This is a genomic window from Nocardiopsis sp. NPDC050513 (genome assembly GCF_044457925.1).
Lineage (GTDB): Bacteria > Actinomycetota > Actinomycetes > Streptosporangiales > Streptosporangiaceae > Nocardiopsis.
On the sequence record NZ_JBITHK010000002.1, the window covers coordinates 1 to 56,402 of the forward strand.

Consider the following 56,402-nt stretch of genomic DNA (forward strand, 5'->3'; position numbering starts at 1 on the left):
CCCCCCCCCCCCCCCCCCCCCCCCCCCCCCCCCCCCCCCCCCCCCCCCCCCCCCCCCCCCCCCCCCCCCCCCCCCCCCCCCCCCCCCCCCCCCCGACCGGTCACGTCAGGACCCGGATCTCCGTCACCCCTCGTCAGGAGCCCTGTGGACGTGCTCCAGGGCGTCGCCCAGACGTTCGCGGGCGCTGACGCCGCACCGGTCCTCCAACGCCTCCCGCAGCACCTCGCGGTCGTCGAAGGGCAGGATCTCGCCCTTGACGTACTGACCGGTCTCGTGGCCCTTGCCCGCGACGACGATCACGTCGCCGCTGCGGGCCCCGGCCACGGCCAGGCGGATCGCCTCGGCGCGGTCGAGTTCGACCGTGACCCGCGCGCGGGCCTCCTCGGGGACCTTGGCCACCCCCTCCAGCATCGCGGTGGCGATCGTGACGGGGTCCTCGCTGCGGGGGTTGTCGTTGGTGATGACCAGGTGGTCGGCCAGGCGCGCCGCAGCCTCGCCCATGAGCGGGCGTTTGGCGCGGTCGCGGTCGCCGCCGCAGCCGACGACCATGGTCAGCCGTCCCCGGGTGGTGGTGCGCAGGGAGGTCAGGACCGCCTCGATCGCGCCCGGTTTGTGCGAGTAGTCGACGATCGCGGTGAAGTCCTGGAGCGCGCTCGGCACCTCGCGGACGACGACGGGCTCCATGCGCCCGGGCACGCCGGGCGCGGCGGCCACGCCGGCGATGGCGGTCTCCAGGGGCAGGCCCGCCTCGACCAGGCCGACGATGGCGGCCATGGCGTTGGAGACGTTGAACGGCCCGGGCAGGGCGACGGAGGCGTCGGCCTCCATGCCGCCGGGGCCGACGATGCGGAAGGTGCTGCCGGTGGCCCCGAGCCGGACGTCGACGGCGCGCCAGTCGGCCGCCGTGCCGCCCGCCTCGGGAGCCGCGTCGGAGAAGCCGTCCACCCCGAACGTGGTGACGGGAACGACGCCGTCGCCGCGGACCATGTCCACGAGGGCGCGGCCGAACCGGTCGTCGGTGTTGACGACGGCGATGTCGCAGTACTCGGGGGTGAACAGGCGCGCCTTGGTCTCGAAGTAGTCGCGCAGGTCGGAGTGGAAGTCCAGGTGGTCCTGGGACAGGTTGGTGAAGATGGCGACGTCGTAGCGGGTGCCGCCGACCCGGCCCAGGGCGAGGGCGTGGCTGGAGACCTCCATGGCGGCGGCGGTGACGCCGCGTTCGCGCATCACCGCGAACAGGCCGTGCAGGTCGGTGGCCTCGGGGGTGGTGAGCGAGGAGGCGACGCGCTCGTCCCCGACGCGCATCTCGACGGTGCCGACCAGGCCGGTGCTCATCCCGGCCCGGCGCAGACCCGACTCGACCAGGTAGGTGATCGTCGTCTTGCCGCTGGTTCCGGTGGTGCCGACCAGGAGCAGGTCCCGGGCCGGTTCGCCGAAGACCCATCCGGCCGCGGTCCCGAGCGCGGCCCGGGCGTCCGGGACGACGAGCACCGGCAGCCCGGTGGCCGACGCCCGCTCGGCCCCGTCTGCGTCGGTGAGGACGGCGGCGGCTCCCGCCTCGGCCACCTGGGCGGCGAAGTCGGCCCCGTGGGCGCGCGTGCCGGGCAGGGCGGCGTACAGGTCGCCGGGGCGTACCCGGCGTGAGTCGTGGGTGATGCCGCGGACGTGCACCTCCTCGCCGGGCACCTCGGCGGTGTCGTCGGCGCCCGGCCCCGGGCGCAGCAGTGTGGCGTCCGGCCCGAGCAGCGTCGCGAGGGCGGACAGCGGACGGAGTTGGGTGTGTTCAGGTCGCATTACCGGTGGCACGTGTGGAGGTTAACGGCTGTGGACGACCGCTCGGTAATTTCCACGCTGCGTTCGGCGCGGTTTCTCCGCGTGGGCGTTTCTCCCAGGTTACGCCGGGTGCGCGCGCGGGAGGCGGGCCGTAGCCGCTCGGTACGGTGAGGGGGACGCGGGGAGGGGCCCATGGACCGAGGCGTGGTGGGCGGGCGGCCGCTGGTGCTGGACGGCGGACTGGCGACGCGGTTGGAGGCCTACGGCCGCGACCTGGGCGGCGGGCTGTGGTCGGCGCGGCTGCTGGCGGAGGAGCCGGAGCTGGTGCGCCGGGTGCACCGGGACTACTTCGAGGCGGGCGCCGACGTGGCGATCGCCGCCGGGTACCAGGCGACCGCGGCGGCGTTCGCGGCCCGGGGGTTCGGCGCGGCCGAGGCCCGGGCGCTGGTCGTGCGCTCGGTGGAGCTGGCGCGCGCCGAGCGGGACGCGTTCGGGGCGGGGCTGGTCGCGGCGGGCGTGGGTCCCTACGGGGCGGCGCGGGCCGACGGGTCGGAGTACACCGGCGACTACGACCTGGACGAGGACGGGCTGGTGCGCTGGCACCGGGAGCGCTGGGAGCTGCTGACCGGCGCCGGGGCCGACCTGGTGGCGTGCGAGACCATCCCGTCTCTGGACGAGGCCAGGGCGCTGGCCCGGCTGTTGGGCGGGACGCCCGGGGTGCGCGCGTGGATGAGCTTCTCGTGCGCGGACGGGGCGCGGATCAGCGACGGCACACCGATGGCGGAGGTCGCACGGGAGCTGGCGCCGTTGCACGCCGACGGGAGGCTCGTGGCGGTCGGGGTCAACTGCACGGCGCCCCGGTTCGTGCCGTCCCTGGTGCGCGCGGTGTCCGCCGCGGGGCTGCCCGCGGTCGCCTACCCCAACTCGGGCGAGGTGTGGGACGCCCGGCGCCGTCGGTGGACGGGCACGGGCGACCCCGGGACGTTCGGGGCCGCCGCCGTCGGCTGGTGCGCGGCCGGCGCCGTGCTCGTGGGCGGGTGCTGCCGCACCGGGCCGGAGCACGTGCGCGCGATCCGCGCCGCGGTGGACGGGATGTCCTAGGGCGCCTCGTCCTCGAAGAGGCGGACGGCGGGCGGTTCGGTGTCCGTGGGCGGGATCCGCATCGACCGCAGCGCGAAGGACATGATGTCGTTGAACACCGGGCCGGCCGCCTCGCCGCCGTAGTAGGACTCCTGCGGGTTGTGCAGGACCACCTGGACGACCAGCTCGGGGTCGTCCGCGGGGGCGAACCCGGCGAACGTCGCGGTGTAGGCGCCGCGCTCGTAGCGGCCGGTCTCGGGGTCGATCCGGTTGGCGGTACCGGTCTTGCCCGCCACCCGGTAGCCGTCGATGCGGGCCTGGGGCGCGGTGCCCTCGTCGCTGGTGACCGCCTCCAGCATCAGCGCGAGCTGTTCGGCGGTCTCCTCGCTGACCACCCGGCGCCGCTCGCCCGCCTCGGCGGCGGTGAACTCGCCCTCGCTGTCCACGGTTCCGGCGACGACGCGCGGCTCGGCCCGCACCCCGCCGTTGGCGATGGTGGCGTACACCGACGCCATCTGCGCGGCGTTGACCGACAGGCCGTGCCCGATGGACACCGACGGCAGCTGGGTGCCCCACCAGTCCTCGGGGTCGGTGAGGATGCCCGCCTCCTCGCCGGGGAGCGCGAGTCCGGTGGGCTGGCCGAGGCCGAACCGCTCCAGGTACGAGTGCAGGACCCCCGCGCCGACCTGGTCGGCGATCTGGATGGTCCCCACGTTGCTGGACTGGGCCATGATGCCGTTGACCGTGAGCCGCTGGGTCCCGCGGTTGCTGGAGTTGCGGAAGGTCTGGTCGTAGTACTGGATGGCGTAGGGCACGGTGTACACGGTGTCGGGGGTGGTGACCCCCTCCTCCAGTGCCGCGCCCATCGTGATGACCTTGTTGGTGCTGCCCGGTTCGAAGGTGTCGTGGACCGCGCCGTTGGCCCAGTCCTCCGGGCTGGCGTCGGAGATGTCCTCCTGGGAGTAGGTCGGGTAGTCCGCCATCGCGAGGATCTCGCCGCTGGGGCGCATGACGATGGCGCTGCCGCCCTCGGCGCCCAGCTCCTCCACGCGCTCCGCCAGGACCTGGGCGGTGTACCACTGGAGGTCGCGGTCCAGCGTCAGGCGCACGTCCTGGCCGGGGACGGGCTCGCGGACCAGGCCGCCCGCCATGGGGATCTGGGTGCCGTCGCTGCCGACCTCGACCTGGCGCTTGCCCTGCTCTCCCGCGAGGGTGGAGTCGAGGTAGCCCTCCAGGCCCTCCAGTCCGTAGCCCTCGGAGCCGACGAAGCCCACGAGGTCGGCTGCGCCGGTCCCGTCGGGGTACACGCGGCGGTAGTCGACCTGGGAGCCCAGGCCGGACAGGCCCACGTCGCGCAGGTCGGCCCAGTCGCGCGGCAGCACGTCGGTGGCCACGACCTGGTAGCGGCTGGGGCGGGCGTCCACGCGTGCGGCGACCTCGTCCTCGTCCAGGCCGAAGCGGGTGACGAGTTCGTCGACGAGCTGGTCGCGCTCGCCCTCCTCGACCTCCTCGGGGTCGACGAAGACCGTGCGCACCTCCACCGAGAGCGCGAACGGGTTGCCGTCGGCGTCGGTGATCTGTCCGCGCAGTGTGGGGATGTCGATGGTCTGGAGCCGCAGGTTGGCCGCGGCCTCGGCGAAGGTGTCGGCCTGGAGGCCCTGGATCTGGACCAGCCGACCGGCGAACAGCAGCAGGATCACGACGATCAGCACACCGCCGGCCTTGACGCGCTTGAGCGGGTCGCCGCGGCGGAAGGTCCGTCTGAGCAGCGGTGGGGGCGGCGGGGCGGCCCGGTGGCCCTCCCCGGCGCGTTCTCGGCGGGCGCCCTTGTCCGGGCGGCCCCCGGAGCGGGTGCTGGCGCTGGGCCGACCGCCCCCGGCGGGGCGGCTGGACGACTTGCGGGGGCGCTTGTCGGGCCGCGACCCCGACCGTCCCGTCGCCCCCGGGCGCTGGGGGCCGCGCGAGCCGCGGTCACGCGACGGGCTCACTCGGCGCTCCCGGTCCCGCCGAGGACCTCACCGCTGTCCCGGTCCAGGAAGCGCGGGGCCTCGTCGGGCTGCTCCATGCCGAGTTCCTCGGCCTCCTCGGCGATGCGCTCGGAGCTCTCCAGGTGCGCGACCCGGTCCCGCCACTGCTGCTGCGCGTAGGCCAGTTCGCGGTTCTCGGCCTGGAGCCGGGTGATGGTGAAGGCCTCCTGGGCGATGACGCTGCGCAGCACGAGGAGGCTGACCAGCGCTCCGGCGAGCAGGCAGAGGATGAGCAGGACGAACGGGATGCGCGGCGCGCGCCCCTGTCCGGCCGCGTCGCGGGCGGCCGGCCCGGCCCCGCGCTCACGGGCGCCGGATCGGGCCGCCCGCGTCCGCCCGGCGCCCTCGCCCCGGTCGGGCGCGCGGCGCGTGTCCGTACTCGAACTCATCTGCTCTCCTACCGCTCTACCGCGATGCCGCGCGTACGCGTTCGGCCGCACGGAGGCGGGCGGACTGGGCGCGCGGGTTGCCTTCGATCTCTGTGTCCGTGGGCAGTTCCGCACCCCGGGTGAGCAGCCGCAGCTCCGGCTGCCGGTCGGGGAGCGGGACCGGAAGGTCGGCGGGGGTGGTGTCGGTGGACAGGGCGGCCAGCGCTCGCTTGGTCATCCGGTCCTCGAGGGAGTGGTAGGACAGCACGGCGATCCGACCGCCGACCGCCAGGCGGGAGATCGCGGCGGGCAGGGCGCGTTCGAGGATGGACAGTTCGGCGTTGACCTCGATGCGCAGGCCCTGGAAGGTGCGCTTGGCGGGGTGGCCTCCGGTCCGGCGGGTGGCGGCGGGGATGGCCGTGCGGACCAGTTCGGCCAGTTCGCGGGTGGAGGCGATGGGGGCGCGTGCGCGCTGCCGCTCGATCGCGCGGGCGATGCGGGAGGCGAAGCGCTCCTCGCCGTAGGTGCGCAGGACGTGGGTGAGCTCGGCGACCGGGTAGGTGTTGACGACGTCCGCCGCGGTGAGGTCCTGGGTGCGGTCCATGCGCATGTCCAGGGGGGCGTCGTGCGCGTAGGCGAAGCCGCGGTCGGTCTCGTCGAGCTGCGGCGAGGACACCCCGAGGTCGAGCAGGACGGCGTCGGCCTCGGCGGCGCCCGCCTCGTCCAGGGCGCGCGGGATGTCCGAGTAGACCGCGTGCACGAGGTGGGTGCGGTCGGCGTAGGCGGCGAGGCGCTTGGCGCTGCGCTCCAGTGCGGTGGTGTCGCGGTCGACGCCGACCAGCCGGGCGGTGGGGCACGCCTTGAGCAGGGCCTCGGAGTGGCCGCCCAGTCCCAGGGTGCCGTCGACGAACACGGCGCCGGGGCGGCTGAGCGAGGGAGCGAGCAGCTCCACGATCCGGTCGAGCATGACGGGGACGTGCAGGGGGTCCAGACCCGCCCTGGCCGCCGCGATCCTGGCCGCGATGTCGTCGTCCGGGCCCTCGTGCCTCCGGGTGTCCCCCATGCGGTGCCGTTCCTCCACGCTGTCGCCGTCTCCCCCTGAAGTCTCCACGCGGACGCACGGGATCGTGCGTCGCGCGGTGTCCTCGGCGTGGCCCGACCGGGTTCCGGCCGGACCTCGTCCGGACACGGCCGCTATTGTCCACCTTTCGGCGGACTCGCGTTGACGACCTGGCGCCGGGGAAGTCGCGCCAGCTCGCCCGTGCCGCGTCCGCGGGTCCGGCCGGACCCCGGCTTGCGAGGGTGTGGACTGTCGTGCCGGTCACACCGGCGGCCGTCGCCGGGTTCACAGCACCCCGGGCAGCACCTCCTCCGACAGACGCGCGAAGGCCTGCTCCTGCTCGGCCTCGTAGTCCGACCAGGCCCGCGCGGCCCAGATCTCCAACCGCGTGTTGGCGCCGATGACGACGCACTCGCGGTCCAGGCCCGCGTACTCGCGCAGCTTCGGCGGGATGGTGATCCGGCCCTGCTTGTCGCAGGACTCGTCGGACGCGCTGGCGAAGAGGACCCGACCGTAGTCGCGAACCGCCTTGGCGGTGACCGGGGCGGAGCTGAGCGCGTCGGTGACGCGCCGGAACTCCTCCAAGGGAAAGACGTAGAGGCAGTGCTCCTGGCCCTTGGTGATCACCAGCCCCCCCGACAGATCGTCGCGGTACTTCGCCGGAAGGAACAGCCGCCCCTTCTGGTCGAGGCGAGGCGTGTGCGTGCCGAGAAACACAGCGCCACCTCCCTCACCCCGTGGTGGGGACCTCACTCTCCCCACGCTGCCCCACCTTACTCCACTCTTCCCCACCGTCAACAGCGCCAGCCCGCGACCGCAGTCGAATCCGGCAATGAAACCGCAGGTCAGAAGCGTGCAGGTCGGGTGGGGCGCCGTGTCGTGTCCTGGCGGTTCCTCCGCGCCGGCGTCGCCTCCGACCGGAACGCGCGGGCACGTGGGGCGAACCGGAACGGGGGCGCGGGCGTCTGAACGGACACGGATCGGAAGGTGTCACCCGGGGTCTCACATCCGACCTCTCCGACCTGGGACGGAGCGGGGTGATTCCGGCACTTTGGTTTGCAATCACTTCGAATGGGCCTAGCCTCGGAGCGACACCGACACACGGAGCCAGGACGAGCGGGAGGGGTCTCGTGTCACTCGGCACACACCACGGCGGTCACGGGGGCGGCGTCCAGGCGGACGTCGGCGAGATCGTCGGCGTCGCCGACCGCGTCCGCCACGCGATCGAGACCGTCATCGAGGGCAAGCCGGAGGTCCTGCGCGTCGCGCTGACCGTCCTGCTGGCCGAGGGCCACCTGCTCATCGAGGACGTGCCCGGCGTGGGCAAGACGATGCTCGCCAAGGCTCTGGGCCGGGCGGTCGACTGCTCGGTGCAGCGGATCCAGTTCACGCCGGACCTGCTGCCCAGCGACATCACCGGCGTGAACGTCTACCACCAGGACCGGCACGAGTTCGAGTTCAACCCCGGCCCGGTGTTCGCCAACATCGTGCTGGGCGACGAGATCAACCGCGCATCGCCCAAGACCCAGGCCGCCCTCCTGGAGTGCATGGAGGAGCGCCAGGTCAGCACCGACGGCCAGACCCGCCGGCTCGAACGGCCGTTCATGGTGGTGGCCACGCAGAACCCGTCGGACATGGAGGGCACCTACACCCTCCCCGAGGCCCAGAGGGACCGCTTCATGGCCCGCGTCTCGGTCGGCTACCCCGCGCCCCAGGCCGAGCTGGACATGATCGACGCGCACAGCGCCCACTCGCCCCTGGACGGCCTGGCGCCCGTCACCAACGCCGCGAACATCCGCGACCTCGCCGACCGGGTGCGCTCGGTGCACGTCGCCCCCGGCATGCGCCGCTACGTCGTCGACCTGGTCAACTCCACGCGGACCAGCCCCGAGCTGCGCCTGGGCGCCTCACCGCGCGCCACCCTGCACCTGGTCCGCGCCGCCCGCGCCTACGCCGCCCTGGACGGGCGGCACTACGTCGTCCCCGACGACATCCAGGCGCTGGCCGTGCCGGTCCTGGCGCACCGGCTGCTGCCCGGCCCCGAGGCGGGGATGGGGCGCCTGTCGACCGAGCAGATCGTCGCGAAGCTGGTCTCCCGCCTCCCCGTCCCCGGCCCGCAGTGACCGCTCACGGCGCCCCGGCCCCGGTCCACGAGCCGCCCGCGGCGCGGTCCCCGACCCGGCGGACCCTGACTGTCCGCGGCTGGTTCATGCTCGTCTTCGGCCTGGCCGCGCTCGTCGTCGGCTTCGTGATGGGTCAGCGCGAGATCGTGGGACTGGGCGCGCTGCTGACCGCCGTGCCGCTGGTGGCCGTGCTCACCCTGATCGGGTCGGTGTCGCGGGTCGTGCACAGCCGCGCCGTCGTCCCCGCGCGGGTCCCCGCCGGACACGACGCGCGCGTGCTGGTGCGGATCGGCAACGCCTCGTCCGCCTGGCCGGTCGCGTCGGTGTTCGTCGAGGACGGCCTGCCCGTCCCCCTCGGCTCCCGGCCCCGCTTCACCGTCGGCTACCTGCGGCCGCGCGCGGTCCGCGACGTCTCCTACCTGGTGCGCCCGGCCGTGCGCGGCAGGTACCCGATCGGCCCCCTCGTGGTCAGCGTCTCCGACCCCCTGGGCTGTGTGCGCGTCACCCGGGTCGTCGGCGCTCCCTCCTCGCTGCTCGTGACGCCGCCGACCGTCCCGCTGTCCCCGCTCGGCCCCGCCGGGGGCTTCCAAGGCGAGGAGTCCCCCCGCCGTGCGATGGCCGGCGCAGGCGAACAGGACCCGATCCCCCGCGAGTACCAGCACGGCGACGAACTGCGCCGGGTGCACTGGCGGTCCACCGCCAAGCACGGTGAGCTGATGGTGCGGCGCGACGAGCAGCACTGGCGCGAGGACTGCGCGGTCCTGGTCGACACGCGGCTCCGGGCCCACCGGGGACACGGCCCCGCCGGATCGCTGGAGACCGCCGTGAGCGTCGCCGCCTCGGTCGCGGTGCACCTCGTCGACCACGGCCACGAGCTGCGGCTGTACACCGAGTGGGGGCGGGGCCGCTCCGCCTCGGCCTTCGGAGTCCTCAACGACCTGGCCGTGGCCCAGCCCTCCGGCGTCCCCGGCCTGCTGACCGGCGTCGACATGCTCACCGCCCACCGGGGCGGCTCCCCCAGCCTGGTGGTGGCGGTCCTCGGCGCGGTGTCCGCCGACGAGGCCGCCGCGCTGGCGCGGGTCCGCGGCGCGCGCGTGGCCGTGCTGTGCGCCCACGCCGCCTGGCCCTCCCCCGACACCCTCCGCGGCGCCGACGAGATCCTGAGCGCGTCCGGGTGGCGGGTCCTGACCGTCTCCTCGCCCACCGAGCTGCCGCCGCTGTGGCAGCGGGCGACCGCCCCCGCCCTGTCCCCGGCGGCCGGGCCGACCACCCTCCGGGAGGGTCCGCGTTGAGAGCCCTGATGCCCCTGGCCACACTGTTCAGCCTGGTGGCGGCGGTTCCGCTGCTCGGCACGGTCGTGACGGGCACCGGCTGGTGGGTTCCGGCCGTGGTGATGATGACGGCCGTGGCCGGGGCCTCCGCGCTCTACCGGCTGAGCGGGTGGACCTCCCTCGCGGTGCCGTTCCTCCAGATCCTCGTGGCCGCGGTGCTGCTGACGCCGCTGTTCGTCGCCGACACCGCCGTTCTCGGGCTGATCCCCACCCGGGAGACGCTCCCCGCTCTGGGCGATCTGTTGAACGAGGGGGTCGACGCGATCAACGTGAGCGCCCCGCCGGTCACCGGAACCCCGGGCGTCGCGCTGATCGTCGCGCTGGCCCTGGCCGTGCTCGTGGGCGCCGCCGACTTCCTCGCCGTGACCGCGCGCTGCCCCGGCATGGTCGGCGCCCTGCTGGTCGCGTTGCTGGCGGTCCCTTTGGTGGTGCACGACGGGGGGGTCACCGCCGGGGCGGCGGTGAGCGCGGCGGTCGGATTCCTGGCGCTGTTGGCCGTGGACATGTGGCTGCGCGGGCGGGAGTGGGGGATGCCCGTCCCCGACCCCGCCGCCCGGGTCCCGGGCGGTCTGTGGCGGGCGGCGGCCGTCACCGTGTCCGTCGCGGCGGCCGTGCTGGTGGCGTTGGCGGTGCCGCTGGCGGCCCCGTCGCTGGGGACCGGTGCCATCTACGGCGCCGCGAACGGGTCCCCCTTCGGCGACGGCCCGACCGACACCACCACGACGCACCCGCTCGTCTCCCTGAACCGCGACCTGAGCTCGGACTCCGACCGCACGGTGCTCACCTACACGACCGACGCCGAGGAACCCGACTACCTGCGCATGTACGTGCTGGACGAGTTCGACGGCGTGAACTGGACGATGTCGCCGGTCGGCGCCACGCGCGACACCCGGATGACGGACGAACTGCCGCTGCCGACGGGCTGGACGGCCGAACCGGACGGCGCGACCTCGACCACCCGCGTCTCCCTGGACGCCGAAGCGCCCAGCATGGACTTCCTGCCGGTGCCCTACTGGCCCCGCTCGGTGGACGTGTCCGGGGAGTGGTACGCCGACCCCGACAGCCTCATGGTGTTCACCACGGACGCGCCGCGCACCGGACTCAGCTTCACCGTCGAGTCGGCGACGCGCACGACCTCGGTCGACGCCCTGGCCGACGCGGGGAACGCCCGGTCGGTGCCCGACGCCTTCCTCGACCTGCCCGCCGGCGTGGATCCACGCGTGGAGGAGCTGACCCAGGCGGTGACCAGCGGCGCGGGGTCGCCGTACGAGCGTGCGCTCGCCCTCCAGGAGTTCTTCAGGGACGGGTCGTTCGACTACAGTCTGACGCCGCCGCCGGTCCCCGAGGGCGTCGACCCGCTGGCCCACTTCCTGTTCGAGGACCAGGTCGGCTACTGCCAGCAGTTCGCGGGCACCATGGCGGTGATGGCGCGGCAGGCCGGCATCCCCGCCCGCGTGGCGACCGGCTACACCGCAGGGCAGCGGATGGGCGACGGCCGGTGGGCCGTGTCCTCGGGCGACGCCCACGCGTGGCCGGAGCTGTACTTCGAGGGCGTCGGCTGGGTGCGGTTCGAGCCGACCCCGGACGGCGCCGGGGGGCAGGGGCAGGGGACCGCGACGGTGCCCGACTACACGAGCGGGGAGTCCGGCGGCGCCCCCACGGACGAGCGCACGGACCCGGAGGGCGAGGAGTCCGAGAGCCCGGAGTCCGAGCCGTCCGCCACGGCCGGGCCCGAGTCCGACGGCCCCGAGGAGAGCGCGGCGCCCGAGTCCGGGGAGGAGGACGGGACGGCCGCGGCCTCCGGTTCGGATGCGGACGCGGGTTCCGTCCCGGTGTGGCTGCCGGTCGCGGGGGCCGTTCTGGCCGCGGTGCTCCTGGCGGCCCTGCCCGCCCTGGTGCGGATCGCGGTGCGGGGGTCGCGGACGGCCGCCGTGGCGGGGGGCGCACCGGTCCCCGCGGCGCACGCCGCCTGGCGGGAACTGCGCGACACCTGCCTGGACCTGGGGATTGCCTGGGACCTGGCGGAGAGCCCTCGGGGCACGGCCGAACGCCTGGCGCCGCGGGGACCGGTCCCGGACGACGTCCGGGCCGCGCTGTGGCGCCTGGCCCTGGGCGAGGAGTCGGCGCGCTACGCCCCCGAACCGGCCGTGATGCCCGGGGCTCGCGAGGACCTGGCCGCGGCGCGTGCGGGGTTGGCGGCGGCCAGTGGTCGGGCCGCGAGGGTCCGGGCACTGCTGCTGCCGCGGTCACTGGCCCCGTGGAACCGCCCGCGACCGGACGCCCCGCCGGTACCGACCACGGCCTGAGCGACGGACGGACGAGCCCCCGGCCCGCGCGGGCCGGGGGCTCGTCCGCGCACACGGGTGCGCTCCGGTCCCGCCGGGGCCTCGGTGGACGGCGCACGCGAGAAAGCGGTGGAGCCCACGCGTCCACGTGGACCCCACCGCTTCCGTGCTCGTCGTGCCGTTCCCGGTGGCGGGCGCGTCGCTCCGAGAGGCGGGAGCCTGGGCGCCGTCCGGGAAGGGACTACTCCTCGCCCTCCTGGCGGCGGCGCCAGCGCTCCTCGAACCTGTGCATCATGCCCGGGCGCGCGCCCTTGCGCTTCTGCTTGGCGTCCGCCGCGGGCGCCGCGGTCTCGGCTCCGCCTCCGGCCGCCTTGCGCCATGCGTTGGCCCCCCACAGGAAGCACGCGAGCATGACGATGAAGCCGAGGACGCTGATGAGTACCTGCATGACCGGATTACCGATCAGGAGGCCCGCCAACAGCAGAACGACACCGATGACGAATCCGAGTACGGCCTTGATGATCCAGCGCTTGTAATGGACCGCGGGGTTCGTTTGCCGAACGGTGTTCGCGAACTTCGGGTCCTCGGCATACAGCGCCCGCTCGATCTGGTCGAGCATGCGCTGCTCGTGTTCAGAGAGCGGCACGGCGCCTCCCTACGACAGTCCCCGGTTGGGGTGGCGGGTACTGATGAACAGTCTCTCGGTCAGTGGTATGCCCAGAATACGGCGCGCTAGCGCCTACTGGAAAGAAAAGCTGTGTGACCACCTGACCCACTGGGGTCCCGGTACCCACACTCCGTATCGGAAACACCGGCTTCCATGCCTCTCTGCCTACCCTGACTCCGGTCCTACCGTTGGAACGCTCGGAAGGGCCCGGAAGTTGCGGAATCATACGTCGTTTTCGTCACGCTTGGCGAGTACCGCCGACTGTATCGCGCCCGGACCGAACCGCGCGGTGACCCTGTCCATCACCCGCTCGACGTCCCGCCAGCCGGTCTCCTCCTCCCCCAGGGCCAGCTGGCGCGGGGCCTCCTCCGCCGGGACGACGCCCTCCACGCGCACCCCGACCAGGCGGAGCCGCACCCGCTCCAGCCCGGCCGCCGCGTACAGCGCGCGTGCCACGGCGCTGATCTCCCTGCCCACGTCGGTGGCTTCCGGAAGGGTCCGGGACCGGGTGATGGTGGAGAAATCCGCCCGGCGGAGCTTGACACTCACCGTGCGCCCCACCTGTCCCGAGGCGCGCAGGCGTCGTGCCACCTTCTCCGACAGCCGCAGCAACTCCCGGTTGATCACCTCCGGGTCGCCCACGTCCGCGTCGAAGGTCTCCTCCGCGCCGACGCTCTTGTCGGGGGTCTCGGGGACCACGGGGGTGTCGTCCACCCCGCGCGCCAGCTCCGACAGGCGGGTTCCGGCCTTGGCTCCGAGCTCCGCCCGCAGCAGGTCGGGGTCGGTTCGGGCCAGCGCGCCGACGGTGCGCAGACCCAGCTTCACCAGGGTCTGCTCGGTCTTGTCCCCCACGCCGGGCAGCGCGCCGACCGGGAGCGGGTCGAGGAAGGAGCGGACGTGCCCGGTGGGTACCAGGAGCAGTCCGTCGGGCTTGCAGTGCGTGGAGCCGAGCTTGGCGGCGAACCGGGTGGCGGCCACCCCCACCGAGCATGTGAGCCGTTGCTCGGCGCGGACGCGCTCGCGGATCATCGCGGCGATGCGCACCGGGCCGCCGAGCCGTCTGCGCGCCCCGGAGACGTCCAGGAAGGCCTCGTCGAGGGAGAGCGGCTGTACGAGGGGGGTCACGGACCGCAGGATGTCCATGACGGCCTCGGAGGCCTCCCGGTAGGCGGGGCCGTCCGGGGGGAAGACGATCGCGTCCGGGCACAGCCGCAGCGCGCGCACCATGGGCATCGCGGAGTGGACACCGCGGGCGCGGGCGAGGTAGTCGGCCGAGGAGACCACTCCGCGCGGACCGGTGCCGCCGACGATGACCGGGTGTCCGCGCGACCCGGGGTGCCGCAACTGCTCGACACTGGCGAAGAACGCGTCCATGTCGATGTGCAGGATGTCGCAGCCCGCGTCCGGACCGGATCCGTCGGCGGGGAAGTCCTCGCCCAGGGGGACGATGCCCTCGGGGGCGACCATTCCGCGCAGCGCGGCGCCGCGTTCCAGTTGGCGTCGGCTCATAGGCCCAGGTTACGCCCGCTCCACGCCCTACCGGTGCGCGATGACGTGCAGCTGGGTGGCGATGCCGACCAGCTCCGGGTGTTCGGCCGCCGCCTTCTCCAGCTCCACCAGGTGCTGCCCGGCGTGGGCGTCGCCCTCCCAGGCGTGCCCGGGCAGGACGTCCGCGAAGACCCGCACACCGCGGACGCTCCCGCCGGTCAGCCCGGCCTCGCCGACCAGGGTCAGGAGCTGCTGGCGGGTGAAGCGGCGCGGCATCGGGTCGCCCTCGCCCCACCGGCCCTCGGGGTCGGAGAGCAGGTGGGCGGCGTCGGCGATGTGCCCGGACAGCGCCCGGTGCAGGGCGCCGGCGACGGCGTTGGTCGCCAGGAGGCTGACCGCGCCGCCCGGTCGGGTCACCCCGACCACGTCGCGCAGCGCCGCGGCGGGGTCGTCGACGTACTCCAGCACGTTGTGCACCAGGACCAGATCGGCGCTGCCCGGGGCGAACAGCGAGGCGAGGTCCCGGGTCTCGCCCTGGACGCCGCGCACGGTGACGCCGCGTTCGGCGGCACGGCGCTCCAGGGCGGCCAGGGAGTCCGGGCTCGGCTCGACGACGGTCACGCGGTGGCCGAGTTCGGCGAGCGGGACGGCGGCGCCGCCGGTGCCGCCACCCGCGTCGACGATCTCCAGGGGCCCGGCGCCGAGGCGGGCCAACAGGTCCGCGAGCGCGTCCCACACCACGGCGGTCCGAGCGGCGTTGGCCGCCCGTCCCGGTCCGGTCGCGCCGCTCGCGGCGAAGCCGACGCCGGTCGCGGTCGCGCTGGTCCTGTCAGTCACCTGGGTCCCCTCAATCCGGTGTCCCGACGTCCGCCCGCGGCGGCCGTCAGAGGGCGAGCTGCGCCTTGTTCTCCATCAAGCGTGACAGAAGGCCGCTGACGAAGTTCGGCGACTCGTCGGTGGACAGCTCCTTGGCCACACCGACGGCCTCGGCGATGGCGACGCCGTCCGGGATGTCCTGCGCCCACAGCAGCTCGTAGGCGCCCATCCGCAGGATGTTGCGGTCGACGACGGGCATGCGCTCCAGGGTCCAGCCGATGGCGTAGGCGCCCAGCAGCTCGTCGATGCGCGTCCGCCGCTCGTCGACGGCGCGGGCCAGGTTCTCGGTGAACTCGTTGATCGGCGGCTCGGGCTGGGCCCTGCGGCGTTGGATGACGTCCTCGACCGAGATGCCGCGCACCTCGGCCTCGTAGAGGACCTCGACCGCGCGTCGGCGGGCCTTGCGCCGTGCTCCGCTCATCAGTTGACTCGCCCGAGGTAGTCACCCGTGCGGGTGTCGACCTTGACGCGCTCGCCGGTGGTGATGAACAGGGGAACCTGGATGGTGGCGCCGGTCTCGACGGTGGCGGGCTTGGTGCCGCCGGTGGAGCGGTCGCCCTGGACGCCGGGGTCGGTCTGGGTGATCTCCATCTCGACGGCGGCGGGCAGCTCGACGTAGAGCGGGTTGCCCTCGTTGGTGGCCACCGTGACCTTGGTGTTCTCCAGGAGGAAGTTGGCGTTGTCGCCCACGACGGCGGACCCGACCTCGAGCTGCTCGTAGGTGGAGGAGTCCATGAACACGAAGTTCGTGCCGTCGTTGTAGAGGTACTCCATGTCACGACGGTCGACGTCGGCGAACTCGACCTTGGCACCGGCGTTGAACGTCCTGTCGACGATCTTGCCCGTGAGGACGTTCTTCAGCTTGGTGCGGACGAACGCGCCGCCCTTGCCCGGCTTGACGTGCTGGAACTCCAGGACGTTCCAGAGGACGCCGTCGAGTCGCAGGGTCTTGCCGTTCTTGATGTCGTTCGTCGTGGCCACTTCGGTCGTCTCTCCCAGGGGTGTGACACGTCGGGGACCGGACGCGCTGTTCCGGTCGGTGCTCGGTGGTTCGGAGCGCGGCTCCGCGGCTGTCCGCGTCCTGACCAGCGACGGCGGGCAGCCTGGGGCGCACCCCTCCTGCGGCCAGTCTAGTGGCTTCGCGGGACGCGGGTGCCGCCGGCGACCGCGCGGTAGGCGGTGTCCAGCAGCTCGGGTGCGGGAGCGCTGAGGATAGCGGGGGCTGCGAGGGCGTCCAGGACGACGAAGCGCAGGGTGGCGCCGCGGGCCTTCTTGTCGACGCTCATCGCGGCCCGCAGCTCGGGCCAGGCCTCGGGCGCGTAGGACACGGGCAGGCCGACCGAGGTGAGCAGGGAGCGGTGGCGTTCGACCAGGTCGGCGCCGATGCGGCCGTCGAGGCGGGCGAGTTCGGCGGCGAAGACCATGCCGATGGAGACCGCGTAGCCGTGCCGGAAGGTGTAGTTCTCGGCGCGCTCGATGGCGTGGCCGAGCGTGTGGCCGTAGTTGAGGATCTCGCGGCGACCGCTCTCCCTGAGGTCTCCGGAGACGACGTCGGCCTTGACGCGGACGGCGCGTTCGACGAGCTCGCGGGTGTGCTTGCCCTCGGGGCGGGTGGCGCCCTCGGGGTCGTCCTCGACGAGGTCGCAGATGACGGGGTCGTCGATGAACCCGGCCTTGATGACCTCGGCGAGGCCGCCCACGTAGTCGGCGCGGGGCAGGCTCGGCAGAGTGGCCAGGTCGCACAGGACGCCCGCGGGCGGGTGGAAGGCTCCGACGAGGTTCTTGCCCTCGGGGGTGTTGATGCCGGTCTTGCCCCCGACCGCGGCGTCGACCATGCCCAGGAGGGTGGTGGGCACCAGGACCGAGCGGACGCCGCGCAGCCAGGAGGCGGCGACGAAACCGGACAGGTCGGTGGTGGCGCCGCCGCCGACGCCGACGATCGCGTCGCTGCGGGTGAAGCTGTACCGGCCCAGGCGGGACCAGAGGTCGGCGGCCACGGCGGCGGTCTTGGCGGCCTCGCCGTCCGGGACGGGCATGGGCCGGACCGTGTGACCGGCCGCCTCCAGCACGCCGACGACGGGGCGGGCGATCTCGCCGAGTCCCTCGGGGTGGACCACGGCGACCTGGGCCGCCTGTCCGACCAGTGCGGGCAGCTCGGAGAGGATTCCGCTGCCGACCACCACGTCGTAGCGGCCGGAGGAGTCGCCGACACCGATCCGGGTCACGGTCACTGCTGGGCCTTTCCCGTCGTCCGCCCGTGCCCGAGGGTGGGCAGGATGGCGTCGACGATCTCTTCGGGGTGCTGGTCCGTGGTGGGCACGGTGACGGTGGCCAGGGCCTCGTAGACGGGCAGCCGCTCGTCGAGCAGCTTGCGGAGCCTGGTGCGCGGGTTGCCCGCGAGCAGGGGCCGGGCCACGTCCATGCCGACGCGCTTGGCCGCCTCGGCGAACTCGACCTGGAGGTAGACGACGTGGTGTCCGGCAAGGTCGGCGCGGGTGTCCTCGTTCAGGACGGCGCCGCCGCCGACCGCGATGACGCCCTCCCAGGACCGCAGCCCCTCGGCCACGACCTCGCGCTCCAGGGCGCGGAAGCGGTCCTCGCCGTCCTGGACGAAGATGTCGCCGATCGGCTTGCCCGCGCGCTTCTCGATCTCGGTGTCGGTGCACAGCAGATCCGCGCCGAGGCGCTCGGCCAGCGCCCGCCCGACGGTCGACTTCCCCGACCCCGGGGATCCGATGAGCACCGCGATCGCTCTGGCCACACTCGCCTGCCTTGGTCCGCCCCGCGTACGCGGGGACATCAGCCGTTCTTCCTCGTCGCCCTCCGTCCGGCGGAGGGCCGCCCCGCGGTGGGCCCGGCGCCGGGCCGGGCCCGCCGCCTCAGCGGATGGTGAGCGAGTCCAGGTATCCGCGCAGGTTGCGCGCGGTCTCGGCCACCGAGTCCCCGCCGAACTTCTCCACGGCGGCCTCGGCCAGGACCAGCGCGACCATGGCCTCGGCGACCACACCGGCGGCCGGGACCGCGGTGACGTCGCTGCGCTGGTGGTGGGCCTGGGCGGGCTCGCCCGTCTCGGTGTCGATGGTGTCGAGCGCCCGGGGGACGGTGGCGATCGGCTTCATCGCGGCGCGGACGCGCAGCGGGTCGCCGGTGGTCATGCCGCCCTCGACACCGCCCGCGCGGTTGGTCCGGCGGCGCACGCCGTCGGGGCCGGGCTCGATCTCGTCGTGGGCGACGGAGCCGCGGCGCGCGGCCGTGCGGAAGCCGTCGCCGACCTCGACGCCCTTGATGGCCTGGATCCCCATCAGGGCGCCGGCGAGCCGGGCGTCCAGACGGCGGTCCCAGTGGACGTGGCTGCCCAGACCGGGCGGCAGTCCGTAGGCCAGCACCTCGACCACGCCGCCGAGGGTGTCGCCGGACTTCTTGGTGTCGTCGATCTCCTCGACCATGCGGGCGCTGGTCTCGGCGTCGAAGCAGCGCACCGGGTCGGCGTCGACGGCGGCCAGGTCCTCGGGGCGGGGCTCGGGCGAGCCCTCGGGCACCTCGACCTGGCCCATGGACACGACGTGGCTGAGGATCTCCACGCCCAGCGCCTGACGGCAGAACTGGCGGGCGACCTCGCCCACGGCGACCCGGGCGGCGGTCTCACGGGCGCTGGCGCGCTCCAGGATCGGCCGGGACTCCTCGTGGCCGTACTTCTGCATGCCGACCAGGTCGGCGTGCCCGGGGCGCGGGCGCGTGAGCGGCTCGTTGCGCGCCACGCCCTCCAGCTCCTCGGCGGGCACCGGATCGGGAGACATCACCTTCTCCCACTTGGGCCACTCGGTGTTGCCCACCTCGATCGCGACCGGTCCCCCCTGGGTCCGGCCGTGTCGGATGCCTCCGATGACGGAGACCTCGTCCTTCTCGAACTTCATCCTGGCACCACGGCCGTACCCGGCGCGGCGGCGGAGCAGTGCGGCGGCGATGTCGTCAGAGGTGACGGACACACCGGCCGGAAGGCCCTCCAGAATCGCGACGAGTGCCGGTCCGTGGGACTCCCCCGCGGTCAGCCAACGCAACATGTCCACGATCCTCCCATGGATCGTCGCCGGACGCGGCATCGGATATCACCATCCGGACACCAGGGGCCGCCCGGCCAGCACGGTGGCGAGGGTGGCGGCGACCAGGAAGGGCCCCAACGGGAACGGATCGCGCCGGGCGACGCGGCGCGACACGAGGAGGGCCGCCACGACCAGGCTGAACGCCGTGAAGGCCCAGAAGACCGCGACCAGGGCGCCCAGCGGTCCCGCGGTCCACCCGCAGTACAGGCCGGTCAGGCCGGAGATCTTGACGTCGCCGAAGCCCAGGCCCCTGGGGTTGACGCGCCACAGCAGCCAGAACAACACGGTGACCAGGGCCATGCCCGTGAGGGCGTCCACGGCCGCGTCGAGGTCGGGGCCGCCGGGCGCGAGCAGGACCGCCGCGGTCACGAGCAGTCCCGCCACCGGGTAGGCGGGGGCGAGGAGGTCGTTGGGCAGCCGCAGGACACGGATGTCGACGACGGCCAGCGGCACACCGGTGACCACCAGCCACAGGACGGCCAGGTGCCCGAACGGGAACGAGGAGGACTGGTGGACGGCCAGCGCCCCGGTGAGGCCGAAGAGTACGGCGGTGGCGACGACGACCGCGGGGTGCGGGCGCACGACCCGTTCGCAGTGCGGGCAACGGCCGGTCCGGCGGAAGCCGCGGTCGGCCACGGCGGGCAGGGCGCGGACGAAGCGGAGTTCGGCCAGGCAGTGCGGGCAGCGCGGCGGGGGCGGTCCCTCGTCCTCGTCGACGGGGTCGGCCACCGTGTCCGGCCCGGCTGCGGCGGCGCCGTCGCCTGGATCCGCGGCCCCCGCCGACGCGGCGCCGCCCTCGGCCCGGCGGGAGTCGCGCGGCTCCGGCGCCCCGGCGCGCTGGCCGGGCGGGCCCGGGCGGGCGGCCCCGAACAGGTGCACGAGGCGTCCGGTGGCCAGGCCGACCAGCGCTCCGCACAGCCCGAGCAGGACCGCGACGGCGGCGGTGACCAGCCAGAGCTGGGGCGGGAGCGAGGACAGGGCGGGGGTGGTCATAGTCGGAAAGTTACCGTCGAAACGGGCGCGGCGACAGTGCCCGACGCCGGCCTGTGGACGACCCGGGCGCGGTCAGTCCCGGTCCCTGCGGGCCCGCACGACGGCGCTGAGTTCGATCCCGCCGGGCAGGACGTGGCCGAGTTCGGCCCGCAGCCGTTCGGCCACCCGGCGCAGGGCCTCGTCGTCGCGCCGGTCGAGTTCGAGGCGGATGCCGAGTTCGGCCCGTTCGGAGTCGTGCACGCGCACGCGCCCGATCCCGAACTCGGCGTGGGTCACGCGGTAGACGAGCGCGAGGACCTGCGGGTCCTCCTTGGGCTCGGGCACGTGGCCGTGTTCGGCGAGCAGACCGAGGAAGCGCCCCTGGACGGTGTAGGGCAGCGGCCCGGAGACGTCCAGGACCAGGGCGTCGGCGCCCTCCTCCACGGCGGCCTTGCACGCGTCCTGGGTGGTGAACGGGACGGGGCGGGCGTCGGGGCGCCAGCGCCGGACCGCGTCCACCGAGGTGAAGGCGAGCACCCCGCGACGGCCGTCCTTGCCGGTCATGATCGGGACCGCGACCTCGCTCGCCTTGTCCTTGGTGAGCCCGGCCGCGCCGGTCTCCGTCTCGGTGGCCACGGCGACGACGGGGATGAGCACCCGGGAACCGGCGAGCACGGACAGGACCTGGCGGTCGCCGACGCGGCCCGCCGCGTGGTCGCGCAGGCGCGCTTCGACCTCGGGGTCGGCGCTGCCGTCGTCGTCACGGAATTTCTGGGCGCCGATGATGGATGGTCTGCTCACAGGGCCCGACTCTACCGGGCGCCGCCGCGCGGCGGCGTGGCTCAGGGGGAGCCCTGTCCCCGGGGCACGCGGGTCTCACCCTCCAGTGCGGTGACGATCTCACCGAGTTGGGCGACCTGGGAGCGGTCCAACCGGTCGAACAGCAAAGTGCGCACGCACGCGGCGTGGCCGGGGGCGGCCCGGTCCAGGAGCGCGGCCCCCTCGTCGGTGAGGACGGCCCAGAGTCCGCGCCGGTCGTCGTCGCAGTGCTCACGGAGCACGAACCCGTCGCGTTCGAGGCGGGCGACCTGGTGGGACAGGCGGCTCTTGGACACGATGACGCTGTCGGCGAGCACCCGCATCCGCAGCCGTCGGCCCTCGGCCTCGGAGAGGTGGACGAGGATGCCGTACTCGACGAGGGAGATCCCGCACCGGGAGCGCAGGTCCTTCTCCAGGTCGTGGTAGAGCGCCGCGTTGGCTCTGAGGAAGCCGCGCCAGACGCGCTGTTCGTCGGCGTCGAGCCAGGTGGCATTCTCCATCTCTCCATCCTATCGACGCGGCCCGGGAGGGGCTGGCCGAATCATTCCCCTTCCAAGGAAGATACTTCTGCGCTACCTTGTTGCAAGCAAGAGAGAGGGACCTCGCCCGGGTCCCGCCAGCGAGGGAGACACACCATGGCAGCGCAGGAACTCAAGGCAGGCACCTGGAACATCGACCCCGCCCACTCGGTGGTCGGCTTCTCGGTACGCCACATGATGGTGAGCAAGGTGCGCGGGCGCTTCGAGAAGTTCGAGGCCACGCTCACCGTCCCGGAGGACCCGACCCGGTCCTCGGTGGTCGCGACCATCGACGCCGCCTCGATCAACACCGACAACGCCGACCGCGACAACCACGTCCGGTCCGCCGACTTCTTCCACGTCGAGACGCACCCGGAGTTCTCGTTCCGCTCCACGGGCCTGAAGGCCAAGGGCGACGAGTTCGTCCTCGCGGGCGACCTGACGATCAAGGGCGTCACGCACCCGGTCGAGCTCGCGCTGGAGTTCAACGGCTCCACGCTCGACCCCTTCGGCCTGGAGCGCGCCGGGTTCTCCGCCACCACCACGATCAGCCGCAAGCAGTTCGGCGTGGACATCGAGCTGCCGATGGACGGCGGCGGCGTGGTCGTCGGCGACAAGATCGCGATCGAGATCGACGCCGAGTTCACCCGGCAGGCCTAGGGGCCCGGGGGACCCCGCGCCGGGCCGCGTGGGCGGACACCTGGTCGTCCGACGCGGGGAACGGCTGTCCGGCCCAACGTGACGACACACTGTCACGAAAAGGCGGGGCCTCGGTTATCGTCAGTGGGGGAGGGCGCACGGCGCCCTCCCCCACTCGCGTCCGCGACCAGACCACGGGAGTCCACGTGCCCGCCAACCCCTTCTCCGACGAGGTCGTCACCGCCGTCACCGCGCACATGAACGGCGACCACCCGGAGGACACCCTCGTCATCTGCCGCGCCCTGGGCGGCCATCCCGGGGCCACGGCGGCCCGGATGACCGGCCTGGACGGCGACGGCGGCGACTACGCGGTCACGGTGCGGGGCGTCGAGCTCGCCGTCCGCATCCCCTGGGCGCGTCCGCTCACCGAGCGCGCCCAGATCCGCGCCGAGGTCGTGCGCATGTACCGGGAGGCCTGCGAGCGGCTCGGCGTCGCACCGCGCGGCCACTGACGCTCCCGCCGCGCACCGCGGTCGGCCGTTCCGTGCCCGGCGCCCCGGAACTCCCACGGGCCACCGGGAGTCCAAGGGGGTACGGAGGTGAACGGCGGCCCGGGCGGCCCCACCGCGCGCGGCGCGTCCCAGCACCTAGTGTGGAAGGGTCAGCCGATCCCCCGGACACCTCACCCGACCAGCTACCGAAGGGTGGCCCCGACCTCGATGGTCACGCCCGAACCCGGTGACGAGAACGCGCCGACCCGAAGGATCGAACCCACCGCGCCGACCACGCGGACCGGACCCGCCGCGGGCGCCACGCGGTGGGTCACGCGCGTGCTGCGGCCCGGCTCCGCCCAGACGGAGGACGACGCGCCCACGCGCGTGGTCGGGCCCGCCGCGGACAGGACCGGCGTCCTGCCCGGCGGCACCCGCGCGGACGCTCCGGAGCCCCGGACCGCGCGGACTCGCGGCACCGCCGCCGGCCGAACGCCCGACGGCCCGGGCGGCGGCTGGTGGCGAACGCTCCTGGGCCCCGTCCTGGACTGGCTGACCCGCGTGGTCTCCCGCGTGGTGGTCGGGCCCGCGGGCGACCTGGACTACGCCGTCCCCACCGACCTGCGCCGCCGCTACCGGATCCTCGGCCACCTGGGATCGGGCGGCGAGGCCGTCGTCTACCTCGCCGAGCCCGCCGACGCCCCCGGCCGCCGGCTCGCGCTCAAGGTGTACCGGCCCGGGCACGACGTCAACCGCGAACTCCTCGACCGCCTGCGCGCCCGGGGCACCGCCTCACCGCACACCCCCGCCGTCCAGGGCTACGGCACCGCCTCCAGTTCCTGGGGCGAGAGCCTGGCCTGGGAGGCACAGGAGTACTTCTCCCTGGGATCGTTGCGCACGGTCATGGACGAGGCCCCGCTGGACGACGCGCGCGCCCGCGCGGTGGTCTCCGCCGTCGCCGAGTGCCTGCACCACTGGCAGAACGACCTCCAGCACAACCACACCGACGTCAAGCCCGAGAACCTCCTCCTGCGCTCCCTCGACCCGCCCGTGGTCGCCCTCACCGACTTCGGCGGCGCGGTCCGCGCCACGATGAGCCGTGTGTACGGAGGGCTGGCGGTCACCGAGGACTACGCCGCCCCCGAGGTGATCGAGGGCCGCCGCGAGGCCCCGGCCGCCTGGTGGTCCCTGGGCGTCATGGTCCACGAGCTGGTCACCGGCCGCCGCCCCGAGCGCGGCGGCAACTGGCTCACCGCCCGCAACACCGAGGTCGACGTCTCGGCGGTCACCGACGAACGCTGGCGCCTGCTCGTGCGCGGCCTGCTCGCGCCCTCCCCCTCCGCCCGGTGGGGCCACGACGAGGTCGCCCAGTGGCTGGCCGGTGAGCGGCCCCAGATCCGGACCGCGCGCCGCACCCGCCCGATCGTCTTCGCCGGGGCCAGCCACGAGGACCCGCCCAGCCTGGCCTTCGACCTGCTCGACCGCTCCGACACCGGCGCGATGTGGCTGCGCACGCACTGGCCGGAGCTGCGCAGTTGGTTGGACCGCGAGGTCAACGACTACACCTTCGACCGCTCGTACCTGACCGGGCTCGACGACAGCCCCCAGCTGGCGCACGTGGCCATCAGCGCGCTGGCGGCCCGCTACGTCCCGGGCATGCCGCCCCGGTTCCGCGGCCACGAGATCGGCGCGGACGGACTCCTGGCGTTGGCCTCCGGCGAGGCGAGCCGTCACGCGGTGGTGCGCGAGGCGGTCGCGGCGGGAGCCGTGGGGCTGGCGGCGCAGCACTGGTGCCCGCACCCGTCCTGCCGTTCGGGCGGGTCCGGCCGGTGCGCCCTGCTGGAACGGGTCCAGCACGAGGTCCCGCTGGTCATGCGCAAGGTGGTCGAGACCGTCGAGCGGCTGGTCGGATCGGGCGCCGACGCGCCCCGGCGACCCGAGCCGCACGAGGTGGACTCCGCGTGGGCCCGTGCGGTCGAGCTGGTCCTGGACCCCGGTTCCGCCTCGGCCCACCGCTCGGTGCTGCGCCGCCAGTCGTGGCACCCGACCGAGCGCAGCGCCGCTCCGCACGCGCCCTGGTGGGTCGAACAGCGGCGCCTGGCCCTGCGCGACGGCAGGGGCGGTGACACGGTCGCCATCCGCGCCGCCCTGGTCACCGCCGCGCTCCTGCTGCCCGAGGCGGTCCGGGTCGGGGGGCTGGTCTCCGAACGGGAACGCGCCGACGGACGGGCCCGGCGGCAGGACCGGTGGGCGTCGCTGTCCGGGGCGGCGCGCGAGCGCTGGGACGGAGCCAGGGAGCGTTGGGACGGAGCCCGCCGGCGCCGCGCCCAGGCGGCCACCGCCCCGACCCGGCCGGACCAGCCGCCGGCGGCGGGACCCTACGGGTACGGGGCCCCGGATCCGCGGAACGGGGAGGAGACCTCGCGGTCGCAACGCGCCCAGGAACGGGCCAGGCGCCGCGTCGACCGGACGATGAACCAGATCCAGCGGGCGATGCGGGCGGGCCGGTGCCGCCGGTTCGCCTACCCCGCCGCGCTGCTCGGCCTGGTCGACGGGCTGGGGCGGGTCCTGCGCCCGGACGAGGGCTTCTACCCGGAGAGCGCGTTCGTCACCTCGGTGTACTCGGGCCTGGTGGAGTCGGCGCGCGACGGCGTGCTGGCGGGGCTGTCGCGCGCGGCGGGCGTGGTGACCGGGCTGCTGCCCGAGCCCGTGGAGACCGCGTGGTGGCTGCCGGTGGTGCTGTCGGTGGTGCTGGTGCTGCTGGGACGGTCGGCGGCCAGCCAGCGCAACTCCTCCCGCGCCCGCCGCCGCCTGGCCGCCTTCCGGCTGGCCGTGGCGGGTTCCCTGTTCATGGCGCTGGTCCTGCTGTCGACGGGGCTGGTGGCGCTGGGCTCGGGGGTGCTCATCCCGTTGGACGGACTGCTGGGCTAGGCTGCGCCGCCTCCGGGCGTCCGCCTCGCGGCGCCCCCGCGTCGTCGGCGTCCACCGCCCTCGAACGACGCCTCCGGCGCGGTCCCCTCGGGGTCGCCGTGCCGGGAACCGGGTGCGCGGACGGGTCAGGGACCGTCGATCAGGTCCCGGACGCGCGCGAGGTCCTCGGCGGTGTCGATGTCCTCGGGGCTGGCGATGTCGTCGCAGGCCACGGTGGTCACCAGGTGCGAGTAGGTGCGTAGGAAGGGGCGCGCTCCCACGTCGCGCACGGCCATGGCGTGCACGGTGGACCAGTGCTCGCGGCCCAGCAGTACCGGGTTGCGCGGGTTGCCGCCGTAGGTGGCCACGGCGGCCCGGGCGCCCTGCGCGTGTAGGTGCAGCAGGCGGCGCACCGCCTCGGCGGTGACCAGCGGCTGGTCGGCCAGGGCGACCAGGACGGCGTCCACCGTGTCGGGCAGGGCGTCGATTCCGGCCCGTACCGAGGAGCCCATGCCGCTGGCCCAGTCCGGGTTGAGCACCGTGAGGGCTCCGTGCACGGAGGTGTCGGCGGCGCCCAGCACCACCAGCACGGGCACGCAGCCGCCCTCGGCCAGGGTGCGCACACCCCGGTCGACCAGACGCTGTCCGCCCACCTCCACCAGGGCCTTGGGGCGCCCCAGTCTGCTCCCGGATCCCGCCGCCAACAGCAGCCCCGCGACCGTGCCCGCCCGTTCGCTCCCCGTGTCCGCCGTGTCCCCAGTCACCATGACGCGATGATGCCACGCGGCGGGACGATCCGTGACGAACGCGCGGCGGGCGAGGCGTGCGGCTTTCGGGCGCATACCGCCGACCCCTCCGTGACCAGGCAGTTCACGGGGGGTCGGAATTCGGTTCACCTGTGGAGCTGACCGAATCCGGCCGGAACGAGGGGGAGCGTGTCGCGGTGGATGCGGCCGCTCGTCTCCCGCAGGGCGCGACCGCTCCCGCCCCACCGCGTCTGGACGAGCTCGGCCGCGATGGACACCGCGGTCTCCTCCGGGGTCCTGGCCCCGAGGTCCAGCCCGATCGGTGAGTGCAGGCGTTCCAGGTCCTCCTCGCGCACACCGGCCTCGCGCAGGCGCTCCAGCCGGTCCTCGTGGGTGCGCCGCGAGCCCATCGCGCCGATGTAGCCCGCGCGGGTGGCCAGCGCCGCCTTGATGACGGGGACGTCGAACTTGGGGTCGTGGGTGAGCACGCACACGACCGTGCGCTCGTCGATCTGGTCGGCGATCTCGTCCACGAACACGTGCGGCCACTTCACGACCACCTCGTCGGCGGTGGGGAAGCGCTTGGAGGTGGCGAACACCGGGCGCGCGTCGCAGACCGTGACCCGGTAGCCGAGGTAGGAGCCGAGGTCGGCGACGGCCGCGGCGAAGTCGATCGCGCCGAAGACCAGCATGCGCGGGGCCGGGGCGAAGGACTGGACGAAGACCTCCAGCGCGTCGCCGCGCCGCTGCCCGTCCACGCCGTAGCGCAGGAGGCCCGTGCTGCCCTGGGCGAGCATGCCGCGCACGTCGTCGTCCAGGGCGTCGCTGAGACGGCCGCTGGTCGGCCCCAGGTCGCCCTCGGCGCGGGTGGGCCACACGACCCTGCGCCGGCCCAGACGGCCGGAGTCGGAGGGGTCGGCCACGACGGTGGCGACCGCCACCGGCCGGTGCTCGTCGACGGCCGCGAGCACCGATCCCAGCTCCGGGAAGGTGGCGCGACTGATCGCCTCGACGAACACGTGCAGCGTGCCGCCGCAGGTCAGCCCGACGCTGAAGGCCTCCTCGTCGCTCACCCCGTAGGTGCGGCGGACCGGCTGTCCCGTGCGGATGGCCTCCAGGGCCTCCTCGTAGACCGCCCCCTCCACACAACCGCCGGAGACGGAGCCGACGACCTCGCCCGAGTCGTCCACGGCCATGGCGGCCCCGGGGTCGCGCGGCGCGCTCTTGTCGGTGTCGATCACCGTGGCCAGTGCGAACGTCTCACCAGAGGCGTGGAGATCGGCCACGGCCGCTCGGATGTCCCGCACTCGGTACCCCTTCCGCGTTCCCCCATATGACCTTCGCTACCAACGTATGTGCCCCGCGCAAACCGAAGGGAGTCCCCGTTCCGCCAAGAAACGGGGACCCCCCTGGTAGATCTCTACGAGTCGCCGGGCTCGCGTGCCTCGCCGCGCTCGTGCAGCATCGCGCGGAACTCCTCCAGGTCGCGGCGCGCCCGCTCCCCGTCGGCGCTCTGGATGCCCATCACCGCGAGGGTGGTGCCGTCCGAGAGGTCCACCGAGGGCCAGGGCTCGCCGACGGGCATGCGGATGTCGACGATCTCCGGCCACGCCAGCACGTGGGTGCGGATGCCGTTGACCACGGTCACGTTGTCCTCGGCGGCGACGAGCCTGGGACGGGCGAGCAGGTGGAGGGCGGCGGCGATCGCCGCGCCCAGCAGGACCAGCAGCACCCGGTCCTGCGGTCGCCAGTCGTCGGGGAGGATGACCGTGAGCACGACCATGGTGGCCATGACCAGCAGTCCCAGCCCGTAGGCGACGATCCGCACCGCCCGCGGCCGCCAGGTCCTCGGAAGCGCGGGCCCGCCCGCCGTCTCGTCCACCGGTCGTTCCCTCGTTCTCACCGACTGCTCCAGGTTCAGCGCCGTAGTCCGCGCAGCGCCGCCGCCGCGTCCAGGGCCGCCCAGGCCGCCTCCGCGCCCTTGTCCTCGGCGCTTCCGGGCAGGCCCGCGCGGTCGCGTGCCTGCTCCAGGGTGTCACAGGTGAGCACGCCGTTACCCACGGGGGTGGATTCGCGCAGTGCGACCTCGGTGAGCCCGTGGGTCACCGACTGGCACACGTAGTCGAAGTGCGGGGTGCCGCCGCGGATGACCGCGCCCAGGGCGATGACGGCGTCGTGCTTGCGGGCCAGCTCCTGGGCGAGCACGGGGATCTCGACCGCGCCCGCCACCCGGACCACGACCGGCTCGGCGGCGCCCGAGGCCTTGACGACCTCCATGGCCCGGGCCAGCATCGGTTCGACGATCTGTGCGTTCCAACGGGTGACGACGATGCCCACCGACATCCCCGAGGCGTCGAGCCCCTGGGTGGCTGGGCGACCTTCACCGCTCATGTGTACTCCCTGTGTTCGGATGCGGATGGGGTGCCGGCGCCGACGCGCGAGAGCGGCGGCTGACGGGGCGGCGGATCGGATCCTACTGGGCCACACCGCTCAGATCGTGTCCCATCCGGTCGCGCTTGGTGCGCAGGTAGGTGATGTTGTCCCTGGTCACGAACGAGGGCATGGCCACCCGCCGCACCACGCGCACGCCGTGCGCCGCCAGGCCCTCGGCCTTGGCGGGGTTGTTGGACAGCAGACGCACCGAGGAGATTCCCAGGTCGGTGAGGATCTGGGCGCCCGCGCCGAACTCCCGCGCGTCGGCGGGCAGACCCAGCCGCAGGTTGGCGTCGACGGTGTCCACGCCCTCGTCCTGGAGGCTGTAGGCGCGCAGCTTGTGCAGCAGCCCGATCCCGCGCCCCTCGTGGCCGCCCAGGTAGACGACCACGCCGCGGCCCTCCTCGGCGATGTCGGCCATGGCCGCGTCCAGCTGGGCGCCGCAGTCGCACCGGTGGGAGCCGAAGGCGTCGCCGGTCAGGCACTCCGAGTGCAGGCGGGCCAGGACGTCCGTGCCGTCGGTCAGGTCGCCGTACACGAGTGCGACGTGCTCGGCGCCGTCGGCCGTGCCCTTGAACCCGAGTGCCCGCCACTCGCCGTGCCGGTTGGGCATGCGGGTCTCCACCATGCGGGTGACCAGCGGGGGCGCGGACTGTTCGGGGGTGAGGGTGTGGCCGAGCGCGACGCGGTACGCGGCCAGTTGCTCGACCGAGACCAGCTTCAGTCCGTGCTCGTCGGCGAACGCGCGCAGGCGGGGCAGGCGCGCCATGGTGCCGTCGTCGTTGACCACCTCGGCCAGGACCCCGGCGGGGCGGAGTCCGGCCAGAAGCGCGAAGTCGACGGAGGCCTCGGTGTGCCCCCGGCGGGCCAGGACGCCGCCCGGGCGGGAGCGCAGCGGGAGGATGTGGCCGGGTCGGACGAAGTCGACGGGGCGGCTGTCGGCGGAGGCCAGCAGGCGGATGGTACGCGCCCGGTCTGCGGCGGAGATGCCCGTGGTGACGCCCTCCCGGGCGTCGACGGTCACCGTGTACGCGGTGCGCAGGCTCTCCTCGTTGCGGGCGGTCATCAGGGGGAGGTCGAGTCGGTCCAGGTCGCCGCCCTCCATGGGCACGCACACCACACCCGAGGTGTGGCGGATCATGAACGCCAGGAGTTCGGGGGTGGCGAGTTCGGCGGCGAAGATGATGTCGCCCTCGTTCTCGCGGTCCTCGTCGTCCACGACCACGATGGCGCGGCCGGCGGCGAAGTCGGCGATCGCGTCGTCGATGGAGTCGAGGACCACGGCCGGTCCGGTGGCGTCCGTGGCCCCTGGCGTGGTGTCGGTGACGGTCATTACCGCTCCCTGGAGATGACTGGGTGGTGTGGTGTGTGGGTGGCGACCCGGATCCCGCCCTCGGGTGGCCGCCCGTCGGAGTCAGCCGCGGTCGCGGGCGGCGGTGACGGCGGCGATGCGCTCGACGTACTTGGCGACGACGTCCACCTCGACGTTGACGGCGGCGCCGACGGCGAGCGCGCCCAGGGTGGTGGCGCGCAGGGTCTCGGGGATGAGGCTGACCTCGAAGTACTCGTCGGCGGCGCCGGGGGCGCTCACGGCGGACACGGTCAGGCTGGTGCCGTCCACGGTGATCGACCCCTTCTCGACCACGTACGGGGACAGGTCGGCGGGCAGGCCGAAGCGCAGGACGTCCCAGTTGTCGCCGGGGGCGCGGGAGACCAGGCTCGCGGTGCCGTCGACGTGGCCCTGCACGATGTGGCCGCCGAGTCGGCCGTCGGCGCGGGCCGCGCGTTCGAGGTTGACCGGCGAGCCGGGGACCAGCGCGCCCAGGGAGGAGCGGTCGAGGGACTCCTTCATGACGTCGGCGGTGAAGGTGCCCTCACCCCGGCCGACGACGGTCAGGCACACGCCGTTGACCGCGATGGAGTCGCCGTGGCCCGCGTCGGAGCTGACCAGGGGTCCGCGCACGGTCAGTAGGAGGGACTCGCCCGTGGTACCGGCGGGTTCGATGGACACGACCTCGCCGAGTTCCTCCACGATTCCGGTGAACACGCCCTTGCCTTCCCTTCGCCTTATGGCGCTCCGGGGCAGGGGTGTGGATCGGGTCCACGGCGGTCGGGGCCGACGGCGCACGTGTGACACGGCGGTCGGACCCGTCCCAACGCGTACTGCCTCCCATCCGGACTCTCACCGTCGGTACCGGAATTCCACCGGTTCAACCGGCCGATGGCTTCGGCCGGGTCGCGGACTGTCACCGCCGGTTCGGACTTTCACCGACCCCGGAGCACGCGTTCGACTGTCGTCTAACTGCCCGGATACTACCTGGTCGTTGGGCCGGAAGCCTAGGCGGTGTGAGGCTACTCACGGGTTGGCCCCCTGATCCGCGCGGCGGGCCAGGCCGCTGCGGACGAAGGTCTCGGGCGCACCGAGGGAGGCCCACAGTGCGATGAGCGCGTACACGGCGAACTCGGCTGCGGCCTCGGCGGGACCGGTCAGGCCGCCGAGGAGGAGGTCGCCGAGGACACGGATCAGGACGATGACCGAGACGCCCAGGACGAAGCGGGCGGCGCGTGCGGTGAGGGCGCCGTCGGCGCGGTACCACCCGCGCGCGTGGAGCACGGTGAACCCGGCGATCCCGCCGAGCAGGCCGCCGCACGCCGTGGCCAGACCGGTCAGCGAGGCCCCGGCCGGGTCGGCGGGAACCGCGCCCGTCCAGTCGGCGGGCGCGGCCCAGTCGGCGCGTGCGAGCCCCTGCCACAGGGCCGCCGCGAGACAGGGCGCGACCGAGACCGCCAGGGCGCAGCCGACCCACGCGGCGGTGGGCAGGCCGCGCCACCAGGCCAGGACGCGGTCCTCCCAGCGCAGGACCGCCCACAGGAGCGCCAGTCCGACGAGGAGGCCGGCGAGGACGTCGCTGAGGAAGTGCACACCCAGGTAGACGCGGGACAGGCAGATCAGCGCGACCAGGACGGCCGCCGCGGCGATCCAGCCGCGGCGGCCGGAGCGCACGCCCAGGTAGCCCCACAGCACGGTGGACGACTGGGCGTGCCCGGAGGGGACGCCGAAGCTGGACTCGACGGCGTGCGCGGTCACGTGCGGGCTGAACCAGGAGGGGCGTGCACCGAAGAGCACGGCCTTGAGCAGGTAGTTGACCGCGCCGGAGCCGACCACGGCCACGAAGAGCCGGGCGCCCGTGCCCGCGTGGACGCACCAGAAGACCAGGGCGAGCAGGAGGACGATGAACGTCTGCGAGCCGAGTTCGGTGACGAGTCCCAGGGGGAGGACCAGCCAGTCGCCCCAGCCCTGCACCCACAGGATGGGGGCGGTCTCCGCCTCCCACAGGGCGTCCATGGCCAGGTGCTCGGGTGTCCAAGCGGTCAACGCGCACTCCAGGGGTCCGCGCCTGGCGACGCGCTCACGCCGCGCCGCTCCCCCGGATCGCGCGGGCGCGAGGGGAAGACGGAGCCGCGGCCAAGCGGATTCGATGACTTCGGTCGCGAAGCATAGAACGGGCGCCGCCCGGGTGAACAGAGCCACCCGGGCGGTGCGCCGGGATCGTTATGCGAGCGGGCTGGCCTTGGCGGCCAGGGAACGCAGGGTGTCGACGGCCGCGGCGGGGTCCTGGGCGCCGTAGACGGCCGACCCGGCGACGAACACGTCGGCCCCGGCCTCGGCGGCGCGCTCGATGGTCTCGGCGCTCACACCGCCGTCGACCTGGAGCCAGACGGAGGACTGGCGGTTGTCGAGGAGTTCGCGGGCCTTGCGGATCTTGGGCAGGACCATGTCGAGGAACCGTTGGCCGCCGAAGCCCGGCTCGACCGTCATGAGCAGGAGCATGTCCATCTCGCCGATGAGGTCCTCGTAGGGCTCGACCGGCTCGGCGGGGTTGAGGGCCAGCCCCGCGCGGGCGCCGAGCCGGCGGATCTCGCGCAGGGTGCGCACGGGCGCGCCCGCCGCCTTGGCGTGGATGGTGACGCTGCCCGCCCCCGCCTCGGCGTAGGCGGGGGCCCAGCGGTCGGGGTCCTCGATCATCAGGTGGCAGTCCAGGGGTGTGGAGGCCGCCTTGAGCAGGGACTCCACAATCGGCAGGCCGAGCGTCAGGTTGGGGACGAAGTGGTTGTCCATGACGTCGACGTGGAGCCAGTCGGCGGACGGGGACACGGCGGCCGCCTCGTCCGCGAGGCGGGCGAAGTCGGCGCTGAGGATGCTGGGTGAGATCTGGATTGCCACACCCGAAGTGTAGCCAGCGGCCCGCGGGCGCCCGAGCGGGGAGGCGTGCCGGCCTGGGCGGACGCGCCGGAGCGCCGGTTCACGGCGCCCCGGCGCACCGGACCCCGACTCGCGGTGCGCCCGTCCCCGCCGCCGTCACGCCTCGGACCTGCGCAGGAGCGCCAGGAACATGGCGTCGGTCCCGTGGACGTGCGGCCAGAACTGGACGTACCTCCCCTCGGGGCCCGCCGCCAGGTCGGGGATCCCGTCGAGGTAGTCGGCGGCGCGCAGCAGGGTGAGGTCGTCGCGCTCGCCGAGCACGCGGCGCACGATCCCGTCGGTCTCGTCCAGGTGCGGCGAGCAGGTCACGTACGCGACCACTCCCCCGGGGCGCACGGACTCGACCGCGCTGGCCAGCAGGTCGTGCTGGAGCGGGGCCAGGGCGGTCACGGACTCCGGTGTGCGGCGCCACCGCGACTCCGGGCGGCGGCGCAGCGCCCCCAGCCCCGTGCACGGCACGTCGACCAGGACCCGGTCGAAGACCCCCGGCCGCCACGCCGGGGCGGTGCCGTCGGCGACCACGACCCGACCCGCGTCGCGCGGGGCGCGGCGGACCGCCGTGGCCACCAGCCCGGCGCGGGCGGGCTGGACCTCCGACGCCAGCAGGCGCGCCTCGCGCTGTCCGGCCAGGGACGCCAGCAGTCCCGCTTTCCCGCCGGGGCCCGCGCACATGTCCAGCCACAGGGCGTCGTCCCCGTGCGCGTCCACCCGGGTCAGGGCCAGCGCGACCAACTGGCTGGCCTCGTCCTGCACGGCGGCCCGGTGCTGGCGGACCTCGCGGACGGCGGCGGGGTCGCCCGCGCGCAGGTAGGCGGCGAACGGCGAGTAGCGCGCCTCCTCCGCGCCCGCGGCGACCAGGTCGGCGACCGTGGACCGGCCGGGCTTGGCCACGAGCGTGACGCGGGGGCGCTCGTTGTGCGCGACGAGCAGGCGCTCGGTCTCGACCAGTCCGGTGGCGGACCGCTCCCCGAGGGCACGGGCCAACTCCTTGACCACCCAGCGCGGGTGGCTGTGCACGACGGACAGGTACCCGCTGGGGTCGGTGCCGCGGTCGGGCGCGACGACCCCGGTCCACGCCTCCAGGTCGCGCGCGGAGACCTTGCGCAGGACGGCGTTGACGAACCGGGCGCGGTGGTGCCCCACCACCTTGCGGGCCAGGTCGACCGTGGCGCTCACGGCCGCGTGGGAGGGGATCTTCGTCGACAGCAGCTGGTGGGCGCCCAGGCGCAGCAGGGGCAGCGCCTCGAGGTCCACGGAGGCCAGCGTGCGGTCGACGCACGCCTCCAGGATCGCGTCGTAGGTGCCCTGGTGGCGGAGGGTCCCGTAGGTGAGCTCCGTGGCCAGGGCCGCGTCGCGGCCGCTGATGCCCCGGTCGGCGAGCTGGGCGGGCAGCAGCAGGTTGGCGTAGGCGTCGCGCTGCTCGACGGCGAGCAGAACGTCGTAGGCCGCGCGGCGGGCCGGATCACGGGGCTTGGGCGGTCCGGAGGCGTCCCGGCCTGCGCCCTGCGCGGGCTTCCGGCCGCGTCGGGGTCGGCGGTACGGGGATCGGGACTGCTCGCTCAACGGTGTTCTGCCTCAACGAACCGGGGACGGGGTCTGGCCGGAGCGGGCCGGGAGGCCCGTTCACGTCAGGTCGAGACTACGGCAGCTCAGCGGCCGAGGCGGTCATCTTCGGCGGGACGCACGCCACGGGCCCAGTCCACGGCCGCCATCGCGCGCTTGCCCTGGGGCCGCACCTCGCCCAGGAGGACCGGGTGGGTGCTGGTCCCCACGACCACGCGGCGCTTGTCGGCGTGCACCTGCCCCGGGTCGAGGGCGGGGGTGTCGGCGTCGGGCAGGGGGGTCACCGGGCCCACCTTGAGCCGGGTCCCCCGGAACGTGGTCCACGCGCCGGGCGCTGGCGTGCACGCGCGAGCGACGCGGTCCACGCGCTGGGCGGGGGCCGTGAAGTCGAGCTCGGCGTCCTCGGGGGTGAGCTTGGACGCGTAGGAGACCCCGTCGGTCTCCTGCGGCACCGGGCTGAGCTGGCCGCTCGCGATGCCGTCGACGGTGCGCACGAGGAGTTCGGCGCCGGAGACGGACAGGCGGTCGAGGAGTTCGCCGCTGGTGTCGGTGGGGCGCACGGTCTCGGTGAGGGTGCCGAAGACCGGACCGGCGTCGAGCGCCTTGACGATCCGGAAGGTCGAGGCGCCCGTGACGTCGTCGCCGTGCAGGACGGCGTGCTGGACCGGGGCCGCTCCGCGCCAGGCGGGCAGCAGCGAGAAGTGCAGGTTCACCCAGCCGTGCTTGGGCACGTCCAGGGCACGCTGGGGCAGGAGGGCTCCGTAGGCCACCACCGGGCAGCAGTCCGGAGCGATCTCGGCGAGCCGCTCCAGGAAGTCGGGGTCGCCCGCCCTCTCCGGCTTGAGCACCTCGATCCCCTCGCTCTCGGCCAGCTCGGCGACCGGGCTCGCGGACATCTTCCGCCCGCGTCCGGAGCGCGCGTCGGGGCGGGTGACGACCGCGGCGACCTCGTGGTCGGAGTCGATCAGCGCCCGCAGGGACGGCACCGCCACCTCCGGCGTTCCAGCAAAGACGAGCTTCATGATCGGGGTCCCCTCCACTGCTCCGGGCACCGCCTCCGGGCCGCCGCGTGCCCCGGGCGCCCGGATCGCGTGACGCCCGAGCGCACGGTCCGTACGGGTCCCAGTTCTACCAGTCGTGCGGGCCGCACGGCGCCGCGGACCGCTGGCGGTGTCCGCGGCTTCTGGTAGACCAGTGGGTGATGACAGCACAGTCCGACCCGCCCGACGACGGACTCTTCGACCTGGCGGAGTTGGCGGACCCCAGAGCCGCGGCGAGGGCCAGAGCCGAGCAGGCGCGCCGCCCGGCCCCGAGGCGCCCCGCCGAGCGGCTCCCGGTCGCGCGCGTCATCGTGGACACCCCGCTCCCCCACCTGGACCGCTACTTCGACTACCGCGTCCCCGCCGACTTGGACGAGGCCGCCGTCCCCGGGTGCCGCGTGACGGTGGTGTTCAAACACCGTGTGCTCAGCGGATTCATCGCGGAGCGGGTGGAGCGGTCGGAGTTCTCCGGCCCGTTGTCCTACCTCCGGTCCGTGGTCTCCCCGGTGCCGGTGCTCACCCCGGAGATCCTGCGGCTGGCCCGGGCGGTCGCCGACCGGTACGCGGGCACGCTGAACGATGTGGTCCGTCTGGCCGTCCCGCCGCGCCGCGCACGCGTGGAGAAGGAGCCGGACGCCGGGCCCGTGGCGGAGGCGGAGTCCCCCGGCACGGACGACGCTGACGAGGCGTCTCCCCCGCGGGAACCGGACCCCGGCCCGTGGGCGGACTACCCGGACGGGCCCGCCTTCCTCTCGGCGCTGCGCGAGGGGGGAGCGGCGCGAGCGGTGTGGAACGCCCTGCCGGGCGGCGACTGGGCCGACGCGATCGCGGTCGCCGCGGAGGCCGCCCTGGCGGCGGGGCGCGGCACGGTGGTGGTGGTCCCGCGCAGCCGCGACGTCGAGGCGGTGGACGCGGCCCTGACCCGGCGTCTGGGTGGGGGACGGCACGTCGCGCTGCCCTCCGACCTCGGACCCACCCCCCGGTACCGGCACTGGCTGTCGCTGCTGCACGGGCGGGTCCGGGTGGTGGTGGGCTCGCGCACGGCGGTCTTCGCCCCCGTGCGCGACCTCGGCCTGGTGGTGCTGTGGGACGACGGCGACGACCTCCACGTGGATCCGCACGCTCCCTACCCGCACGCGCGAACGGTCCTGGCGATGCGCGCGCACCGCGCCGACGCCGGGGCCCTGATCGGCGGACACACCCGCACCACCGACGCCCAGCTCCTGGTCGAGTCGGGGTGGGCGCTCCCACTGGCGGCGGACCGGGCCACGCTGCGACGACGGGCTCCGGTCGTGCGCGCCGCCGGGGACGACCGCGAACTGGCCCGCGACGAGGCGGCCCGCTCGGCGCGCCTTCCGAGCCTGTCCCTGCGCGTGGCCCGGGACGCGGCCCAGACCGGACCGGTGCTGTTCCAGGTGCCGCGTCGGGGCTACCTCAACGCGCTGGCCTGCGCCGGGTGCCGCGAGCCCGCGCGGTGCGACGCGTGCCGGGGCCCTCTGGCGGTGCACGGCTCGCACGCCATGCCCTCGTGCGGCTGGTGCGGCCGGGTGGCCGGGCAGTGGGCGTGCCCGGAGTGCGGCGTGACGCGGATGCGCGCGGTCGTCGTGGGCGCCCGGCGCACGGCCGAGGAGCTGGGCAGGGCCTTCCCCTCGCTGGCCGTGCGCACGTCCGGCAGGGACGAGGTGCTGTCCGCGGTCGCGGACCGGCCGTCGATCGTGGTGGCCACCCCGGGCGCCGAGCCCACGGCCGAGAACGGGTACGCGGCGGCCGTGCTGCTGGACGGCTGGGCGCTGCTCAACCGGATGGACCTGCGGGCGCAGGAGGAGGCGCTGCGCCGATGGGCGAACGCCTCGGCCCTGGTCCGGCAGGGCGGCACGGTGGTGGTGTCGGCCGACGCCGGCCTGCCCGTCGTGCAGTCCCTGGTGCGCTGGGATCCGGCCGGGTTCGCCGAACGCGAGCTGGCCGACCGGCGCGAACTCGGGTTCCCCCCGGCGGTCACGATGGCCTCGGTCACCGGCGCGCCCGAACACGTGCGCGAACTGCTCGACCAGTTGGACCTGCCCGAGGGGACCGAACTGCTCGGACCGGTCCCGGTGGCCCCGTCCGGGGAGGGGACCCGGGACGACGCCGCCCGCACCGAACGCGCCCTGCTCCGGGTGCCCCGGGGCGGGGTCGGCGCGCTGGCCCGTGCGCTGAAGGCAGCCGCCTCCGCCCGCAGCGCACGCCGCGACGAGCACCTGGCCCAGGTCAGGGTGGACCCGCTGCACGTGGTCTGACCCCGCGCTGGCGGCGGATCCGCTGGTCTTCGCACCTCAGCCCCTGGCGTACCCGGCCCGGTACAGGTCGCGGAGCAGGGCGATCTCCGCCCCGTGGTGGAAGATCTCCCGGTTCAGGTGCAGGACCAGCGCCACCATCGGGAACTCCGCCCACTGGGGCGCCTCGGCCGCGCCGACGGGCGCGGACATCGCCTCGTCGTCGAGCTCCCCGACGTGCGCGCACCACGCGTGGTAGGCCGCGTGCAGCCGGGCCCGGGCGTCCTCGGCTCCGCTCGGCCAGTCGATCGTCTCCCGGGTGGCCGTCCGGTCGCCGAAGTGCCGGTTGACCCGTGTCTCCAGCACGTCCACGACGATGTGGCCGAGCCGCCACGCGAGGGTGGTCACCGGCGGCGGGTCGGGTTCGGAGACGGCGCCGTCGGGCGCGTACCGTCCGTCCGGCCTCCGGCGTACCGTCCAGCAGCCGGGAACGGGCTCCCACAGGTACTCCGCGTCGGAGAGGCCGTCCAACCTCGGCCACAGCGAGTACTCCCAGTAGAACTGGAGCTGCGCCAGTGTCTCCCCGGTCCAGTTCACCGCCACGGGCCCGGTCTCCCCGTGCGTGCCGCCGCGCGGCCCAGTCCGCCCCGGACACCGCTGCCCGGAGCGGACACGTCCTCGTCCGGGTAGGGCCACCAGGCGATGTCGGCGACGCCCGGTTCCACGGGCCGGAACGGGGCAAGGGCGTCGCGCACGGCCGCGTGGGGGGCGGTGGAGGTGAGGCAGAGGAATCCGCCGCCGCGCATGAGCGAGTGCAGGTCGCCGATCCACGTGGGCGGCGTGTCGGCGGCGGGGGGACGGGTCAGCAGGACGGCGAGCGGCCGGTCGAGGTCGACCAGGCCGCAGGTGCGCAACCGGTGCAGGAGCGTGGCGGGGTCGGCCCCGTCGCCGGAGAGGACCGCGGTGTCGGCGGCGGGGAGCACGCCCGCCGTGCCGTGCGGCGCGACGTGCACGACGGCGGCGTCGGGTCTGCGTTCCCGGACGCGTGCGACGGTGCCGGGTACGGCGCACCCCCAGTCGACGAACTGGTCCACGCCGGCGTCGGCGCACAGGTAGTCGACGACGCGGCCCAGGAAGCGCTCGTGCAGACGCAGCCGTTCGGCGTGGCGGGGGTCGGGGAGCCGGGTGTCCGCCCGACGGCCGAGGCCGACGACGCGCGACCGCTGCCCGGGGACCGGCACGGGATCCGGCCGCTGGGACGCGGCCGTGAGCGGGCCTGCCTTCGATCCTCGGACGTCCGTCACGATCACGCTCCCCCAGCCGGTCCGCTCCCGGGAGGCACGGCGCGTGGATCCGATCGGGACCGTCCGTAGCACGCCCTGCCGTCAGGGCCCGATGCTACCCCCGGGAAAGTGATCCGTCGCACAGGGTCGGGTGATTCGTGCCCCGGTTCTCCGTCTGGGTGGTATCCGCGCGGGATCCGTGGCAGGGAACCGCGCACCGTGCGGCCTCAGAGCACGTTGCGCGGATCCGGGACCGGCGCCAGCCGTCCGTCGCAGTCCGCGTACTCCCACCGGGGGCCGTGCCCGACGAGGGCGGCGACCGCCCCGACGAGCCGGTCGACGTGCTCGGTCGTGGTGCCCACGCCCAGGCTCGCCCGCACCGCCTGCGTGTGCCCCTCGGGCAGCAGGTGGCGGGTCAGGGGGTGGGCGCAGAACAGCCCGTCGCGCACGCCGATCCCGTACTCCGCCGACAGGGCGGCGGCCAACAGTTCGGCCGGAAGTCCGTCCACGGTGAAGGACACGATGCCCACGCGGGTGTGGTCGCTCCCCCACAGGTTCAGCTCGCGGACCCCGCGGATCTCGGCCAGTCCCGCGCGCAGCCGCTCCAGCAGGGCGGACTCGCGGATGTGCAGCAGTTCCTGGGTGGCGGGGGTGAAGGTGTCGCAGGCCGCGGCCAGGGCGACGGCGCCCAGGACGTTGGGGCTGCCCGCCTCGTGCCGCGCGGGCAGGTCGTTCCACCGGACCTCGTGCTCGGTGACCAGTCGGGTGGCCCCGCCGCCGGACAGGTAGGGGGTGGCCGCGCGCAGCCAGTCGGAACGCCCGGCCAGCACACCGGAGCCGAAGGGGGCGTAGAGCTTGTGCCCGGACAGGGCGACGTAGTCCGCGCCGGTGGCCGCGAGGCTGAACGGCAGGTGCGGCACGTACTGGGCGGCGTCGACCACCACCCGTGCTCCCTCGGCGTGGGCCACCCGGACCAGGTCCTCGACCGGCCAGATCTCGCCGGTGACGTTGGAGGCCGCGGTGACGCACAGCAGGGTCGGTCCGCCGGGGGCCTCGCTCAGGGCCCGCCCCGCGGCGGCGACGGCGGCCTCGGGGGACTCGGGCAGGGGAAGGCGCACGACCCTGCCCGCACGGGAGGCGGGGTGCTCCCAGGGCAGCAGGCTCGCGTGGTGCTCGGACTCGAAGACGACCACGGTGCAGCCCTCGGGCACGGCGCGCGCCAGGAGGTTGAGGGCGTCGGTGGTGCCGCGCACGAACACCACGGCGTCGGCGGGCTCGGTGCGCGTGCCCAGGAACCGGGCGACGCTGCGGCGGGCGCGCTCGTAGGCGTCGGTGCTCACCTGGGAGTGGTGGCCCGCGCCGCGGTGCACGCTGGCGTAGTAGGGCAGGGCGTCCGACAGGGCCTCGGCGACGGAGGTCAGGCACGGGGCGCTGGCCGCGTAGTCGAAGTTGGCGTAGTCGACGCGCTCGCCGGTGACGAGGGGGACGCCGGCGTCGGCGGCGACGATCGAGCACTCGGCGGCTTCGTGCGGGCGCGGGGTGTGGATGTGATGAACCGTGGTCAAGATGCACCTCATGTGTGGGTCGGGGGACCCACGTGGTGCCTCACGGCAACAGCTCGGGGTCCGCGCTTGTCAGACACGGTCGTGTCGGGACCTGGTCCTCACCCGGGGCACCCCACCGCGGAAGGAGGGTTGCCGGCCAGCAAGCCGGGGCTTGACGCTGGCACTCGTGACCTGGCGAGAAAGGTAGCACAGCCCCGCCCCCCGCGCACCGGCCGCCTGGTGTGCGCCCGCACACACCCCCGCTTGACACCCGCCGCGGAGCCTGGGACATACTGGAGCCGCCTGCCCTCACGCCGCGGGTGTCCGGCTTCCCCGGCCGCCCTCCAGGCGCGAGACTCCAGAGCATCGGAGTTTTCGCATGCCCGCGAGCGAGAGGTGTGTTGCTTTGCACGGCGACGACCGTATCCAGCAGCTGTTCCGCAACCCCAGGGTTGTCCTGATCTCCGGCTACGCCCGTCTTCCCGACACGGTGGCGAGCCACTCCCAGTACCAGCGGCTCGGCGTCGTGCTCGCCGTGGACACCGCCGACGACCGCATCGTCGCCGCGGACACCACGCTCCTCACCGCCCTGGCCAAGGAGTTCTTCCGCGCGCTCGTCGAGGGCGCCTCGGTGACCGAGGACATCGCCGAGATCGTCCAGCGGGTGCAGACGCGGTACGCGGGCCAGTCCGGCGCCGCCCTCACCACCGCGCTCCGCCGCTGCCTGGAGACCTACTACCAGCTCCGGGACGGCGACCAGCTGCCCGGGCACGCCGACGGCGAGGAGTGAGCGCCCCAGTGTCCGACACGCACGCCGAACCCGCCGCGCCCCCGCCCCTGGCCGGGGTGCGCGTGGCCGACCTGTCCCGGGTCCTGGCCGGGCCCTACGCCACGATGCTCCTCGCCGACATGGGCGCGGAGGTGGTCAAGGTCGAGCAGCCCGGACGCGGCGACGACACCCGCGCCTGGGGTCCGCCCTGGGCGGGCGCCGCCGACGCCGGTACCGAGAAGCCCGGTCCGGGGGAGTCCGCCTACTTCCTGTCGGTCAACCGCAACAAGCGCAGCCTCGCGGTGGACCTGAAGGACCCCGAGGGCCTGGCCGCCGTCCAGGACCTGTGCGCCTCCTCCGACGTCGTGGTCCAGAACTTCCGCCCCGGGGTCGTCGATCGTCTGGGCCTGGGATACGCCGACGTCAGCGCCCGCAACCCGGCGGTCGTGTACTGCTCGGTCAGCGGGTTCGGGCCCGAACACGAGCCCGCCGCGCGCCCCGGCTTCGACATCGTCGTGCAGGCCGAGAGCGGGCTGATGGCGACCACCGGTCCCGCGGAGGGACCCGCGAGCAAGGTGGGCGTCGCGCTCACCGACGTGCTCACCGGCCTCAACGCCGCCGTGGGCGTGCTGGGCGCCCTGATGCGCGCGCGGACCACGGGTCGCGGCGAGCACATCAGCGCCTCCCTCATCAACTCGACCCTGTCGGGCCTGGTCAACCTCACCCAGCAGGCGCTGGTCACCGGGACCGAGCCCGCCCGGGCGGGCAACGCGCACACCACGATCGTCCCCTACCAGGTCTTCCCGACGGCCGACGCCGACATCGTGGTCGCGGCGGGCAACGACTCCCTGTACCTGCGCCTGTGCGCCGCCCTGGACCGGCCCGACCTGGGCGGGGACCCCCGCTACGCCACCAACCCCGGGCGCGTGGAGCACCGCGGGGAACTGGTGGCGGAACTGTCGCGCACCCTGCGCTCGCGACCGGCCGACCACTGGATGGGCGTGCTCGTGGCGGCCGGGGTCCCGGCCGGTCGGGTGCGCGGCGTCCTGGACGCGCTGCGCACCGCCGACGCCCGCGGCGACGACGTCCTGCGCACCGTGGAGCACCCCGCCGTCGGGCCGCTCGAACTGGTCCGCGCCGGGTTCCGCATGGACGGCACGCCCACCCCCCTCACCGCCCCTCCCCTGCTCGGGCAGCACTCCCGCGAGCTGCTCACCGAGCTGGGCGTGGACGGGGCCCGTGTCGACGCGATGATCGAACGCGGCGCCGTCCACCAGCCCGACCTGCCCTGATCCGGGCGACGCGAACGCCGCGCACTCGCACACCGAACCACGAAGGGACTCCCATGAACGACATCCCGCGCAAGCCCGCCGCCCCGGACCCCCGCGACTTCCTCGCGGTGGACGCCACCCTCTCCGACACCGAACGCGACGTGCGCGACGCGGTCCGCGCCTTCGGCACCCGTGAACTCCTGCCGAACGTCGCCGACTGGTTCGAGGCGGGCACCCTGCCCGACCCCCGGGGCCTGGCCAAGGCCTTCGGCGACCTCGGCGTGCTCGGCATGCACCTGGAGGGCTACGGTTGCGGGGGCTCCAGCGCCGTCGCCTACGGTCTGGCCTGCCGCGAGCTGGAGGCGGTCGACTCCGGCCTGCGCAGCTTCGTGTCCGTGCAGGGCTCCCTGGCCATGGCGGCCGTCCACAAGTTCGGCTCCGAGGAGCAGAAGAACGCGTGGCTGCCGCGGATGGCGGCGGGAGACGCGATCGGCTGCTTCGGCCTGACCGAGCCCGACTCCGGCTCCGACCCGGGCTCGATGCGCACCCGCGCGCGGCGCGACGGCTCGGACTGGGTCCTGAACGGCACCAAGATGTGGATCACCAACGGATCGGTCGCCGACGTGGCCGTGGTCTGGGCCGCCACCGACGACGGCATCCGCGGCTTCCTCGTGCCCACGGACACCTCCGGCTTCACCGCCAACGTCATCCACAGGAAGCTGTCCCTGCGCGCCTCGATCACCTCCGAGCTGGTTCTGGAGGACGTGCGGCTGCCCGAGGACGCCCTCCTGCCCGGGTCCGGGGGGCTGGGGTCGCCGTTGTCGTGCCTGAACGAGGCCCGTTACGGGATCGTGTGGGGCGCGGCCGGGGCCGCCCGGGCCTGCTACGAGGCGGCGCTGGAGTACGCGACCACCCGCGAGCAGTTCGGCCGGCCGATCGGAGGCTTCCAGCTCACCCAGCGCAAGCTCGCCGACATGGTGGTGGACGTCAACCACGCCAACCTGACGGCGCTGCGGATCGGCCGCCTCAAGGACGAGGGGAACTGCCACCACAACCACGTGAGTCTCGGCAAGTTCTCGTGCGTGGCCGCCGCCCAGCGGGTGGCCAGCGCCGCGCGCTCCATCCACGGGGCCAACGGCATCACGCTGGAGTACCCGGTGATGCGGCACATGGTGAACCTGGAGACGGTCGCGACCTACGAGGGCACCGAGGAGATCCACGCCCTGAGCATCGGACAGGCCGTGACGGGCGTCTCGGCGTTCCGGTGACCCGCGGAGCGGTGCCTCGGGTGCCGTCGGTCCCTCGGAACCACCAGAATAGGGAGCATCCGACCGAGGGAGTTGCGCAACATGGTGAACGAGCCGACGAAGCGGTTCCAGATGACGCGGGTGCGGCGGACCGCCAACGCCTTCGTCAGTGGCTTCGTCAAGTACGGGGTGTGCCCGCCCGACCTGCACCTGCTGACGACGCGCGGGCGCACGTCCGGATTCCTGCGGACCACCCCGGTCAGTGTGCTGGACAGTGACCGGGGCCGGTACCTGGTCGCGCCCTACGGGGCGGTCGACTGGGTGCGCAACCTGCGCAAGGACGGGTTCGCGACCCTGCGGCAGGGCGGGTGGATCGAGCTGGCCATCGTGCGCGAGCTCGACGCCGACGAGGCGGCCCCGGTGCTCCGCGAGTACCTGGACCACCCGTCGCGCGCGTTCGTCGTGGGCCCCTACTTCGAGGCCCCGCCGGAGGCGCCGGACGAGGCCTTCGCGGCCGAGGCCCACCGCCACCCGGTGTTCGAGATCGTACGGACGACCACGATCCGCATCTGAGCGTCAGTTGCGGACCCGGTAGACGTCGTAGACCCCGTCCACGCCGCGTACCGCGCGCAGGACGCTGCCGAGGTGGGCGGGGTCGGCCATCTCGAAGGTGAACCGGCTCTGCGCCACACGGTCCCGGCTGGTCTGGACGGTGGCGGACAGGATGTTGACGTGCTGGTCGGACAGCACGCGGGTGATGTCCGACAGCAGCCGGGACCGGTCCAGCGCCTCCACCTGCAACGCCACGAGGAACATCGAGTCCTCGGTGGGCGACCACTCCACCCGCACCATGCGGTCGGTGTCCAGGGTCGAGGCGTTCACGCAGTCCCCGCGGTGCACCGAGACCCCGTTGCCGCGGGTCACGAAGCCGACGATCTCGTCTCCCGGCACCGGCGTACAGCACTTGGACAGCCTGGCCCACACGTCGGCGTCGCCCTCGACGACCACGCCCGGGTTGCCGGGGTGGCGGCGGCGGGTGACGGCCTTCGTGGGCAGGGACGACTCGGCGATGTCCTCGGTGTGGCTCTCCAGACCGCCCAGGGAGTCGACGAGTTTGCTGACCACGCTCTGCGCGCTGACCTGGTGCTCGCCGACGGCGGCGTAGAGCGCGTCCACGTCCGCGTAGCGCAGGTCCCGGGCCAGGGCGATGATCGCCTCGCCGCTGAACAGGCGCTTGACCGGAAGCTCCTGCTTGCGCATGACCTTGGCGATCTCGTCCTTGCCCTGCTCGATCGCGGCCTCGCGGCGCTCCTTGGTGAACCAGTGCCGGATCTTGTTGCGGGCGCGGGCGCTCTTGACGAAGTTGAGCCAGTCGCGGCTGGGCCCGGCGTCGGGGTCCTTCGAGGTGAGGATCTCGATCGTCTCGCCGTTGTGCAGCGCGCTCTCCAGCGGCACCAGGCGGCCGTTGATCCGGGCGCCCACCGTGCGGTGGCCGACCTCGGTGTGCACGGCGTAGGCGAAGTCGACGGCGGTGGCGCCCTGCGGAAGGGAGATGACGTCGCCCTGCGGGGTGAAGACGAACACCTCCTGGACCGACAGGTCGAAGCGCAGCGACTCCAGGAACTCGCCGGGGTCCTTGGTCTCCTGCTGCCAGTCGATGAGCTGGCGCAGCCACTGCATGTCGGAGGCGCCCTTCTTGGAGTCGCCGCCGGTGACCCGGTCCTCCTTGTACTTCCAGTGCGCGGCGATGCCGTACTCGGCGCGGCGGTGCATCGCGCGGGTGCGGATCTGCAGTTCGACCGGGTTGCCCGAGGGGCCGATGACCGTCGTGTGCAACGACTGGTACATGTTGAACTTGGGCATCGCGATGTAGTCCTTGAACCGGCCGGGCACCGGATTCCACCGCGCGTGGATGGTGCCCAGGGCCGCGTAGCAGTCGCGGACGCTGTCCACCAGGACTCGAACGGCGATGAGGTCGTAGATCTCGTCGAAGCCGCAGTTGCGGGCGATCATCTTCTGGTAGATCGAGTAGTAGTGCTTGGGCCGTCCGCGCACGGTCGCCTTGAGCTTGGCCTCGCGCAGGTCGCCGGAGACCGCCTCGATGACCTCCTGGAGGTAGACGTCGCGGCGGGGGGCGCGCTCGGAGACCAGGCGGGCGATCTCGTCGAAGCGCTTGGGATAGAGGGTGGCGAAGGCCAGGTCCTCCAGCTCCCACTTGATGGTGTTCATGCCGAGACGATGCGCGAGCGGGGCGAAGATCTCCAGCGTCTCGCGGGCCTTCTTCTCCCGCTTGGCCCGGGACGGCAGGTACCGCAGGGTGCGCATGTTGTGCAGGCGGTCGCACAGTTTGATGACCAGTACGCGGATGTCGCGGGCCATGGCCACGACCATCTTGCGGACCGTCTCGGCCTGGGTGGCCTCGCCGTACTTGACCTTGTCCAGCTTGGTGACGCCGTCGACCAGCTCGGCGATCTCGTCGCCGAAGTCGGCGCGCAGCTCGTCGAGGGAGTAGGCGGTGTCCTCGACGGTGTCGTGCAGCAGGGCGGCGGCCAGGGTGGCCTCCTGCATGCCCAGTTCGGCGAGGATGGTCGCCACCGCCAGCGGGTGGGTGATGTAGGGGTCGCCGCTCTTGCGCTTCTGGTCGCGGTGGTGGTGGGCGGCGACCTCGTAGGCGCGCTCGATCAGCCGGACGTCCACCTTGGGGTGGGTGGCACGCACGGTCTTGATCAGTGGTTCGAGCACCGGGTTCATCGTCACTCCCCGCTGGGCGCCGAGTCGGGCGAGCCGTCTGCGGACTCGCACGGTGGAGGGCGTGGTGGAGCCGGGCGGCCCCTGGGAGCCGCCGGAGCCCGCCTCGGAGACGTCGGAGGGCGCCGCTTCGGTCGCGGCGCCCTCCGAGCGGTCCCCCTGTGGTCTGTGGGCGGCCGTCACGTCGCCGCCGTTCGCGTGCCCTCCCGGCATGCCGGGGCGCCGGTCCCCGGTGGCCTCCGGCCGCTCGCCACGAGCCGGTACCGCCCCGGTCGAAACCACTTCGCTTGGCATGCCTACCTCCCGCGGATCCACCCGGTCGCGTGGACGCCGTCGCCGACGCCCGCCCGGTGCACGTGCGTGTTGTCAGGGCCAGTCGCTGAACGTGGCCGCCGCGGTACCTCTCCCACCAGTCTAGATGTCCGCGCTCCCGTGCGCGCGGGGACGCTGTCGCCAGGTACGCTCCGGACCGCGCCCGGCGGTGCCGCCGGTCGGGCGCGGTGAGGGGTGCGTCCCAGCTTCAACGTGGGGGGATTCGTCGCGCATTCCCGTGCGGGCGGGTGCGCGGCGGGGGTCCCCGGTCAGACCGACAGGAGGGTGTGCAGCTCCACGTCCGGCAGCTTCTCGCGCCCTCGGAGCGCGGAGAGCTCCATCAGGACGGAGAATCCCACGACCGTACCACCCGCCCTGCGGACCAGCTCCACCGCGGCCCTGCCTGTGCCGCCGGTGGCGAGCACGTCGTCGACGATGAGCACACGGCTTCCCGCCGGGATCGCGTCGGCGTGGATCTCCACGGTCGCGGTGCCGTACTCCAGATCATAGGCCTGCCCGATGGTCGCCGAGGGCAGTTTCCCGGCTTTGCGCGCCGGGACGAAGCCCGCGCCCAGCGCGAGCGCGACGGGGGCGCCGAAGATGAAGCCGCGCGCCTCCAGTCCGAGCACGTGGTCGACGCCGCCGGCCTGGAAGGGTTCGGCCAGTCCCCGGACGGTGGCTCCGAAGGCCTTCCGGTCGTTGAGCAGCGGCGTGATGTCCTTGAACATCACTCCGGGCTGGGGGAAGTCGGGCACGTCGCGGACGTGGGACCGGATCAGGCCGTCGAGGGGGTCGGCCGCGGCGGTCGCGGGGTCGTGGGACATGGGTGGTGGGACCTTACTCGTGGTGGGCCGGACACGCCGGTACCGGCCCCGTGCGAGGCCGGTACCGGGGAGTGTGCGACCGGTGGGAGATCAGCTGTTCGGCTTGTCGTCGTCGCCGAAGTCGGGGCGGTCCTCCACCGGGGTGTCGTCCGCGGGCGGGGTGATGACCTCGCCCACACCGGCCTTGAGCATACGGATGCGGGTTCCGGGGGCGATCTCCAGCAGGACGTCCTGCTCGTGGACCTCCACGACGGTGGCGAAGATGCCCGCCTTGGTCATGACCTCGACGCCGGGGACGAGCGCGTTCATCATCTTCGACTCCTGCTGGCGACGCTTCTGGTTCGGCCGCCAGAACAGCAGCCAGAACACCAGGAGGATCAACGCGAACGGCAGAATCATGTTCAGGAGACCCCCGGTGGGCTCTCCTTCGGCGGCGAGAGTGTAAATGCCCTGCACTGGGGCGTCCTTCCGTACGTTTCGTCGTGTGGCCGACCGTTGTCGGCTCGAGAACCGCGACGACCACCTTCACCGTGCCGACCCGGACGTCGTGTCGCGGTCCGCACCCGTGAGACACAACGCTCCAGGTGGCCCGCGCGTTCCGCCCGTGTCGAAAGACACGTGGGAGCCGGGGTTCCGGCACCCGCATGGCTGGATGCCCCCCAGCTTACGTGGCGGCGGTCACCGCCACCCCACGGTCAGAACTCGGAGGGGCAACGGTGGCGCGGCGGGCGCGTGTCCGGTCCGGGCGCGCGGGGTCCGGGAGGGCGCTCACGGCGCCGCGGCGCCGAACGCGGCGTCGGGCGGCGGGGTCAGCCCCATGTGCGCCCAGGCCTGCGGGGTGGCGACCCGGCCGCGCGGCGTGCGGGCCAGGAAGCCGGCGCGGACCAGGAAGGGCTCGGCGACCACCTCCACCGTCTCGGCCTCCTCCCCCACGGAGACGGCGAGGGTCGACAGGCCCACGGGCCCGCCCCGGAACCGGCGCAGCAGGACGTCGAGGATGGCGCGGTCGAGGCGGTCCATGCCGAGCGCGTCGACCTCGTACAGGTCCAGGGCGGCGCGGGCGGTCTCCAGGGACAGCCTGCCGTCGCCCCGGATCTCGGCGTAGTCGCGGACGCGGCGCAGGAGCCGGTTGGCGATGCGGGGGGTGCCGCGCGAACGCCCCGCGATCTCCCGTGCGGCGTCGTCGTCCAGGGGCGCCCCGAGCAGGCCCGCCGAGCGGTGGAGGATGAGTTCGAGCTCCTCGGGGGTGTAGAAGTCCATGTGCGCGGTGAACCCGAAGCGGTCGCGCAGGGGAGCCGGGAGCATGCCCGCCCGGGTGGTCGCCCCGACCAGGGTGAACGGCGCGATGTCGATGGGGATCGCTGTGGCGCCGGGGCCCTTGCCCACGACCACGTCGACCCGGAAGTCCTCCATGGCGACGTAGAGCATCTCCTCGGCGGGACGGGCCATGCGGTGGATCTCGTCGAGGAAGAGGACCTCGCCCTCCTGGAGGGTGGACAGGACCGCGGCCAGGTCGCCGGAGCGCTCGATGGCGGGTCCGGAGGTGATGCGCAGCGGGGCGCCCAGCTCCGCGGCGATGATCATGGCGAGCGTGGTCTTGCCGAGGCCGGGGCCGCCGGACATGAGGATGTGGTCGGGGGCCCGGTTGCGCCGCTGGGCGCCGCGCAGCACCAGGGAGAGCTGCTCGCGCACCCGTTCCTGGCCGACGAACTCGTCCAGCCCGCGCGGGCGCAGGGCGCCCTCCAGTTGGCGTTCGTCCCCGTGGGCGTCGGGGGACACGGCGTCGCGTTCGTGCATGGGGGTCGGTTCCTAGGCTCGGCTGAGCTTGCGCAGGGCGCTGCGCAGCAGGACGGAGACGTCGGAGGTGTGCTCCGCCTCGGCGGCGACGGCGGAGGCGGCGGACTCGGCGTCCCTGGCCGACCAGCCGAGGTTGACCAGGCCGGACACGACCTGCCCGCGCCAGGCGCCGTCGGGCCCGGCGGAGCCGTCGGCCGTGGACGGCACGCCGGCGCCCGGGTCGGGGGTGTCGAGTTTGCCGCGCAGTTCCAGGACGATGCGCTGGGCGCCCTTCTTGCCGATGCCGGGCACGCGGGTCAGAGCCGCGGTGTCCTCGGCGGCCACGGCGTGGCGCAGGCTCGACGGGCTGTGGACGGCGAGGATGGCCAGGGCCAGGCGGGGGCCGACTCCGGACGCGGTCTGGAGCTGCTCGAACAGGTGGCGCTCGTCGTCGTCGGCGAACCCGAAGAGGGTCAGCGAGTCCTCGCGGACCACCAGGCTGGTGGTGACGGTGCCGGTCTCGCCGACGTGGAGGCGCGAGAGGGCGGCGGGGGTGCACCGCACGGTCATGCCGACCCCGCCGACGTCGATCACGGCGGTGTCCGCGCCGCGTGCGGCCACCCGGCCGGTGAGGAACGCGATCATCTCGTGCGGGCGCGGGGGCGCCCTTCTCCTTCCTGGGGGACGGGGTCACCGGCCGCGCGCGCGGCGCGCCAGTTCCACCTTGCGGGCGAAGTCCTGCTTGGCCTGGGCGACGCGGGCGTTGGCGCCGCCCCGCCAGATGTGGCAGATGGCCAGCGCGACCGCGTCGGCCGCGTCGGCGGGCTTGGGGGGACCGTCGAGTCCGAGGATACGCGCCACCATGGCGCCGACCTGCGCCTTGTCGGCGCGTCCGCTGCCGGTGATGGCGGCCTTGGCCTCGCTGGGGGTGTGCAGGACCACGGGCAGGCCGCGGCGGGCGGCGCACAGCAGGGCGATGCCGCTGGCCTGGGCGGTGCCCATGACGGTGCTGAGGTTGTGCTGGGCGAAGACGCGCTCGACGGCGACGGCGTCGGGCCGGTGCCGGTCGAGCCAGTCGTCGATGCCGCGTTCGATGGCGACGAGGCGCTGCGCGAGGTCGGTGTCGGCGCTGGTGCGGACAACGTCGGCGCCCCGGAGGGTGAGCGGTCGGCCGACGGCGCCCTCGACGGCTCCGACGCCGCACCGGGTCAGTCCCGGGTCGATCCCCACCACGCGCACGCGCCCCACCCTTCTCGAACGTCCGTTCGCACCATGCTAGCGGCGCGGTCCGTCACGCCGTACCCGCCCGCACGGGTGTGTCGGCACCGTGCCCCACTGTCCCAGACGTCGGGGAGAAACGTGTGGCGCACCGAGCCGCCCGGAGCCACGCTGGAGACATGAGGACGATCTCCCAGCGGGAGTTCCAGGACAACGCCTCCGCCGTCATCGCCGTGGTCGAGGCGGGCGAGACCGTGCACGTGACCCGCGACGGTGTGGCGGTCGTCGAGGTGCGACCGATCGCCCGAAGGCGCCGGGTCAGCGCGCGGGAGCTGGTGGAGCGGCACCGGCGACTCCCGAGGACCGACCTCGCCGCGGCGCGGGCCGAGGCCGACGCGTACTTCGGCGACGAGGACAGAATCGACGAGGACACCCGTCCCGACGGAAAAGGGGTGGACGGCTCCGGAGCCTCCTGCTAGTTTCATCTCAGGTTGAGAAAAACTCATCCTGAGAACAACAGGAGGGTCCATGGAGACCGGCGGTACCCGCCCGCACGACGACGGCGAACGCCGGTTCCTCGACGCCTACGACCCGCGCGACTACGCTCCGACCGCGGTCACCGTGGACGTCGTGGCCCTCACCATTCGGGCGGGGACGCCCCGCGTCCTGCTGGCGCGCCGGTCGGCGCCGCCGCGGCGCGGCTGGTGGGCCCTGCCCGGCGGGTTCGTCCGGGCACAGGACGGACCGGACGGACCCGCCGACCCCGACCTGCCCGACGCCGCGCTGCGCGTGCTGTCGGAGAAGACCGCGCTGCCCTCCGAACTCCACCTCGAACAGCTGCGGACCTACGGGGCCCGCGACCGGGACCCGCGCATGCGCGTCGTGTCGGTGGCCTACATGCTCCTCGCGCCCGACCTGCCCGACCCCCACGTCGGGCGCGGCACGGACGCCGCCGCCTGGGTGCCCTGGAGCGAACTCGGGCACGGCGACGGCGCCCGGTCCGACCGCCCGCTCGCCTTCGACCACGCGCGGATCCTCGCCGACGCCGTCGAGCGCGCCCGCTCCAGACTGGAGTACACCGCCCTGGCCACCGCGTTCCTCCCGCCGACCTTCACCATCACCGCGCTGCGCGAGGTGTACGAGGCGGTGTGGGGCGTCCGTCTGCACGGCGCCAACTTCCACCGCAAGATCCTGGCCACCCCCGGCTTCGTCGAGGACACCGGCGACCTCGCCGACCGCGGCGGGTCCGGCGGCGGACGGCGCCCCCGGCTCTACCGGGCGGGCGGCGCGGCCGTGCTCCATCCGCCGCTGCTCCGCGGCGGCCAGTGACCGACCGATCACCCCCGAGCGCCCAGACCCCGCGCGTCGACCGGCCCCCCACGTACTGAGGACTGCGGATGAGCACGGACCAGGACGCCACCACCCCCTTCGACGACGCGCTTCGCCTCATCGCGCTCGCCGACGACCCCACCGCGCTGTTCGGCCCCCTCCCCGAGGGCGGCGACGACCCGCCCCCGGCGGCGACCGCCGCGTACCGCCGCCTGGCCAGGCACGTCCACCCCGACCGTGCGCCCGCCGGTCGAGCGGGCGAGGCCGCCACCGCCTTCACCCGACTGGCCACGAGCTGGTCGCGGTACCGGGACATGGTCGAGGGCGGCCTGGGACTGGACGACCTCACCCTGGTCACCAGGGCGCACACCTACCACGTGCGCCACGGTTCCGGTCCGCTGGCGCGGGGCGACATCACCGACCTGCACGAGGTGCGCTACAAGGACGGCGCGTGGCGCGAGGCGGTGCTCAAACTGCCCCGGTCCCACCGCGACAACGACCTGGTCATGGCCGAGGCGGAGGCCCTGGGCAGGATCCGGGAAAGAGGCCGCGAGCGCCACCGCGCCTTCTACCCCGACCTGGTCGAGCGGATCCGCCACCGCGACGCCGCCACCGGGGTCGAGCGGCGCGGCAACGTCCTGGGGCGGCTCAGGGGGTTCCACAGCCTGGCCGACGTGCGGCGCGCGTATCCGGACGGTATCGACCCGCGCGACGCGGCGTGGATGTGGCGTCGGCTGCTGGTCGCGATCGGCAACGCCGCCCGGGCCGGGGTCGTGCACGGCGCGGTCGTGCCCGAGCACGTGCTCGTGCACCCAGGGGAGCACGGGCTGGTCCTCATCGACTGGTGCTACTCGGTGACCGTCGGCGCGACGCGTACGGCGCCGCACGTTCCGGCGATGGTCCCCCACCGCGAGGACCTGTACCCGCCCGAGGTACTCGACCGCCGGCCCGCCGTTCCCGCCACCGACGTCTACATGGCGACCCGCTGCGTCGAGTACGTCACCGCGGACCGCCTCCCCCGGCCGCTGCGCGCCTTCGCCCGCGGCTGCCGCCTCCCCGCCCCCGAGCGGCGGCCGGTCGACGGGATCGCCCTCCTGGGCGAGCTCGACGAGGCGCTGGAGCGGGTGTTCGGCCCGCGCCGGTTCCGTCACTTCCGCATGCCCGAACCGTCCTGACCGCCGCCCCGGAAGCACCGGGGGAACCGACGGGCCGAACGCACCCGCCCCGCCCGTCCCCATCTCCACGACCACCCACACCACCGCGAAGGAGCCCCTCATGGGCAGCAGCAACTGGTCCACCGACGCCTACCACGCCCGACAGGCCTACAACGCCTCCGTCGGCTCCAGCAACTTCGGCTACACCGACGACGTGGCCGCGTCCGCGCCCCGGCACACCTGGAAGGTCCACGACTCGCTCGACCCCAAGGGCGTCACCGTCCGCGAGAGCCGCGACTCGGACGCCCACCCCAACTCCCTCGCCATCTCCGTCCTGTTCGACGTCACCGGCTCCATGGGCCGGGTGCCCCGGATCCTCCAGACGAAGCTGCCCGACCTGTTCGGCCTGCTGCTGCGCAAGGGCTACGTCGAGGACCCGCAGATCATGTTCGGCGCGATCGGCGACGCCACCTGCGACCGCGCCCCGCTCCAGGTCGGGCAGTTCGAGTCCGGCAACGAACTGGAGGACGACCTGGGCAACATCCTGTTGGAGGGCGGGGGCGGCGGCCAGGCCACCGAGTCCTACGAGCTGGCGATGTACTTCATGGCCCGGCACACCGCGATGGACTGCCTGGACAAGCGCGGTCGACGGGGCTACCTGTTCATCATCGGCGACGAGATGGCCTACGGGGCGGTCAAGGCCCGGGAGGTGCGCGAGGTCATCGGCGACGACGTCGGGGAGAACATCCCGTTCCCGGCGATCCTCGCCGAGCTGCGGCGAAAGTTCGAGGTCTTCTACCTCATGCCCACCGGCAGCCACTACTTCAACGACGACAGGGTGCGCGGCTTCTGGGACGGACACCTCGGCCAGAACGTCATCTACCTGGACGACCTGGACGCGGTGTCGGAGACGATCGCGGTCACGGTCGGGCTGGGCGAGGAGGCGATCGACCTCCAGGAGGGCCTGGACGACCTGGCCGAGGCCGGGTCCGACGCCGGCGACGTGGTCGGCAGGGCGTTGCGCCCGCTGTCGGAGGCGCGGGGGTCGGTCGTGGTGTCCGAGGCGCCGGACGGGCTCACCCGCGGGACCGCCGGCGGCGGGGTGGACCGCCTGTGACCGGGACGCCACGGCGGTGGGCCGACGAGCACGCCGTCGTCGTCGACCTGGGGTTCGGCGACGCGGGCAAGGGCGTGACCGTCGACCTGCTGTGCGCGCGGCGGCGCTTCGGCGCCGTCGTGCGCGCCAACGGGGGCGCCCAGGCTGCGCACAACGTGGTCGCGCCCGACGGTCGGCACCACACGTTCGCCCAGTTCGGCGCGGGGACCCTCGCGCCGGACAGCCCGGTTCCGACGCATCTGTCCCGGTTCGTGGTGGTGGATCCGTTCGCGCTGGCCGCCGAGGCGGGACACCTGGTGTCACTCGGGGTGCGCGATCCGTTCGCGCTGCTGACCGTGGACCGCCGCGCGCTGATCAGCACGCCGTGGCACCAGGCGGTCAACCGGGTGCGCGAGCGGGCGCGCGGCGCGGCACGGCACGGGTCGTGCGGTATGGGGGTCGGCGAGACGATGGCGTACGCGCTCGCGCACCCCGAGGACGCGCCGACCGTCGGCGACTGCGCGGACCCGGCCCGGCTGCGGGGGAAGCTGGTCCGGCTGGCCGCGTACCTGGCGGAGCACGCGGGTCGGGGTGAGGACTTCCCCGACGTCGAGGAGTGCCTGCCGGCCTACCGGGCCTTCGCCGAGCGGGTGCGGCTGGTGGACGAGCGGTACCTGCCCGGGCTGCTCGCGGCCTCCCCCGTGGTGTTCGAGGGGGCCCAGGGGGTGCTGTTGGACGAGTGGCACGGATTCCCTCCGCACACCACCTGGTCGACCACCACGACCGCCAACCCGCTCACCCTGATGGCCGAGGCCGGGCAGGAGGGCGGGGCGCGGCGGATCGGCGTGGTGCGGACCTACACCACCCGCCACGGCGCGGGGCCGCTGGTCACCGAGGACCCCGTGCTCGGGGCCGCGCTGCCCGAACGGCACAACGGGACCCATCCCTGGCAGGGCGGGTTCCGGGTGGGCCACCTCGACCTGGTCGCGCACCGGTACGCGCTGGAGGCCACGGGGGGCGTCGACGCGCTGGTGGTCACCCACGCCGACGCGCCCGACCGGATACGGGCCGCGACCGGGGCGGCGCCGCGCTGGTGCACGGGGTACGCGGGCGCCGACGGATCGCCGCTGCGGATCGCCCCGGCCGCCGTCCCGGACCTGGAACGGCAGGAACGCGTCACCGCGGCGCTCCTGGCGGCCCGCCCGGTTCTGGAGGCCATGCCGGTCGAGCCCGCCGCCGCGATCGGCGACGCCCTGGGGGTGCCGGTCGAGGCCGTGTTCTCCGGACCGACGCGGGAGGACGCGAGAACGACGTGGGCGCGCGAGCCGCGGGGCTGGAGCGGCGCACGGCGGAGCACTAGGGTGAGCGCATGACTTCCCTCAGTGATCAGCGCGTCCGCTCCTTCCTCCTCGACGGCACCCGCACCGGCAAACTCGCCTACACCGCCTCGGACGGCCGCCCCCTCGTCGCGCCGGTCTGGTTCACCGTCGAGGGCGACGAGATCGTCCTCAACACCGGGAAGGCCTCGGCCAAGGGGCGGTCGATCCTGCGGGATCCCCGCGTGGCGCTCAGCGTGGACCTGGAACGGCCGCCCTACGCGTTCGTGCAGGTCCAGGGGGTGGCTGAGGTGTCGGAGGATCCGGACGAGCTGCTGCGGACGGCGACCGCCATCGCCGCCCGCTACATGGGCGAGGAGCGGGCCGAGGAGTTCGGCCGCCGCAACGGCGTGCCCGGCGAGCTCGTGGTGCGGATCCGCCCGACGAAGGTCATCGCGGGCCTGGACGTGACCGAGTGAGCCGTCGGCACCGCGGACCACAGCGGCATCACGCACATGACTGAGAGGTCGACCGCCGTCAGCGCGGCCTTCCGCGGCTCCGGTGCGTCCGGGTTCTCCCGGACCCGGGACCGCTGGCGGGTCGCGCCGTCGCACGGATGGGGACATCGGCTCCTGGTCCTGGCGGGGGCCAGGAGCCGAATTCCCGGGTTCCCTACCCGACGAACTCGAT

At 74.0% G+C, this 56,402-nt stretch carries 54 protein-coding genes and 2 riboswitches (1 of these 56 running past the window's edge); of the genes, 18 read left to right on the top strand and 36 right to left on the bottom strand.

The window, feature by feature from the left end; translation table 11 throughout:
* Positions 1-123 precede the first annotated feature (123 nt).
* Positions 124-1,794, bottom strand: a complete 1,671-nt coding sequence (locus ACIBFB_RS02695) for a UDP-N-acetylmuramoyl-L-alanyl-D-glutamate--2,6-diaminopimelate ligase (RefSeq protein WP_397225464.1) — start codon at positions 1,792-1,794, stop codon at positions 124-126.
* A gap of 171 nt (positions 1,795-1,965) precedes the next feature.
* Here ACIBFB_RS02695 and mmuM point away from each other — a divergent pair, with 171 nt between their 5' ends.
* On the top strand, positions 1,966-2,874 hold the full coding sequence (gene mmuM, locus ACIBFB_RS02700; protein ID WP_397225466.1) for a homocysteine S-methyltransferase: 909 nt from the start codon (positions 1,966-1,968) through the stop codon (positions 2,872-2,874).
* Here mmuM and ACIBFB_RS02705 read toward each other — a convergent pair.
* The 4 genes from ACIBFB_RS02705 to mraZ form a co-directional block, all read right to left on the bottom strand.
* Positions 2,871-4,841: a peptidoglycan D,D-transpeptidase FtsI family protein gene (locus ACIBFB_RS02705; protein ID WP_397225468.1), complete on the bottom strand. Its 1,971-nt coding sequence runs from the start codon at positions 4,839-4,841 to the stop codon at positions 2,871-2,873. The genes mmuM and ACIBFB_RS02705 overlap by 4 nt on opposite strands.
* Positions 4,838-5,269 (bottom strand): hypothetical protein, encoded by a 432-nt coding sequence (locus ACIBFB_RS02710; protein WP_397225470.1) that lies wholly within the window; start codon positions 5,267-5,269, stop codon positions 4,838-4,840. Before ACIBFB_RS02710 ends, ACIBFB_RS02705 begins: the two co-directional genes overlap by 4 nt.
* Before the next feature lie 16 nt (positions 5,270-5,285).
* Positions 5,286-6,311 carry a 16S rRNA (cytosine(1402)-N(4))-methyltransferase RsmH gene (gene rsmH / locus ACIBFB_RS02715; protein WP_397226388.1) on the bottom strand — a complete coding sequence of 342 codons (1,026 nt, stop codon included), beginning with the start codon at positions 6,309-6,311 and terminating at the stop codon, positions 5,286-5,288.
* A 282-nt stretch (positions 6,312-6,593) separates the two neighbouring features.
* Positions 6,594-7,025, bottom strand: a complete 432-nt coding sequence (gene mraZ, locus ACIBFB_RS02720) for a division/cell wall cluster transcriptional repressor MraZ (protein ID WP_397225472.1) — start codon at positions 7,023-7,025, stop codon at positions 6,594-6,596.
* Between the two features lie 413 nt (positions 7,026-7,438).
* Here mraZ and ACIBFB_RS02725 point away from each other — a divergent pair, with 413 nt between their 5' ends.
* From ACIBFB_RS02725 to ACIBFB_RS02735, 3 genes are all read left to right on the top strand, one after another.
* Positions 7,439-8,431, top strand: coding sequence for an AAA family ATPase (locus ACIBFB_RS02725; protein ID WP_397225474.1), 993 nt, complete (start codon positions 7,439-7,441; stop codon positions 8,429-8,431).
* An 86-nt stretch (positions 8,432-8,517) separates the two neighbouring features.
* Positions 8,518-9,723: a DUF58 domain-containing protein gene (locus ACIBFB_RS02730; protein WP_397226390.1), complete on the top strand. Its 1,206-nt coding sequence runs from the start codon at positions 8,518-8,520 to the stop codon at positions 9,721-9,723.
* Between the two features lie 8 nt (positions 9,724-9,731).
* Positions 9,732-12,068 (top strand): transglutaminaseTgpA domain-containing protein, encoded by a 2,337-nt coding sequence (locus ACIBFB_RS02735; RefSeq protein ID WP_397225476.1) that lies wholly within the window; start codon positions 9,732-9,734, stop codon positions 12,066-12,068.
* 220 nt (positions 12,069-12,288) lie between these two features.
* On the opposite strand, the gene ACIBFB_RS02740 is transcribed toward ACIBFB_RS02735, so the two are convergent.
* The 11 genes from ACIBFB_RS02740 to ACIBFB_RS02790 all read right to left on the bottom strand — a co-directional run bounded on the left by ACIBFB_RS02740 (position 12,289) and on the right by ACIBFB_RS02790 (position 21,469).
* On the bottom strand, positions 12,289-12,693 hold the full coding sequence (locus ACIBFB_RS02740) for a DUF3040 domain-containing protein (protein WP_397225478.1): 405 nt from the start codon (positions 12,691-12,693) through the stop codon (positions 12,289-12,291).
* Between the two features lie 243 nt (positions 12,694-12,936).
* Positions 12,937-14,223 (bottom strand): DNA polymerase IV, encoded by a 1,287-nt coding sequence (dinB, locus tag ACIBFB_RS02745; RefSeq protein WP_397225480.1) that lies wholly within the window; start codon positions 14,221-14,223, stop codon positions 12,937-12,939.
* Positions 14,224-14,250: 27 nt separating this feature from the next.
* Entirely contained in the window at positions 14,251-15,039 is a 789-nt protein-coding gene (locus ACIBFB_RS02750) for a methyltransferase domain-containing protein (protein ID WP_397225482.1), read from the bottom strand.
* A gap of 46 nt (positions 15,040-15,085) precedes the next feature.
* Complete coding sequence (gene nusB / locus ACIBFB_RS02755; protein ID WP_397225484.1) at positions 15,086-15,499, bottom strand: transcription antitermination factor NusB; 414 nt, start codon at positions 15,497-15,499, stop codon at positions 15,086-15,088.
* Positions 15,499-16,059, bottom strand: coding sequence for an elongation factor P (efp, locus tag ACIBFB_RS02760; RefSeq protein ID WP_397225486.1), 561 nt, complete (start codon positions 16,057-16,059; stop codon positions 15,499-15,501). Before efp ends, nusB begins: the two co-directional genes overlap by 1 nt.
* A 149-nt stretch (positions 16,060-16,208) precedes the next feature.
* Positions 16,209-17,309: a 3-dehydroquinate synthase gene (aroB, locus tag ACIBFB_RS02765; RefSeq protein ID WP_397225488.1), complete on the bottom strand. Its 1,101-nt coding sequence runs from the start codon at positions 17,307-17,309 to the stop codon at positions 16,209-16,211.
* Entirely contained in the window at positions 17,306-17,821 is a 516-nt protein-coding gene (locus tag ACIBFB_RS02770; RefSeq protein ID WP_397226392.1) for a shikimate kinase, read from the bottom strand. Before ACIBFB_RS02770 ends, aroB begins: the two co-directional genes overlap by 4 nt.
* 136 nt (positions 17,822-17,957) lie before the next feature.
* Complete coding sequence (gene aroC, locus ACIBFB_RS02775; protein ID WP_397225490.1) at positions 17,958-19,139, bottom strand: chorismate synthase; 1,182 nt, start codon at positions 19,137-19,139, stop codon at positions 17,958-17,960.
* A gap of 45 nt (positions 19,140-19,184) precedes the next feature.
* Positions 19,185-20,171, bottom strand: coding sequence for a prepilin peptidase (locus ACIBFB_RS02780; protein WP_397225492.1), 987 nt, complete (start codon positions 20,169-20,171; stop codon positions 19,185-19,187).
* A 72-nt stretch (positions 20,172-20,243) separates the two neighbouring features.
* Complete coding sequence (locus tag ACIBFB_RS02785; protein WP_397225494.1) at positions 20,244-20,951, bottom strand: SseB family protein; 708 nt, start codon at positions 20,949-20,951, stop codon at positions 20,244-20,246.
* 41 nt (positions 20,952-20,992) lie between these two features.
* Positions 20,993-21,469 carry a MarR family winged helix-turn-helix transcriptional regulator gene (locus ACIBFB_RS02790; RefSeq protein WP_397225496.1) on the bottom strand — a complete coding sequence of 159 codons (477 nt, stop codon included), beginning with the start codon at positions 21,467-21,469 and terminating at the stop codon, positions 20,993-20,995.
* Positions 21,470-21,604: 135 nt separating this feature from the next.
* Here ACIBFB_RS02790 and ACIBFB_RS02795 point away from each other — a divergent pair, with 135 nt between their 5' ends.
* The 3 genes from ACIBFB_RS02795 (at position 21,605) to ACIBFB_RS02805 (ending at position 25,548) form a co-directional block, all read left to right on the top strand.
* Entirely contained in the window at positions 21,605-22,147 is a 543-nt protein-coding gene (locus tag ACIBFB_RS02795) for a YceI family protein (protein WP_397225498.1), read from the top strand.
* A gap of 236 nt (positions 22,148-22,383) precedes the next feature.
* Positions 22,384-22,638: a DUF2470 domain-containing protein gene (locus ACIBFB_RS02800; RefSeq protein ID WP_397226394.1), complete on the top strand. Its 255-nt coding sequence runs from the start codon at positions 22,384-22,386 to the stop codon at positions 22,636-22,638.
* Positions 22,639-22,845: 207 nt separating this feature from the next.
* Complete coding sequence (locus ACIBFB_RS02805; RefSeq protein ID WP_397226396.1) at positions 22,846-25,548, top strand: protein kinase; 2,703 nt, start codon at positions 22,846-22,848, stop codon at positions 25,546-25,548.
* Positions 25,549-25,673: 125 nt separating this feature from the next.
* Here ACIBFB_RS02805 and ACIBFB_RS02810 read toward each other — a convergent pair whose 3' ends face one another.
* The 10 genes from ACIBFB_RS02810 to fmt form a co-directional block, all read right to left on the bottom strand.
* Complete coding sequence (locus ACIBFB_RS02810; RefSeq protein ID WP_397225500.1) at positions 25,674-26,294, bottom strand: NTP transferase domain-containing protein; 621 nt, start codon at positions 26,292-26,294, stop codon at positions 25,674-25,676.
* Positions 26,295-26,419: 125 nt separating this feature from the next.
* Entirely contained in the window at positions 26,420-27,580 is a 1,161-nt protein-coding gene (locus ACIBFB_RS02815) for an XdhC family protein (protein ID WP_397225502.1), read from the bottom strand.
* Positions 27,581-27,693: 113 nt separating this feature from the next.
* Positions 27,694-28,155 (bottom strand): PH domain-containing protein, encoded by a 462-nt coding sequence (locus tag ACIBFB_RS02820; protein ID WP_397225504.1) that lies wholly within the window; start codon positions 28,153-28,155, stop codon positions 27,694-27,696.
* Positions 28,156-28,190: 35 nt separating this feature from the next.
* Positions 28,191-28,664, bottom strand: coding sequence for a 6,7-dimethyl-8-ribityllumazine synthase (gene ribH, locus ACIBFB_RS02825; RefSeq protein WP_397225506.1), 474 nt, complete (start codon positions 28,662-28,664; stop codon positions 28,191-28,193).
* Positions 28,665-28,746: 82 nt separating this feature from the next.
* The gene (locus ACIBFB_RS02830; RefSeq protein WP_397225508.1) at positions 28,747-30,039 is read right to left on the bottom strand and encodes a bifunctional 3,4-dihydroxy-2-butanone-4-phosphate synthase/GTP cyclohydrolase II; all 1,293 of its coding nucleotides are present in this window, start codon (positions 30,037-30,039) and stop codon (positions 28,747-28,749) included.
* A gap of 81 nt (positions 30,040-30,120) precedes the next feature.
* Complete coding sequence (locus tag ACIBFB_RS02835; RefSeq protein ID WP_397225510.1) at positions 30,121-30,753, bottom strand: riboflavin synthase; 633 nt, start codon at positions 30,751-30,753, stop codon at positions 30,121-30,123.
* A 109-nt stretch (positions 30,754-30,862) separates the two neighbouring features.
* Positions 30,863-30,993: riboswitch (FMN riboswitch) on the bottom strand.
* Positions 30,994-31,062: 69 nt separating this feature from the next.
* Complete coding sequence (locus ACIBFB_RS02840) at positions 31,063-32,082, bottom strand: phosphatase PAP2 family protein (protein WP_397225512.1); 1,020 nt, start codon at positions 32,080-32,082, stop codon at positions 31,063-31,065.
* 177 nt (positions 32,083-32,259) lie between these two features.
* The gene (gene rpe / locus ACIBFB_RS02845; protein ID WP_397225514.1) at positions 32,260-32,931 is read right to left on the bottom strand and encodes a ribulose-phosphate 3-epimerase; all 672 of its coding nucleotides are present in this window, start codon (positions 32,929-32,931) and stop codon (positions 32,260-32,262) included.
* A 135-nt stretch (positions 32,932-33,066) separates the two neighbouring features.
* Positions 33,067-34,533: an RsmB/NOP family class I SAM-dependent RNA methyltransferase gene (locus ACIBFB_RS02850; RefSeq protein WP_397225516.1), complete on the bottom strand. Its 1,467-nt coding sequence runs from the start codon at positions 34,531-34,533 to the stop codon at positions 33,067-33,069.
* 86 nt (positions 34,534-34,619) lie between these two features.
* Entirely contained in the window at positions 34,620-35,555 is a 936-nt protein-coding gene (gene fmt, locus ACIBFB_RS02855; protein ID WP_397225518.1) for a methionyl-tRNA formyltransferase, read from the bottom strand.
* Between the two features lie 179 nt (positions 35,556-35,734).
* Between fmt and ACIBFB_RS02860 the strand changes: the two genes are divergently transcribed.
* Positions 35,735-37,849 carry a primosomal protein N' gene (locus tag ACIBFB_RS02860; protein ID WP_397225520.1) on the top strand — a complete coding sequence of 705 codons (2,115 nt, stop codon included), beginning with the start codon at positions 35,735-35,737 and terminating at the stop codon, positions 37,847-37,849.
* A 36-nt stretch (positions 37,850-37,885) separates the two neighbouring features.
* Here the strand turns inward: ACIBFB_RS02860 and ACIBFB_RS02865 are convergent, their stop codons facing one another.
* The 3 genes from ACIBFB_RS02865 to ACIBFB_RS02875 all read right to left on the bottom strand — a co-directional run bounded on the left by ACIBFB_RS02865 (position 37,886) and on the right by ACIBFB_RS02875 (position 40,673).
* Positions 37,886-38,428 (bottom strand): DinB family protein, encoded by a 543-nt coding sequence (locus tag ACIBFB_RS02865; RefSeq protein ID WP_397225522.1) that lies wholly within the window; start codon positions 38,426-38,428, stop codon positions 37,886-37,888.
* A complete protein-coding gene (locus ACIBFB_RS02870) occupies positions 38,419-39,135 on the bottom strand; it encodes an SAM-dependent methyltransferase (protein ID WP_397225524.1) in 717 nt (238 codons plus the stop codon). The genes ACIBFB_RS02865 and ACIBFB_RS02870 overlap by 10 nt, the downstream gene beginning before the upstream one ends.
* Before the next feature lie 200 nt (positions 39,136-39,335).
* Positions 39,336-40,673: an aminotransferase class V-fold PLP-dependent enzyme gene (locus tag ACIBFB_RS02875; RefSeq protein ID WP_397225526.1), complete on the bottom strand. Its 1,338-nt coding sequence runs from the start codon at positions 40,671-40,673 to the stop codon at positions 39,336-39,338.
* Between the two features lie 57 nt (positions 40,674-40,730).
* Positions 40,731-40,845: riboswitch (SAM riboswitch) on the bottom strand.
* 213 nt (positions 40,846-41,058) lie between these two features.
* Between ACIBFB_RS02875 and ACIBFB_RS02880 the strand changes: the two genes are divergently transcribed.
* The 4 genes from ACIBFB_RS02880 to ACIBFB_RS02895 all read left to right on the top strand — a co-directional run bounded on the left by ACIBFB_RS02880 (position 41,059) and on the right by ACIBFB_RS02895 (position 44,512).
* Positions 41,059-41,442 (top strand): DUF3870 domain-containing protein, encoded by a 384-nt coding sequence (locus ACIBFB_RS02880; RefSeq protein ID WP_397226398.1) that lies wholly within the window; start codon positions 41,059-41,061, stop codon positions 41,440-41,442.
* 8 nt (positions 41,443-41,450) lie between these two features.
* Complete coding sequence (locus tag ACIBFB_RS02885) at positions 41,451-42,713, top strand: CaiB/BaiF CoA transferase family protein (RefSeq protein WP_397225528.1); 1,263 nt, start codon at positions 41,451-41,453, stop codon at positions 42,711-42,713.
* A 53-nt stretch (positions 42,714-42,766) separates the two neighbouring features.
* Positions 42,767-43,960 (top strand): acyl-CoA dehydrogenase family protein, encoded by a 1,194-nt coding sequence (locus ACIBFB_RS02890; RefSeq protein WP_397225530.1) that lies wholly within the window; start codon positions 42,767-42,769, stop codon positions 43,958-43,960.
* A gap of 81 nt (positions 43,961-44,041) precedes the next feature.
* Positions 44,042-44,512, top strand: coding sequence for a nitroreductase/quinone reductase family protein (locus tag ACIBFB_RS02895; protein ID WP_397225532.1), 471 nt, complete (start codon positions 44,042-44,044; stop codon positions 44,510-44,512).
* Positions 44,513-44,515: 3 nt separating this feature from the next.
* Here the strand turns inward: ACIBFB_RS02895 and ACIBFB_RS02900 are convergent, their stop codons facing one another.
* The 6 genes from ACIBFB_RS02900 to ruvC form a co-directional block, all read right to left on the bottom strand.
* The gene (locus tag ACIBFB_RS02900) at positions 44,516-46,690 is read right to left on the bottom strand and encodes a RelA/SpoT family protein (RefSeq protein WP_397226400.1); all 2,175 of its coding nucleotides are present in this window, start codon (positions 46,688-46,690) and stop codon (positions 44,516-44,518) included.
* 578 nt (positions 46,691-47,268) lie between these two features.
* Entirely contained in the window at positions 47,269-47,823 is a 555-nt protein-coding gene (locus ACIBFB_RS02905) for an adenine phosphoribosyltransferase (RefSeq protein ID WP_397225534.1), read from the bottom strand.
* Positions 47,824-47,913: 90 nt separating this feature from the next.
* Positions 47,914-48,279, bottom strand: coding sequence for a preprotein translocase subunit YajC (gene yajC / locus ACIBFB_RS02910; protein WP_397225536.1), 366 nt, complete (start codon positions 48,277-48,279; stop codon positions 47,914-47,916).
* A 312-nt stretch (positions 48,280-48,591) separates the two neighbouring features.
* On the bottom strand, positions 48,592-49,620 hold the full coding sequence (gene ruvB / locus ACIBFB_RS02915) for a Holliday junction branch migration DNA helicase RuvB (RefSeq protein WP_397225538.1): 1,029 nt from the start codon (positions 49,618-49,620) through the stop codon (positions 48,592-48,594).
* Between the two features lie 12 nt (positions 49,621-49,632).
* A complete protein-coding gene (gene ruvA, locus ACIBFB_RS02920; RefSeq protein WP_397225540.1) occupies positions 49,633-50,244 on the bottom strand; it encodes a Holliday junction branch migration protein RuvA in 612 nt (203 codons plus the stop codon).
* 45 nt (positions 50,245-50,289) lie between these two features.
* Positions 50,290-50,838, bottom strand: coding sequence for a crossover junction endodeoxyribonuclease RuvC (ruvC, locus tag ACIBFB_RS02925; protein WP_397225542.1), 549 nt, complete (start codon positions 50,836-50,838; stop codon positions 50,290-50,292).
* A 158-nt stretch (positions 50,839-50,996) separates the two neighbouring features.
* Between ruvC and ACIBFB_RS02930 the strand changes: the two genes are divergently transcribed.
* From ACIBFB_RS02930 to ACIBFB_RS02955, 6 genes are all read left to right on the top strand, one after another.
* Positions 50,997-51,296: a type II toxin-antitoxin system Phd/YefM family antitoxin gene (locus tag ACIBFB_RS02930; protein ID WP_397225544.1), complete on the top strand. Its 300-nt coding sequence runs from the start codon at positions 50,997-50,999 to the stop codon at positions 51,294-51,296.
* Between the two features lie 49 nt (positions 51,297-51,345).
* Positions 51,346-52,146, top strand: a complete 801-nt coding sequence (locus ACIBFB_RS02935; protein ID WP_397225546.1) for an NUDIX hydrolase — start codon at positions 51,346-51,348, stop codon at positions 52,144-52,146.
* Positions 52,147-52,214: 68 nt separating this feature from the next.
* Entirely contained in the window at positions 52,215-53,321 is a 1,107-nt protein-coding gene (locus tag ACIBFB_RS02940; RefSeq protein WP_397225548.1) for a J domain-containing protein, read from the top strand.
* A gap of 100 nt (positions 53,322-53,421) precedes the next feature.
* Complete coding sequence (locus tag ACIBFB_RS02945; protein ID WP_397225550.1) at positions 53,422-54,417, top strand: hypothetical protein; 996 nt, start codon at positions 53,422-53,424, stop codon at positions 54,415-54,417.
* Complete coding sequence (locus ACIBFB_RS02950; protein WP_397225552.1) at positions 54,414-55,769, top strand: adenylosuccinate synthetase; 1,356 nt, start codon at positions 54,414-54,416, stop codon at positions 55,767-55,769. Before ACIBFB_RS02945 ends, ACIBFB_RS02950 begins: the two co-directional genes overlap by 4 nt.
* On the top strand, positions 55,766-56,191 hold the full coding sequence (locus ACIBFB_RS02955; protein ID WP_397225553.1) for a PPOX class F420-dependent oxidoreductase: 426 nt from the start codon (positions 55,766-55,768) through the stop codon (positions 56,189-56,191). Before ACIBFB_RS02950 ends, ACIBFB_RS02955 begins: the two co-directional genes overlap by 4 nt.
* A 193-nt stretch (positions 56,192-56,384) precedes the next feature.
* Here the strand turns inward: ACIBFB_RS02955 and ACIBFB_RS02960 are convergent, their stop codons facing one another.
* A protein-coding gene (locus tag ACIBFB_RS02960; protein WP_397225555.1) for an alpha/beta fold hydrolase crosses the window boundary here: on the bottom strand, positions 56,385-56,402 show its final stretch. Its footprint extends 666 nt past the window's final position; only the last 18 of its 684 coding nucleotides appear in the window; its start codon lies off the right edge, out of view — the gene reads right to left on this strand; it ends in the stop codon at positions 56,385-56,387.

Coding starts and splice junctions, on each gene's coding strand:
- ACIBFB_RS02695 (WP_397225464.1), bottom strand. CDS start 1,794: ATGCGACCTGAACACACCCAACTCCGTCCGCTGTCCGCCCTCGCGACG.
- mmuM (WP_397225466.1), top strand. CDS start 1,966: ATGGACCGAGGCGTGGTGGGCGGGCGGCCGCTGGTGCTGGACGGCGGA.
- ACIBFB_RS02710 (WP_397225470.1), bottom strand. CDS start 5,269: ATGAGTTCGAGTACGGACACGCGCCGCGCGCCCGACCGGGGCGAGGGC.
- rsmH (WP_397226388.1), bottom strand. CDS start 6,311: ATGGGGGACACCCGGAGGCACGAGGGCCCGGACGACGACATCGCGGCC.
- ACIBFB_RS02730 (WP_397226390.1), top strand. CDS start 8,518: ATGCTCGTCTTCGGCCTGGCCGCGCTCGTCGTCGGCTTCGTGATGGGT.
- ACIBFB_RS02735 (WP_397225476.1), top strand. CDS start 9,732: ATGCCCCTGGCCACACTGTTCAGCCTGGTGGCGGCGGTTCCGCTGCTC.
- dinB (WP_397225480.1), bottom strand. CDS start 14,223: ATGAGCCGACGCCAACTGGAACGCGGCGCCGCGCTGCGCGGAATGGTC.
- nusB (WP_397225484.1), bottom strand. CDS start 15,499: ATGAGCGGAGCACGGCGCAAGGCCCGCCGACGCGCGGTCGAGGTCCTC.
- aroC (WP_397225490.1), bottom strand. CDS start 19,139: ATGTTGCGTTGGCTGACCGCGGGGGAGTCCCACGGACCGGCACTCGTC.
- ACIBFB_RS02780 (WP_397225492.1), bottom strand. CDS start 20,171: ATGACCACCCCCGCCCTGTCCTCGCTCCCGCCCCAGCTCTGGCTGGTC.
- ACIBFB_RS02790 (WP_397225496.1), bottom strand. CDS start 21,469: ATGGAGAATGCCACCTGGCTCGACGCCGACGAACAGCGCGTCTGGCGC.
- ACIBFB_RS02795 (WP_397225498.1), top strand. CDS start 21,605: ATGGCAGCGCAGGAACTCAAGGCAGGCACCTGGAACATCGACCCCGCC.
- ACIBFB_RS02800 (WP_397226394.1), top strand. CDS start 22,384: ATGAACGGCGACCACCCGGAGGACACCCTCGTCATCTGCCGCGCCCTG.
- ACIBFB_RS02805 (WP_397226396.1), top strand. CDS start 22,846: ATGGTCACGCCCGAACCCGGTGACGAGAACGCGCCGACCCGAAGGATC.
- ACIBFB_RS02810 (WP_397225500.1), bottom strand. CDS start 26,294: ATGGTGACTGGGGACACGGCGGACACGGGGAGCGAACGGGCGGGCACG.
- ribH (WP_397225506.1), bottom strand. CDS start 28,664: ATGAGCGGTGAAGGTCGCCCAGCCACCCAGGGGCTCGACGCCTCGGGG.
- ACIBFB_RS02830 (WP_397225508.1), bottom strand. CDS start 30,039: ATGACCGTCACCGACACCACGCCAGGGGCCACGGACGCCACCGGACCG.
- fmt (WP_397225518.1), bottom strand. CDS start 35,555: ATGAAGCTCGTCTTTGCTGGAACGCCGGAGGTGGCGGTGCCGTCCCTG.
- ACIBFB_RS02860 (WP_397225520.1), top strand. CDS start 35,735: ATGACAGCACAGTCCGACCCGCCCGACGACGGACTCTTCGACCTGGCG.
- ACIBFB_RS02890 (WP_397225530.1), top strand. CDS start 42,767: ATGAACGACATCCCGCGCAAGCCCGCCGCCCCGGACCCCCGCGACTTC.
- ACIBFB_RS02895 (WP_397225532.1), top strand. CDS start 44,042: ATGGTGAACGAGCCGACGAAGCGGTTCCAGATGACGCGGGTGCGGCGG.
- ACIBFB_RS02900 (WP_397226400.1), bottom strand. CDS start 46,690: ATGAACCCGGTGCTCGAACCACTGATCAAGACCGTGCGTGCCACCCAC.
- ACIBFB_RS02905 (WP_397225534.1), bottom strand. CDS start 47,823: ATGTCCCACGACCCCGCGACCGCCGCGGCCGACCCCCTCGACGGCCTG.
- ruvB (WP_397225538.1), bottom strand. CDS start 49,620: ATGCACGAACGCGACGCCGTGTCCCCCGACGCCCACGGGGACGAACGC.
- ruvA (WP_397225540.1), bottom strand. CDS start 50,244: ATGATCGCGTTCCTCACCGGCCGGGTGGCCGCACGCGGCGCGGACACC.
- ACIBFB_RS02930 (WP_397225544.1), top strand. CDS start 50,997: ATGAGGACGATCTCCCAGCGGGAGTTCCAGGACAACGCCTCCGCCGTC.
- ACIBFB_RS02935 (WP_397225546.1), top strand. CDS start 51,346: ATGGAGACCGGCGGTACCCGCCCGCACGACGACGGCGAACGCCGGTTC.
- ACIBFB_RS02940 (WP_397225548.1), top strand. CDS start 52,215: ATGAGCACGGACCAGGACGCCACCACCCCCTTCGACGACGCGCTTCGC.
- ACIBFB_RS02945 (WP_397225550.1), top strand. CDS start 53,422: ATGGGCAGCAGCAACTGGTCCACCGACGCCTACCACGCCCGACAGGCC.
- ACIBFB_RS02955 (WP_397225553.1), top strand. CDS start 55,766: ATGACTTCCCTCAGTGATCAGCGCGTCCGCTCCTTCCTCCTCGACGGC.